General features: G+C 63.0%; 48 protein-coding genes and 7 pseudogenes (1 of these 55 only partly in view). 35 read left to right on the top strand and 20 right to left on the bottom strand.

Going from position 1 to position 57,671, the window contains the following annotated elements; all coding sequences use genetic code 11:
* The 5 genes in view from SB772_RS27125 to SB772_RS27105 are tightly spaced (at most 12 nt apart) and all read left to right on the top strand, a layout consistent with a single transcriptional unit that may run on beyond the window.
* Positions 1 to 967: the 3' portion of a TldD/PmbA family protein gene (locus SB772_RS27125; RefSeq protein ID WP_410836254.1), read on the top strand. 470 nt of this gene lie to the left of the window's left edge; 967 of the gene's 1,437 nt are visible here — the last part of the coding sequence; its start codon lies beyond the left edge, outside the window; it ends in the stop codon at positions 965 to 967.
* Complete coding sequence (locus SB772_RS27120) at positions 967 to 2,328, top strand: metallopeptidase TldD-related protein (protein WP_410836253.1); 1,362 nt, start codon at positions 967 to 969, stop codon at positions 2,326 to 2,328. Before SB772_RS27125 ends, SB772_RS27120 begins: the two co-directional genes overlap by 1 nt.
* A gap of 4 nt (positions 2,329 to 2,332) precedes the next feature.
* A complete protein-coding gene (locus SB772_RS27115) occupies positions 2,333 to 2,938 on the top strand; it encodes a GNAT family N-acetyltransferase (protein ID WP_410836252.1) in 606 nt (201 codons plus the stop codon).
* Between the two features lie 4 nt (positions 2,939 to 2,942).
* Complete coding sequence (locus SB772_RS27110; RefSeq protein ID WP_410836251.1) at positions 2,943 to 3,491, top strand: GNAT family N-acetyltransferase; 549 nt, start codon at positions 2,943 to 2,945, stop codon at positions 3,489 to 3,491.
* Positions 3,492 to 3,503: 12 nt separating this feature from the next.
* Positions 3,504 to 6,704 (top strand): multidrug efflux RND transporter permease subunit, encoded by a 3,201-nt coding sequence (locus SB772_RS27105; protein WP_410836250.1) that lies wholly within the window; start codon positions 3,504 to 3,506, stop codon positions 6,702 to 6,704.
* Between the two features lie 487 nt (positions 6,705 to 7,191).
* Here SB772_RS27105 and SB772_RS27100 read toward each other — a convergent pair whose 3' ends face one another.
* Positions 7,192 to 7,446 (bottom strand): hypothetical protein, encoded by a 255-nt coding sequence (locus tag SB772_RS27100; protein WP_410836249.1) that lies wholly within the window; start codon positions 7,444 to 7,446, stop codon positions 7,192 to 7,194.
* 60 nt (positions 7,447 to 7,506) lie between these two features.
* On the opposite strand from SB772_RS27100, the gene SB772_RS27095 reads away from it, so the two are divergent.
* On the top strand, positions 7,507 to 8,502 hold the full coding sequence (locus SB772_RS27095; RefSeq protein ID WP_410836248.1) for a GlxA family transcriptional regulator: 996 nt from the start codon (positions 7,507 to 7,509) through the stop codon (positions 8,500 to 8,502).
* A gap of 104 nt (positions 8,503 to 8,606) precedes the next feature.
* On the top strand, positions 8,607 to 9,158 hold the full coding sequence (gene rfbC / locus SB772_RS27090) for a dTDP-4-dehydrorhamnose 3,5-epimerase (protein WP_410836332.1): 552 nt from the start codon (positions 8,607 to 8,609) through the stop codon (positions 9,156 to 9,158).
* A 71-nt stretch (positions 9,159 to 9,229) separates the two neighbouring features.
* On the opposite strand, the gene SB772_RS27085 is transcribed toward rfbC, so the two are convergent.
* Positions 9,230 to 10,129, bottom strand: coding sequence for an EamA family transporter (locus SB772_RS27085; protein ID WP_410836247.1), 900 nt, complete (start codon positions 10,127 to 10,129; stop codon positions 9,230 to 9,232).
* Between the two features lie 104 nt (positions 10,130 to 10,233).
* Here SB772_RS27085 and SB772_RS27080 point away from each other — a divergent pair, with 104 nt between their 5' ends.
* From SB772_RS27080 to SB772_RS27035, 10 genes and pseudogenes are all read left to right on the top strand, one after another.
* A complete protein-coding gene (locus SB772_RS27080; protein WP_410836246.1) occupies positions 10,234 to 11,148 on the top strand; it encodes a LysR substrate-binding domain-containing protein in 915 nt (304 codons plus the stop codon).
* Between the two features lie 106 nt (positions 11,149 to 11,254).
* A complete protein-coding gene (bcsZ, locus tag SB772_RS27075; protein ID WP_410836245.1) occupies positions 11,255 to 12,499 on the top strand; it encodes a cellulose synthase complex periplasmic endoglucanase BcsZ in 1,245 nt (414 codons plus the stop codon).
* An 11-nt stretch (positions 12,500 to 12,510) separates the two neighbouring features.
* Positions 12,511 to 12,955: pseudogene (locus tag SB772_RS27070) on the top strand (cellulose biosynthesis protein); the annotation flags it as partial.
* A 626-nt stretch (positions 12,956 to 13,581) separates the two neighbouring features.
* Positions 13,582 to 14,853, top strand: a complete 1,272-nt coding sequence (locus SB772_RS27065; protein WP_410836244.1) for a glycosyltransferase — start codon at positions 13,582 to 13,584, stop codon at positions 14,851 to 14,853.
* A gap of 34 nt (positions 14,854 to 14,887) precedes the next feature.
* Positions 14,888 to 15,853: a hypothetical protein gene (locus tag SB772_RS27060; protein ID WP_410836243.1), complete on the top strand. Its 966-nt coding sequence runs from the start codon at positions 14,888 to 14,890 to the stop codon at positions 15,851 to 15,853.
* A gap of 648 nt (positions 15,854 to 16,501) precedes the next feature.
* Positions 16,502 to 17,167: a recombinase family protein gene (locus SB772_RS27055; RefSeq protein ID WP_410836242.1), complete on the top strand. Its 666-nt coding sequence runs from the start codon at positions 16,502 to 16,504 to the stop codon at positions 17,165 to 17,167.
* A gap of 6 nt (positions 17,168 to 17,173) precedes the next feature.
* Positions 17,174 to 17,383 (top strand): annotated as a pseudogene (locus tag SB772_RS27050) (DUF4158 domain-containing protein); the annotation flags it as partial.
* 32 nt (positions 17,384 to 17,415) lie between these two features.
* Positions 17,416 to 18,577: pseudogene (locus SB772_RS27045) on the top strand (PilZ domain-containing protein); the annotation flags it as partial.
* A 108-nt stretch (positions 18,578 to 18,685) separates the two neighbouring features.
* Positions 18,686 to 20,024: pseudogene (gene bcsG, locus SB772_RS27040) on the top strand (cellulose biosynthesis protein BcsG).
* Between the two features lie 23 nt (positions 20,025 to 20,047).
* Positions 20,048 to 20,290, top strand: coding sequence for a hypothetical protein (locus SB772_RS27035; RefSeq protein WP_410836241.1), 243 nt, complete (start codon positions 20,048 to 20,050; stop codon positions 20,288 to 20,290).
* Between the two features lie 70 nt (positions 20,291 to 20,360).
* Here SB772_RS27035 and SB772_RS27030 read toward each other — a convergent pair whose 3' ends face one another.
* Entirely contained in the window at positions 20,361 to 20,984 is a 624-nt protein-coding gene (locus SB772_RS27030) for a LysE/ArgO family amino acid transporter (protein WP_410836240.1), read from the bottom strand.
* Between the two features lie 97 nt (positions 20,985 to 21,081).
* On the opposite strand from SB772_RS27030, the gene SB772_RS27025 reads away from it, so the two are divergent.
* Complete coding sequence (locus SB772_RS27025; RefSeq protein WP_410836239.1) at positions 21,082 to 21,975, top strand: LysR family transcriptional regulator ArgP; 894 nt, start codon at positions 21,082 to 21,084, stop codon at positions 21,973 to 21,975.
* 52 nt (positions 21,976 to 22,027) lie between these two features.
* On the opposite strand, the gene SB772_RS27020 is transcribed toward SB772_RS27025, so the two are convergent.
* Entirely contained in the window at positions 22,028 to 23,398 is a 1,371-nt protein-coding gene (locus SB772_RS27020; RefSeq protein WP_410836238.1) for an NAD(P)/FAD-dependent oxidoreductase, read from the bottom strand.
* A 188-nt stretch (positions 23,399 to 23,586) separates the two neighbouring features.
* Here SB772_RS27020 and SB772_RS27015 point away from each other — a divergent pair, with 188 nt between their 5' ends.
* Positions 23,587 to 24,540 (top strand): LysR family transcriptional regulator, encoded by a 954-nt coding sequence (locus tag SB772_RS27015; protein WP_410836237.1) that lies wholly within the window; start codon positions 23,587 to 23,589, stop codon positions 24,538 to 24,540.
* 162 nt (positions 24,541 to 24,702) lie between these two features.
* On the opposite strand, the gene SB772_RS27010 is transcribed toward SB772_RS27015, so the two are convergent.
* On the bottom strand, positions 24,703 to 25,653 hold the full coding sequence (locus SB772_RS27010) for a LysR family transcriptional regulator (protein ID WP_410836236.1): 951 nt from the start codon (positions 25,651 to 25,653) through the stop codon (positions 24,703 to 24,705).
* A gap of 118 nt (positions 25,654 to 25,771) precedes the next feature.
* On the opposite strand from SB772_RS27010, the gene SB772_RS27005 reads away from it, so the two are divergent.
* Both SB772_RS27005 and SB772_RS27000 read left to right on the top strand, forming a co-directional pair.
* The gene (locus SB772_RS27005; protein ID WP_410836235.1) at positions 25,772 to 26,944 is read left to right on the top strand and encodes a M20 aminoacylase family protein; all 1,173 of its coding nucleotides are present in this window, start codon (positions 25,772 to 25,774) and stop codon (positions 26,942 to 26,944) included.
* 74 nt (positions 26,945 to 27,018) lie between these two features.
* Positions 27,019 to 28,374, top strand: a complete 1,356-nt coding sequence (locus tag SB772_RS27000; RefSeq protein WP_410836234.1) for an MFS transporter — start codon at positions 27,019 to 27,021, stop codon at positions 28,372 to 28,374.
* A gap of 518 nt (positions 28,375 to 28,892) precedes the next feature.
* Here SB772_RS27000 and SB772_RS26995 read toward each other — a convergent pair.
* The 8 genes and pseudogenes from SB772_RS26995 to SB772_RS26960 all read right to left on the bottom strand — a co-directional run.
* Positions 28,893 to 29,003, bottom strand: a pseudogene (locus SB772_RS26995) (class II glutamine amidotransferase); the annotation flags it as partial.
* Positions 28,993 to 29,292: a potassium channel family protein gene (locus tag SB772_RS26990; RefSeq protein ID WP_410836233.1), complete on the bottom strand. Its 300-nt coding sequence runs from the start codon at positions 29,290 to 29,292 to the stop codon at positions 28,993 to 28,995. The pseudogene SB772_RS26995 and the gene SB772_RS26990, both read right to left, overlap by 11 nt.
* 68 nt (positions 29,293 to 29,360) lie before the next feature.
* Positions 29,361 to 30,394 (bottom strand): annotated as a pseudogene (locus tag SB772_RS26985) (AI-2E family transporter).
* 132 nt (positions 30,395 to 30,526) lie between these two features.
* Positions 30,527 to 31,111 (bottom strand): hypothetical protein, encoded by a 585-nt coding sequence (locus SB772_RS26980; protein ID WP_410836232.1) that lies wholly within the window; start codon positions 31,109 to 31,111, stop codon positions 30,527 to 30,529.
* A gap of 77 nt (positions 31,112 to 31,188) precedes the next feature.
* On the bottom strand, positions 31,189 to 31,758 hold the full coding sequence (locus tag SB772_RS26975; RefSeq protein ID WP_410836231.1) for a YSC84-related protein: 570 nt from the start codon (positions 31,756 to 31,758) through the stop codon (positions 31,189 to 31,191).
* A 99-nt stretch (positions 31,759 to 31,857) separates the two neighbouring features.
* Positions 31,858 to 32,205, bottom strand: coding sequence for a hypothetical protein (locus SB772_RS26970; RefSeq protein WP_410836230.1), 348 nt, complete (start codon positions 32,203 to 32,205; stop codon positions 31,858 to 31,860).
* A gap of 1,515 nt (positions 32,206 to 33,720) precedes the next feature.
* Complete coding sequence (locus SB772_RS26965) at positions 33,721 to 34,245, bottom strand: hypothetical protein (RefSeq protein ID WP_410836229.1); 525 nt, start codon at positions 34,243 to 34,245, stop codon at positions 33,721 to 33,723.
* A gap of 273 nt (positions 34,246 to 34,518) precedes the next feature.
* Entirely contained in the window at positions 34,519 to 34,755 is a 237-nt protein-coding gene (locus SB772_RS26960) for a hypothetical protein (RefSeq protein ID WP_410836228.1), read from the bottom strand.
* A gap of 95 nt (positions 34,756 to 34,850) precedes the next feature.
* Between SB772_RS26960 and SB772_RS26955 the strand changes: the two genes are divergently transcribed.
* Together SB772_RS26955 and SB772_RS26950 are read left to right on the top strand one after the other, a co-directional pair.
* A complete protein-coding gene (locus SB772_RS26955; protein ID WP_410836227.1) occupies positions 34,851 to 35,114 on the top strand; it encodes a hypothetical protein in 264 nt (87 codons plus the stop codon).
* Positions 35,038 to 35,502: pseudogene (locus SB772_RS26950) on the top strand (lipid A biosynthesis lauroyl acyltransferase); the annotation flags it as partial. The gene SB772_RS26955 and the pseudogene SB772_RS26950, both read left to right, overlap by 77 nt.
* Positions 35,503 to 36,289: 787 nt before the next feature.
* On the opposite strand, the gene SB772_RS26945 reads toward SB772_RS26950, so the two are convergent.
* The 4 genes from SB772_RS26945 to SB772_RS26930 all read right to left on the bottom strand — a co-directional run bounded on the left by SB772_RS26945 (position 36,290) and on the right by SB772_RS26930 (position 40,236).
* Complete coding sequence (locus SB772_RS26945) at positions 36,290 to 36,613, bottom strand: hypothetical protein (RefSeq protein WP_410836226.1); 324 nt, start codon at positions 36,611 to 36,613, stop codon at positions 36,290 to 36,292.
* A 299-nt stretch (positions 36,614 to 36,912) separates the two neighbouring features.
* Positions 36,913 to 37,197: a hypothetical protein gene (locus SB772_RS26940; RefSeq protein ID WP_410836225.1), complete on the bottom strand. Its 285-nt coding sequence runs from the start codon at positions 37,195 to 37,197 to the stop codon at positions 36,913 to 36,915.
* Positions 37,198 to 37,981: 784 nt separating this feature from the next.
* Positions 37,982 to 39,238 carry an MFS transporter gene (locus SB772_RS26935; RefSeq protein ID WP_410836224.1) on the bottom strand — a complete coding sequence of 419 codons (1,257 nt, stop codon included), beginning with the start codon at positions 39,236 to 39,238 and terminating at the stop codon, positions 37,982 to 37,984.
* Positions 39,235 to 40,236 (bottom strand): PRC-barrel domain-containing protein, encoded by a 1,002-nt coding sequence (locus tag SB772_RS26930; protein WP_410836223.1) that lies wholly within the window; start codon positions 40,234 to 40,236, stop codon positions 39,235 to 39,237. Before SB772_RS26930 ends, SB772_RS26935 begins: the two co-directional genes overlap by 4 nt.
* A 450-nt stretch (positions 40,237 to 40,686) precedes the next feature.
* On the opposite strand from SB772_RS26930, the gene SB772_RS26925 reads away from it, so the two are divergent.
* Complete coding sequence (locus SB772_RS26925; protein ID WP_410836222.1) at positions 40,687 to 42,069, top strand: NCS2 family permease; 1,383 nt, start codon at positions 40,687 to 40,689, stop codon at positions 42,067 to 42,069.
* Positions 42,070 to 42,271: 202 nt separating this feature from the next.
* Here SB772_RS26925 and SB772_RS26920 read toward each other — a convergent pair whose 3' ends face one another.
* Positions 42,272 to 43,111 (bottom strand): response regulator transcription factor, encoded by an 840-nt coding sequence (locus SB772_RS26920; protein WP_410836221.1) that lies wholly within the window; start codon positions 43,109 to 43,111, stop codon positions 42,272 to 42,274.
* Between the two features lie 142 nt (positions 43,112 to 43,253).
* Between SB772_RS26920 and SB772_RS26915 the strand changes: the two genes are divergently transcribed.
* Together SB772_RS26915 and SB772_RS26910 are read left to right on the top strand one after the other, a co-directional pair.
* Positions 43,254 to 44,078: a carbon-nitrogen hydrolase family protein gene (locus SB772_RS26915; protein WP_410836331.1), complete on the top strand. Its 825-nt coding sequence runs from the start codon at positions 43,254 to 43,256 to the stop codon at positions 44,076 to 44,078.
* 131 nt (positions 44,079 to 44,209) lie between these two features.
* Positions 44,210 to 45,565 carry an APC family permease gene (locus SB772_RS26910; RefSeq protein ID WP_410836220.1) on the top strand — a complete coding sequence of 452 codons (1,356 nt, stop codon included), beginning with the start codon at positions 44,210 to 44,212 and terminating at the stop codon, positions 45,563 to 45,565.
* A gap of 51 nt (positions 45,566 to 45,616) precedes the next feature.
* On the opposite strand, the gene SB772_RS26905 is transcribed toward SB772_RS26910, so the two are convergent.
* Positions 45,617 to 45,799, bottom strand: coding sequence for a hypothetical protein (locus SB772_RS26905; protein WP_410836219.1), 183 nt, complete (start codon positions 45,797 to 45,799; stop codon positions 45,617 to 45,619).
* A gap of 137 nt (positions 45,800 to 45,936) precedes the next feature.
* Positions 45,937 to 46,833 carry an NAD-dependent epimerase/dehydratase family protein gene (locus SB772_RS26900; RefSeq protein ID WP_410836218.1) on the bottom strand — a complete coding sequence of 299 codons (897 nt, stop codon included), beginning with the start codon at positions 46,831 to 46,833 and terminating at the stop codon, positions 45,937 to 45,939.
* Positions 46,834 to 46,940: 107 nt separating this feature from the next.
* Here SB772_RS26900 and SB772_RS26895 point away from each other — a divergent pair, with 107 nt between their 5' ends.
* The 9 genes from SB772_RS26895 to SB772_RS26855 all read left to right on the top strand — a co-directional run bounded on the left by SB772_RS26895 (position 46,941) and on the right by SB772_RS26855 (position 57,463).
* A complete protein-coding gene (locus tag SB772_RS26895) occupies positions 46,941 to 47,837 on the top strand; it encodes a LysR substrate-binding domain-containing protein (protein ID WP_410836217.1) in 897 nt (298 codons plus the stop codon).
* Positions 47,838 to 48,158: 321 nt separating this feature from the next.
* Positions 48,159 to 49,682 carry a histidine ammonia-lyase gene (hutH, locus tag SB772_RS26890; protein WP_410836216.1) on the top strand — a complete coding sequence of 508 codons (1,524 nt, stop codon included), beginning with the start codon at positions 48,159 to 48,161 and terminating at the stop codon, positions 49,680 to 49,682.
* Between the two features lie 31 nt (positions 49,683 to 49,713).
* Positions 49,714 to 50,409 (top strand): histidine utilization repressor, encoded by a 696-nt coding sequence (hutC, locus tag SB772_RS26885; RefSeq protein WP_410836215.1) that lies wholly within the window; start codon positions 49,714 to 49,716, stop codon positions 50,407 to 50,409.
* A gap of 42 nt (positions 50,410 to 50,451) precedes the next feature.
* Entirely contained in the window at positions 50,452 to 52,140 is a 1,689-nt protein-coding gene (gene hutU, locus SB772_RS26880; RefSeq protein ID WP_410836214.1) for a urocanate hydratase, read from the top strand.
* A gap of 5 nt (positions 52,141 to 52,145) precedes the next feature.
* On the top strand, positions 52,146 to 52,775 hold the full coding sequence (locus tag SB772_RS26875) for a HutD family protein (RefSeq protein WP_410836330.1): 630 nt from the start codon (positions 52,146 to 52,148) through the stop codon (positions 52,773 to 52,775).
* A 79-nt stretch (positions 52,776 to 52,854) separates the two neighbouring features.
* Entirely contained in the window at positions 52,855 to 54,078 is a 1,224-nt protein-coding gene (gene hutI / locus SB772_RS26870) for an imidazolonepropionase (RefSeq protein ID WP_410836213.1), read from the top strand.
* 9 nt (positions 54,079 to 54,087) lie between these two features.
* The gene (locus tag SB772_RS26865) at positions 54,088 to 55,485 is read left to right on the top strand and encodes a formimidoylglutamate deiminase (protein WP_410836212.1); all 1,398 of its coding nucleotides are present in this window, start codon (positions 54,088 to 54,090) and stop codon (positions 55,483 to 55,485) included.
* A gap of 72 nt (positions 55,486 to 55,557) precedes the next feature.
* On the top strand, positions 55,558 to 56,379 hold the full coding sequence (gene hutG, locus SB772_RS26860) for an N-formylglutamate deformylase (RefSeq protein ID WP_410836211.1): 822 nt from the start codon (positions 55,558 to 55,560) through the stop codon (positions 56,377 to 56,379).
* A gap of 424 nt (positions 56,380 to 56,803) precedes the next feature.
* Positions 56,804 to 57,463: a hypothetical protein gene (locus SB772_RS26855; protein ID WP_410836210.1), complete on the top strand. Its 660-nt coding sequence runs from the start codon at positions 56,804 to 56,806 to the stop codon at positions 57,461 to 57,463.
* Positions 57,464 to 57,671 lie beyond the last annotated feature (208 nt).

The raw sequence follows: 57,671 nt of genomic DNA, 5'->3' as shown, positions 1-57,671 counted from the left end.
CGGCGACGGCGTACGGATCGACCAGCAGTTCCGCTTTGTGATGCCGCAATTGAGCGTGGCCGCGCACGCGAACGGCGACACCCAGGTGCGCACGCTCGGCGGCAACTACGGCACGCTCGGGCAGGGCGGCATTGAAGTGCTGGCGCGCTTCGGCTTCGAAGGCGCGGGTGTGCGGGTCGCCAACGAAGCCTTGCAGTTGCTGGCCGCGCCGAATTGCCCTTCAGGCAAGCGCGATCTGCTGCTGATGCCCGATCAGATGATGTTGCAGATTCACGAATCGATCGGCCATCCGCTCGAACTCGACCGTATTCTCGGCGACGAGCGCAACTTCGCCGGCTGGAGCTTCGTCAAGCAGGAGATGTTCGGCTCATACCGCTACGGTTCCGAGCTGCTGAACGTCACCTTCGACCCGGAACTGCGCGAGGAAGCCGCCGCTTACGCATTCGACGACGACGGCGCCGAAGCGCACAAACAGTATCTGATTCGCGATGGCGTGCTCGAACGGCCGCTGGGCGGCGCGCTTTCGCAGCAGCGCGCGCACATGCCCGGCGTCGCCAATTCGCGCGCATCGAACTGGAACCGGCCGCCGATCGACCGGATGGCGAATCTGAACATCGAGCCCGGCGATAGCTCGCTGGACGAGATAATCGGCAACATCGAACACGGCATTCTGATGCGCACCAACACCTCGTGGTCGATCGACGACCATCGCAACAAATTCCAGTTCGGCTGCGAGTTCGGTCAGCTGATCGAGAACGGCAAGCTCGCGCACGTGGTGAAGCAGCCGAATTATCGCGGCATCTCGGCGAATTTCTGGCGCAGTCTGAGCGCGGTGGGCAATGCGGACACGCGCGAGGTGTACGGCACCTCGATGTGCGGCAAGGGCGAACCGGCGCAGATCATTCGCGTCGGTCATGCATCGCCTGCTTGCGTGTTCAGCAACGTCGACGTGTTCGGAGGCGCCTGATGAGCCAGTTCATGTCCTCGCGGGCCGGTGCATCGCTCGACTGGCAGCAGCATTTCACCTCGTTGGCCGATGCGGTCGAGCGCTTGCAGCACGCTGGCGAAACCACACTGAGTTCGTTTGCCGGCGAGCAGTCCGACTTCATTCGCTTCAACGCAGGCAAGGTGCGGCAGATCGGCAGCGTGTCGCAAGGCAAGCTGACCTTGCGGTTGATCGACGGCGCGCGCCAGGCCTATTCGACGCTGACCGTATGCGGCGACCTGCAACAGGATCTGGACGAAGTGAGCGCGGCGCTTGCCACCTTGCGCGACGGCTTGCGCGATGCGGCGGACGATCCACATCTGTTGTTCGATACGTCGCAATGGCAGCGCGCCACGCAGCGTTCCGGCAAGTTGCCGGACCCGCAGGGCTTGTTGCGCACCGTCGCCGAATGCGCGCAGGGGCTGGACTTCGTCGGCTTTTACGCGGGCGGCACGATCGTGCGCGGCTTCGCGTCCACCAGCGGCAGCCGCGGCTGGTACGAAGTCGACAACTTCAATTTCAGCTGGTCGCTCTATGACCCGAGCGGCCGGGCGATCAAAACGACCTACGCCGGCGACGACTGGAGCGATGCCACTTTCGCGCGCAAAGTGGAGCAGGCGGCGGCTCGCCTCGCCGTGCTCGCGCGTACGCCGCGCGCGTTGGCGCCGGGGCGTTATCGCTCGTATCTGGCGCCCGCGGCGCTTGCCGAATTGCTCGGCGTGACCGCATGGAGCGGATTCTCCGCGCGGGCCCAGGCGAGCTCGCGTAGCGAGTTGTACAAACTGCACACTGGCGAAGTCGCGCTCGATCCGCGCGTGAGCTTGAGCGAAGACCTGAATCTCGGCATCACGCCGGGTTTCAACGACGACGGCTATTTGCGCGAAAGCGTGCCGCTGATCCAGGCGGGCCGCAGCGCCGAGCGCTTGACCAATGCCCGCAGCGCACGCGAGTACGGTTTGACGCCCAACGGCGCGCTGGCGAACGAGTCGCCGGCGGCGCTTTCGATGGACGGCGGCGATCTGGCGGAAGAAGACGTGCTGGCGAAGCTCGATACCGGGCTCTACATCGGCAATCTCTGGTACGTGAATTTTTCGGACCGGATGAATTGCCGCCTGACCGGCATGACGCGCTTCGCGACCTTCTGGGTCGAGCATGGGCAGATCGTCGCGCCGCTCGAAGCGATGCGTTTCGACGACAGCTTGTACCGGCTGCTCGGCGGCGAGCTCGAACAGCTCGGCGCGCAACCCGAGTTGCTGTTGAGCGATTCCACGTGGGGCGAGCGCGCAACCGGCGGCATGCAATTGCCCGGCATTCTGGCGCGATCTTTCGAATTGACTTTATGAGCCTATGGATCAACACATAAAAACAACATCCAAACCTGAGAGCTTGCCCGAGGGTCTGACGCTGCGCCCATTGCTGCTCTCCGACGCCGAGCAATTCCACGCGATGCAGCAACTGCCGGTCGTGGTGAACGGCAATCCGCACCCGCCGTTTCAGTCGCTTGCGAGCACGCGCGAATACATCGAAAAACTCGAACCCAGCGAGATCGTGATCGCCGCGGCGATCGGCGACACGCTGGTCGGTGAAGCGGAACTGACGCCTTCGAAGGGGCGCCGCTCGCATGCCGGATCAATCGGAATTTGCGTACACGACGCATGGCATCGGCGCGGCATCGGCAATGCGCTGATGAGCGAACTGCTCGATGTGGCCGACAACTGGCTCGGCCTGCGCCGTGTCGAGTTGCACGTGTTCGCCGATAACCACGCCGCGTTCGCGTTGTACCGCAAGTTCGGCTTCGAAGTCGAAGCGCGGCAACGCGGCGCGGTGTTGCGCGGCGGCGTGCTGATCGATTGCTTCCTCATGGCGCGGCTGCGCGAGGCGGCGCCGTTCATGTCGACGCCGTCAACCGCAGCGCAGTCGACACTGTCGACGCCGAACCTTGCCGCGGAATAAGACCATGAACGATCAAACTTTGCACAGCGACCCGGCAGTGGAGAACCGCATCACGATCAAGGCGCTCGAACGGTCCGACATGGCGTCGTTCGCCGAGATCATGAGCCTGCCCGGCGTGCGGCGCGGCACGCTGTCAGTCGGTTATCGCAACGCCGAAAAAATCGCCGCGTGGCACGAACGGCGCCTCAAAGACAGTGTAAGCGTGTGCGCATGGCTGGACGGCCGCATGGTGGGGCACGCCGGACTTACGGTATTTCGGCCGTGCCGCGCGCACGGCGCCGAGTTAGGATTGGCGGTGCACGACGCATATCATGGGCGCGGTGTCGGCACGGCGCTCCTGCGCGCGCTGACCGAAACCGCGGATGCGTCGCTCGGTTTGCGCCGCCTCGAACTGCAGGTGTTCGTGGACAACACGCCGGCCATCGCGCTGTACCGCAAGTTCGGCTTCGTCGAAGAAGGCGTGTCGCGCGGTTATGCGATGCGCGACGGCGTGCTGGCCGATGCGCTGCATATGGCCCGTCTCGCCGACGCGCCGAGCTTCCTCGCCATCTGAACGGATTTTTGCGTGCCATTTTTTTTCATCGACCGCCCGGTCTTCGCGTGGATCGTCGCGCTCGCCGTCGTCGTGGCGGGCGCGCTCGCGATTCCGCAACTGCCGGTTGCGCAGTATCCGCGCCTCGCGCCGCCGCGCGTGGTCATCAGCGCGACCTATCCGGGCGCGTCGACTGAAGTAGTGGACGCGAACGTCGGCAGCATCATCGAGGAGAGTCTCGATGGCGCCGACAACATGCTGTACTATGAAACCACCAGCGATAACCTCGGCGAACTCGAGGTCGACGTGACGTTCGCGCCCGGCACCAATCCCGATCTCGCGATGGTCGACGTGCAGAACCGCCTGAAGCAGATCGAGTCGCGCCTGCCGCAGCAGGTCGTGCAGCAGGGCATCAGCGTGTTCAAGGCGGCCAACACTTTCCTGATGCTGGTCGCGCTCACGTCCACCGACGGCACGCGCGATTCCGTGCAATTGAGCGACTATCTGAGCCGCTACGTGATGCGCGAACTGAAGCGCGCGCCCGGCGTGGGCTCCGCCCAGTTGTGGGACGCCGACGAAGCACTGCGCATCTGGCTCGACCCGATGAAGCTGCGCGAGTACGGCTTGGGCGCCGCCGAAGTGAACGCCGCGATCGCCGCGCAAAACGCCACGGTGACGGCCGGCGCGCTGGGCGACGCGCCGTTCGTCGCGGGGCAGCAATTGAATGCCTCGGTGAGCGTGAAGGGGCAACTGATATCGCCTGCCGAGTTCGGTCAGATCGTGCTGAAGGCGAGACCCGACGGCTCTGCGGTGCGCTTGCGCGACGTTGCGCGCGTCGAGCTCGGCCGCGACAATTATTCGTACTGGTCGCGCTTGAACGGCAAGGCGGCGGCGACCGTCGGCATTCAGCTCGGCCCGCGTGGCAACGCGCTTGAAACGTCCACGGCGATCCGCGCGCGGCTCGCTGAACTGTCGAAACGTTTGCCGCCTGGCGTTGCCATCGAAATTCCCTTCGACAACGCGCATTTCGTGCGGATCGCGATTCACGAAGTGCTCGTGACGCTGTTCGAAGCTGTGGTGCTGGTGTTCTTCGTGATGTGGCTGTTCCTGCGCGATCTGCGCTACACGCTGGTGCCGACCGTGGTGATTCCGGTCACGCTGATGGGCGCATTTCTCGCGATGTATGCGTGCGGCCTGTCGATCAACGTGTTCACGATGTTCGGCCTCGTGCTGGCGATCGGCATTCTCGTCGACGATGCGATCGTGGTGGTCGAGAGTGTGCATCGCGTGATGGAAGACGAGGGCTTGCCGCCGCGCGAGGCCACGCGAAAGGCAATGTCGCAGATCGGCGGCGCGATCGTCGGCGTGACCGCGGTGTTGACGGCGGTGTTCGTGCCGATGGCGTTCTTTCCTGGCGGCGTCGGCGGTATTTACCGGCAGTTCGCGGTGGCGTTGATCGCGTCGATGCTGGTGTCGTCGTTCATGGCGCTGTCGTTGACGCCCGCGTTGTGCGCGAATCTGCTGAGGGCGCACAAGCAGACGGTTCATCAGCGCGACGCGCGCCGCGGCCTGCTGGGTTTTGCTGCGCGCGCGGCGAGCCGTTTCACATCCGGCTTCGATCGCGCCGCGAGCGGCTATCGCGGACTCACCGCACGCACGCTGCGCCGCGTCGGGCCGATGCTGGCGATCTATGCGGTGCTGGTCGGCGTGTGCGGCGTGCTGTACTGGCAAATGCCCGGCGGCTTCCTGCCGAGCGAGGACGAAGGCCAGTTGCAGGTGACGGTCCAGTTGCCTGCCGGCGCGACCCAGGCGCGCACGCTGGCGGCGGTCGAGCGCATGGAAAAAATTCTGCATGCGGAGCCGGCGATTTCGAATATCACCAGCGTGATCGGCTGGACCTTCACCGGCAGCGGTCAGAATGTGGCCATGGCCTTCGTCGAACTGAAGGACTGGGACAAGCGCGACACTGGCGCGCTGGCGTTGCGCGATCGGCTCAACGAGCAGTTCGGCAAGATTATCGACGGCGATGTGCAAGCGCAATTGCCGCCTTCGGTGCCGGGTCTCGGCCATTCGGACGGTTTCGTGTTCCGGCTCGAAGATCGCGGCGGGATCGGCGTGGACGCGCTGAAGGCGGCGCGCGAGCAACTGTTCGCGCAGGCCAAGGCGAGTCCGGTGCTGGCCTCGATACACTCCGAAGATTTGCCGGACGCGCCGCGCGTCGAGCTCGATATCGACCGCGCCAAAGCGTACGCGCTCGGCGTGCCGTTCGAGCGCGTTGCCGAGGTGCTGGGCAGCACGTTCGGCTCGACCTACATCGACGACTTCCCGGCCGGCGGCCGCATGCGCCGCGTGATGATCGCCGCTGACGCCGCCGCACGCATGACCGACGACGATCTGATGGTGCTCGCGGTGCCCAACGCGACGGGCGGGATGGTGCCGCTCTCGGCGATCGCGACGCGCCACTGGACCATCGGTCCGGTGATGCTGAGCCGCTACAACGGTTATCCGTCGCTCGACGTCAGCGGCCGCGCGGCGCCGGGTCATAGTTCCGGGGCGGCGATGGCCGAGATGGAACGGCTCGCGGCGACGCTGCCGGAGGGGATCGGCTATGACTGGGTCGACGCGGCGCGCGAAGAAACCGCGGCGGCGCAGCTCACGCCATTGCTGATCGGTTTGTCGCTGCTGGCGGTGTTCATGGCGCTGGCCGCGCTCTACGAAAGCTGGACGATTCCACTTTCGGTATTGATGGTGGTGCCGCTCGGCGTGATCGGCGCAGTCGCCGCGGTACTGCTGCGCGGCATGCCGAACGACGTCTATTTCAAGGTCGGCATGATTACCGTGATTGGTCTCGCGGCGAAGAACGCGATTCTGATCGTGCAGTTCGCCCGCGATCTGCATCAGCGCGGCTTGCCGTTGACGCGCGCGGTGACCGAGGCCGCCGCCGCGCGCTTCCGGCCGATCGTGATGACCTCGGCGGCGTTTTTGCTGGGCGTCGTGCCGCTGGTGGTGTCGAGCGGCGCGGGCGCTGAAAGCCGCCGCTCGATCGGCACCGGCGTGTTCGGCGGGGTGCTGGCTGCAACGCTGTTCGGGCTCGTGTTCGCGCCCCTCGCGTTCCACGTGGTCGCGTCGCTCACGCACGGCAGGCGGCGGCTTGCGGAGCTGAATCGCAGGCGCATTGAGCGACGTGAGCGCCGCGCGGCGAGCGACGCCGGCCGCTTGACGAATGGCCGGTGACGGCGCGCAAGCCGGGCCCGTGTGGCTGCGGCGCTGAACGTAACGTTCAACCCGCCGGCTGATTGGCCGCTTGCGTGGGCGCTTCCCCGGCCGTCCTGAAGTCCTGAAGAGCACGATCCGCTGATGAAACCCTGTTTAAGGCGGAGCTGCGGGGAGCGTCTCCGGGCAACCAATCATCTGATCTTTTTCGATATCACAGTGCATCATGACTGGTCTATGTAAGATATAAAGGTCCTGATGTTTCAATAACGAAACGATTTTGAACATTTCAAATCCGGCACCAGATTTCTTAATCCGGTGTGAAGCGATAAATGGGCGGGTTACTGCGCCGGACGAGCTGATAAATTCCCGCGTTGCGAATTAAAACCGAATCGAATGCTCATTATTTGCGAGGTTTGAAGTTCAGGTTTGAAACATTTTTGAAGGCCAGCTTGCCAGTCGAGTCGGTTAATCCGCAACCGGGACGCACCCGCGGATCGTCGCCGGATCAGGCGCGAAAGCCAATATGGACAAGGATCTTCGTGTTGGCGGCGGCGCGCGCTTCACTGTCATCTGCTGCTTTCGCCGGCTGATTCATATGTTGTAATATGAAATGCGCGAAACGGTTTTCTTCATACATTAAAGTTCGCGCTAAACGACTGTTTTTCAAATTTACTATAGCGATGCATTCCGCTAACATCACGCATAATCCGCTAAGCGTTGTATGCCGGCGGTTTTCGTCGGCCATAATAAACGCACTCATATCGGCCAGCCTGACGGGTCAGCGGGGGTCCGAAACGCACCACAGCTTTGGGGAAAGATCATGCCGAACATGAGCATTGATACTGCGAGGGTTACCTGGTTACATACGCCGAGCCTGAACGTTCGTTCTGCCGCGCGGCGCATCGGCGTGTTGTTGTTCGACGGTTTCTGGTTGCTCGGACCCGGCACGGTGGTCGAGATGTTCCAGACCGCCAATGAACTCGCCGGCTCACGGGCCGGAGAGTATCCGCCCTATGAAGTGCAGTTCTTGTCGATGGACGGCGGTAGTGTCGCCAGTTCTTCGTCGGTGCGTATCTGGACCGACCGTATCGATGCGCGCTTCGGCGCCGGTTTCGACGTGCTGTTCATCGCGGGCGGCTGCGGCGCTCATGCGGCCGCGCGCGACGAGCGGCTGTTGAACTGGCTGCGCCTGGTGCAAACGCGCACCCGCACGATCGAAGCGATCGGCGAGGGCCGTCTCGTGCTGGAGGCCGCCGGCCCGTTCGAGCATGACGGCTTGCAGGCCAGCCGTCATTTGGGCAGCCTCGCGGCCGAGGCCGCGCTCAATGCCGCCAATGACCGTCACGACTGTGCACGCAGCGCGCTGATGTTCATCAAGCGCGATCTCGGCGCGGAACTCGCCCGCAGCGTCGCCGATCGCGTGATGCCGGGCATGGCCGCCACATGGGTGCCGTTGCCGGCCGAAGGCGGCACGCTCAGCGTGGCCGAAAAAATCCGGGCTGCCGCGCGCTGGATGGAAGCGAACTGCGATCGTCCGGTGTCGGTTGCCGATGCAGCGCAGGTGGCGGCGATGAGCGAGCGCAATTTCCTGCGCCGCTTCAAGCACGAAATGCAGGTGACGCCGTCCGACTATCTGCTGCAGGTGCGGCTGCGCATTGCCTGCAACTTCCTGACCGAAACCGAATTACCGGTCGACAAGATCGCGCGGCGCAGCGGCACCGGCAACGGCGATCGCCTGGCGAAGATCTTTCGCAAGCGCATGGCGCTTTCGCCCACCGAGTACCGTGCGCGCAGCCGGGTGGCGAGCGAGGTGTAGGCGTGCGCTGGCTCGGGGCTGAAGGCGCACAGCAAAAACCGTTCGACACGGCCGGATTGCAGGCCGTGCTTTCGCCGGGCAGGCTTCTTACGAGCGTAGCGGCAATGGGCAACAAGGTAACGGCGACGGCATTGCCGGATGTGAAAATCATCGAGCCCGAGGTGTTCTGCGACGAGCTTGGCTTCTGCTTCGAGAGCTTTAGCGCGGACGAGTTTGCCGACGACGTGGAGCCCGGATTCAACTTCGTGCAGGACCGGCATTTGCGCGCGGTGCGCGGCGTGTTGCGCGGTTTGCATTATCAGGTGCAGCGCCCGCAGGGCCGGCTCGTGCAGGTGGTGGTGGGCGAGGTGTTCGACGTCGTCGTGGATGTGCGGCTTCGGTCGCCGAGCTTCGGCAAATGGTGCGGCGTGCATCTGAGCGCGGCGAACCATCGGCAGGTGTGGGTGCCACCGGGCTTCGCGCACGGCTTCGTGGTGCTGTCCGATACCGCCGAGTGCTTCTGGAAGACCACCGAATACTGGTTTCCCGAACTCGAACGCTGTATTTTGTGGTGCGATCCGGACATCGGCATCGAGTGGCCGATCGATTTTGCGCCGACCCTCGGCGCGAAGGACGCCGCGGGCCGGCGTCTGTACGAAGCGGAAAACATCGCCTGAGGGAGGCTCACGGTAACCAGGGCTAGAGCCGTTGAAAACGACCGAAGGCAACGGAGCCAGCTAAACGACGCTCAGCGCGTGGCCGCCACCGCGCCGACGCTGGCGGCGACCACCAGCAGCGTGCCCACCAGTTGCAAGACACCCATCGGTTGATGCAGCACCACGAAACCGGCCAGCGCGCCGATAGCGGGCTCGACACTCATCAGTATTCCGAACGAAGCGGCCGGCATGTGCCGCAAGGCCACCATTTCCAGCGCATACGGCAGCAGCGGCACCAGTAGCGCGAGACCCGCGGTCACCGCGATCTGTCCGGCGGCGATGTGCACGCCGCTGTCGGCCAGGCCGAAGGGCGTTGCCACCAGCGCCGCCGCGATCAGCGACACCGACAATCCTTCGAGTCCGTCGAACTCCGTGCCGATCTTCTTCATCAGCACGATGTAGCTACCCCAGCCGAGCGCGGCACCGAACGCGAGCAGCACGCCGAGCGGTTCGCCGATCCAGCCGGCGCGATCGCGCGCCAGCAATACGACGCCTGCAATTGCGAGCACTGGCCACAACAGCGCTCGCGCCCGGCGCACCGCGAAGGTCGCCACCGCGAGCGGGCCGAGAAAATCGATTGCGACGGCAAGCCCCAATGGGATGTGCTGGAGCGCCGCGAAAAAGCATAGCGTCATGCCGGCCATCGCCGCACCTAGCGCGCCGGCCGCGAGCCAGCGTGAACGCGAGTAGGTGAAAAGCCGCGGGCGCACCAGCAGCGCGAGCACCAGTGCTGCCCAACACAGACGCAGCCAGGTGGTGCTGAGCGAGCCGTACGCGGCCATCGTCGGCGCGGATAGCGCCGCGCCGAACTGCACGCTCGACATCGACAGCACGCACAGCAGCGCCGCGCCGGCCGCCGCGCTTCGGGGCTTCATTGGAGTCGTTGCGCCGGGCGCGGGATCCAGCGCCGGTTTGATGGTGGTGTCCTGCATGGCGGTCTGATTTCGGTTCCATTTTGCGTTCGCTGGACGCTATCTTATCGGCGGAACCGATATTAAGATAAGTTGATTTTCTTATGCGGACATCAGGAAATTTGATGATGCGAGACCTCGACAGCAGTTTGTTACGCGCCTTCGTCACCGTGGTGGAGACTGGCGCGGTGGGCGCCGCGGCAGTGCGCCTTGCGCGCACGCAGGCCGCGGTGAGCATGCAGTTGCGCCGGCTCGAGGAAGAACTCGGGCAGCGTTTGCTCGACCGTTCTCCGCGCGGCGTGCAACTCACTGAGGCGGGACATCTGCTGCTGCCTTACGCGCATACGATTCTCGGTGCCGGAGCCGATGCGCGGCGCGCGCTGAGCGCGGGGCAGGTGTCCGGCACCGTGCGGCTGGGCATGCTGGAAGACATCGCGGTCGGTCGGCTGCCGCGCGCGTTGCGGCGTTTTTCGATTGCGTATCCACAGGTGGCGCTGGAAATCGTTGTCGATACGAGCGAGGCGCTGTCGAAGCGGCTCGCGGACGGCAGCCTCGATGTGGTGGTCGGCGATCCTTCGCTGGTCGATGCGGTGCCGCTGCTCACGTGGACGCAGCCGCTCTTCTGGGTCGGCGCGCGCGGTTTTAGCCGCGACGGTGAAGCGCCACTGCCCGTGGTGGCATTCGGCGGTGCGTGTCTGTGGCAACAGTTGGTGCTGACCGCATTGCGGCGTGCGGGGATTGCGTGGCGCATCGTGTGCACCAGTACCAGTTTGCCGGCGGTGCAATCGGCGGTCGAAGCGGGCCTTGGCGTGTCGGTGCTGCTCGACGGCAATATCCGCTCCGAGTCGATGCGTGTGCTGGGCCAGGCCGATGGCTTGCCCGATGCGCCCACTGCCGATTTCGGGCTCTTCATGCGGGCGGTCTCCGGTGCGCAGGCGGCCGCCGTGCAGACTTTGCAAACCTTCCTCTGCGAGGAATTGCACCTTGGCTTGCGCGAAAGCGAACCGCTTGTGTTGTCAGCTGCGTTGCCGGCGGGCTAGCGATTCGGCTGCGCACGATCCAGGCCGGGCACACAGTCGGCCTCGACACCGCATTCAATGTTGCGCATGCAACCAATGCGCAACAACCGGCCCACACAATCTGCCCATGAAACCTGTCTTGTCGTTTTGCCTGTCGATGACGGCTGTCGCCTGCACCCTGTATGCCGCCGCCTTAGCCGCCGCGCCGTCCGCACCCGGCGCGTTGGCCGCAGGCCTCCCGCAGCCGGGTTCGGCCAGTCAACCGGCGCTCGCCGCGCCTGCCGCAAGCAGCTGCGCCGCGCCCGCATGGCCGCGTTGGCAGCAATTCAAGCGCGATTTCATTTCGCCCGACGGCCGCGTGATCGACGTCGGCTCGGCCGATTCGCGCACGGTGTCCGAAGGGCAGTCGTACGGTCTGTTTTTCGCGCTGGCCGCGAACGACCGTGCCGGCTTCGATACGATCCTGCGCTGGACCGAGGACAATCTCGCGCAAGGCGACCTGACCGCGCATCTGCCGGCCTGGCTGTGGGGCCGCTCGGACAGCGGACAGTGGGGCGTGCTGGATGCGAACGCATCGTCGGATGCCGATCTGTGGATCGCCTACGCGCTGCTCGAAGCCGGCCGCGCGTGGCACGAGCGCAGCTATACGGCGCGCGGCACGGTGCTCGCGAGGCGCGTGCTCGACGAGGAAACGGCGAGCGTTCCCGGTCTCGGCCTGACGTTGTTGCCGGGGCCGGCCGGTTTTCATCCGGCGCCCGATGTCTGGCGCGTCAACCCCAGTTACTCGCCGCCGCAGCTTATCCGCGGCATTGGCACCCGGCTGCCGGACGACGCTCGCTGGACGAGCCTTCTCGCCAGCACCGGCCGGGTCCTGATCGACACCGCGCCGCACGGCTTTTCGCCCGATTGGGCGTTGTACCGCGCCAAAGACGGCTTTGCGCCGGACACGCAGACTCAGGCGGAAAGCGCCTATAACGCGATCCGCGTCTACCTGTGGGCCGGCATGCTCGATCCGCGCGACCCGCTTGCGAAGGCGCTCCTCACGCGCTTCGCACCGTTCGCCGGCTTTATCGCCGCGCATGGCGCGCCGCCCGAAAAAGTCGATACGACGAGCGGCAGTGTGGGCGCGAACATGGGCAATGCCGGCTTTTCGGCGGCGGCCGTGCCGTTTCTCGACGCGCGCGGTGAGACGTCGCTCGCCGACGCGCAGATCGCGCGCGTCGAACAACTCGATCGCGATACGCCGCCAGGCTATTACACCAGCGCGTTGAGCCTGTTCGGCCTCGGCTGGCGCGACGGACTTTACCGCTTTGCCGCTGACGGCACCCTCAATCTGCGCTGGAGTTCGTCGTGTTCCGCCGCCGCCCGGTAAGACGCGCGGCGATGCTGCTCGGCCTTGCGTGGCAGGTTGCGGCGATTGCAGCCGCAGCGCGTGTGGGCGCTGCCGCCGCGGCTTCTGCAACGGCTCCTGGAGCGGCTCCCGTCGCGACTCCCGCGACGGTTCCCGGAGCGGCCCCCGCTGCGGCTCCCGCAACCACCGCTCCCGTGTCGTCGCCCGCCGCGCAACGCATGTACGCAACCGCCCGCATGTGGTCGACCAAGCATCGCGACGATCTCGCGCTGCAGGCGATCCAAAAAGGCGCTGCTGATCGCGCCGGGCGATCCGTCGTTGCTGGCCGAGCAGGTGCGCATCCAGTTGCGTCTCGGCTAGGCACAGGCCGCGCAGGCGACGCTGGCGCGTCTGCGGGCGAGCGCTCCCGGCGCGCCGGCCACGCAGCAGATCGAAGACGAATTCCGCGTCGCGACCAACGGCCGCGAGGAACTGGCGACGATGGGGTTTGAGGAGCAGTGGAACGGAAAACCGGGTTAAGCGTGAGCGCTCGCCGCGTGATGCGGGAATTCGGGTAGCTCGGACAGGGTTCGCTCGGCTGGACTTGGTCCGGCTTCAGAATTGGACAATAAAGCACGGACGTAGCCGCGCGCGGCAGCCGAGGAGATAGCGACCTACCCGTTTGAATGACGCTGATCGACCCAAAGCAGCCTTGTCGCGTTGTCTTTCCAAAGGCAGGTCTCACAGGACGAGCGGCCGTCCGGGTACCAGCCTCTTCCACCGACGATTCGACCTTTGTCTTTCAGGCTGATATTGAGCGGGCGAATTCCCCCACTGAGAGGTTTGGAAAATAAGCGTCAGCTCAAACGTTTGCGTCCAGAAATATATTGCAAAACTAATTATTGATTTTTACAATTCTGGCTCTTCTGCGGCGGGGAACGTTTTTGTCGCACCGAACCAGGTCTAATTTTGACCCGTGAAAATACGAATCTAAAAATCAAATGAATAGCCGCGAACATCCCGACGCTTTGCCACTGACCAGCGAGCGAGCCTTAGAGACGTCAGCGCGCGCTACGTCCACCAGAAAACACTCACGGTGGTACTTGCCGGTAAGAATTAAATTCATGCTGGCGGGCATTTCCGCCGCGATCTGGAGCGTCTTCTCTTTTTATTTGGGTCAGCGCTGGCTGACAGAGATGAGTAACGTGTTCGGCGCGGTCTGGGCTTACATGATCCTGTTTGGCATCGCGATCCTGCCGGGTTTCATGAATGCGTTCCAGATGTCGAGCCTGCTAATGGACCGCCGGCCGGTATTCCGCGAAACGAACGAACGGTTGCCCGGCATCAGCGTGCTTGTGGCGGCGTACAACGAAGAAGCCAACATCGCGCAAACGATCGAAAGTATCGCGAAGCAGGGATACACTGGCGCGCTACAGGTCATCGTGGTCAATGATGGTTCTTCTGACGGCACGGCTGCCGAGCTCGATCGGCTGGACTATCCGTGGCTCGAAGTTGTCCATCTTCCGAAAAACATGGGTAAGGCGCGCGCGCTCAACGAGGGCTTGAAGCGCGTGCGTCACACGCTGACCGTCACGGTGGACGGCGACTCCTACCTGTATCGCCATGCGCTGCAAAACCTCACGCGCCGCTACGTGAACGATCCGCCGAACACGAAGGCGGTCGCAGGCGCCGTGCTTGTGCGCAATTCGCGCGCCAATCTGGTCACGCGGATCCAGGAGTGGGACTACTTCCACGGCATCGCTGCCACGAAGCGGATTCAGAGTCTTTACCACGGCACACTTGTCGCGCAGGGCGCTTTCTCCGTTTACGACACCGACGTGCTGCGTCAAGTCGGCGGCTGGCCTCACTCGGTCGGCGAAGACATCGTGCTCACATGGGCCATCCTGAAAGCCGGGTATCGCGTCGGCTTCGCCGAAAACGCCTGTCTGTTCACCAATGCACCAACGACGTTGCGGCAGTTCGTCCGCCAGCGCCAGCGGTGGTCCCGCGGCCTCATGGAGGCGTTCAAGGCGCATTGGCAGTTGCTATTCAAGCCGCGCATGACCACGGTCTTCATCTGGTGGAATCTGCTGTTTCCGTACATGGATGTGGTCTACACGTTCGCCTTCGTGCCAGGAATGGTGTTGGCACTGTTTGGCATCTACTGGATCGCGGGGCCGATGACACTGCTTGTCCTTCCAATGGCGATAGTCATCAACGGAATCATGTTCCGAATCCAGTCCGGCATGTTCACCGAGCAGGGCCTGAAAGTACGCCGCAATTGGCTCGGCTTCATCTACTACAGCCTGTTCTACGGGCTCATTCTGCAGCCCGCTTGTGTGGTCGGGTATGTGCAGGAGTTCGTCACACGCAGCAAGCGCTGGGGCACAAAGTAACCCGATAACGCGCAAAAAAGAAAGGAATCCCCTCATGCATTTAACTTGCTGCGCGGACGTGCGCTTGCCCCGGCGCGCGCTCGCTACTTTCGTCACGCTTGCGATCAGCGCGCTCGCGCCTGCGCACGCCCAATCTCATGATGGACCGGGCGCGTACGGCGCACCGATCGGAGACATCCTCTACAGCAACGACAGCGACCACTTCCAGGAAGAACGGGGAAACCTCGGCTATCTATTCGCCAACGGCTGGGGACTGGGCGCGAGCCTCACCCATTACAGCGCGCCCGACTTTGCAGCCACCGGGCGCGGGGGGTACGGGTTATATCGCCAGCATGACGCACAGCAGACCACGGACGCGCGGCTTGGCATGATGGATACCGATGGTCACACGACAGTGACGGGCGCATTGGACTACATGCGGCACATCACTGCCAGCACGGGGCTAGGCGTGAGCGCCGAGCGTGATGTAGTTGACTCGATAGTTGGCATCGAGAAAGGACTAACTTACAACAGCCTGATGCTCGTGCTTGAACAACAGTTCACGCCGCGTTTGAATGTCGGGGCCGTGGCTGGTGCGCTCCGGTTCTCGGATGACAACACACGCCCGATTCTGCGCACACGATGGAACTATGAACTGGTGGCGAACAGCGGCCTGAACGCGTACATCAAGACCCGGACCTACTCCGATAGCAACCCTAATCAAGGCAATTACTACTCTCCGCGCTGGCTGAATGAGTATTCAGGTGGTCTCTCGTGGCGGACGGCGCTCAACGACAAGGTTGTGTTTTTCGTAAGCGCCGACGCCGGGCGTCAGAATACGCCGGATGCGGCAGACAACATCTGGAGCGTGCGTGGCGGCCTGCAGAATCACCGCAGCCGGACCGTGCAGTGGCAGATCGCCGTTGAAACGACCAACAACCATGCGTCCGGCTTCATGGTCGGCGGCACGGGATATCGGTACACAAGCGTGACGGGGCGACTGCTGTTTCCGCTCAACTGAGCGTCTGCAGAGTCGCCGCGGAGAGGTGCCTTAAGGCCACGCGGACCTCTTCGGGCGCATCGACACCGGCACGGTCGAGTATTGCGCTGGCGGGTGACCGCATCCTTAAACGGCCGCAGGTGCGAATTGCGGTGTTCTCCCTCGGGCGCGAGAGGCGGCGCATTAGCCAGTGGTGAGTGCAAAATGCCAGGCGCTCCGCCTCCAACCCATCGAGCCCACCGGATTATCGCTCTTAATCGAGCCAATGCACGGATTGGCGCAATCGGGCTACTCGATGATCGGCGTAATGGAGCCACGTCAGGATCGGCGTAATCGGGGCATGCACTCCGAGAGCGTTCCACGATGCCTGACACGCAAGCAAGTCACGACAGAATTGATGCAACTGGAACAGTTGACTCAAGGCATGTAGCAAGCGCAAACACCAAGGAACGACTGGTCTTGGAGAGTGGAGCCGCCGCTCAAACGACCACATGACGGAGATAGCGACCGGCGGCTAATGGCCGGTTTGCGACGGTGCTCTCCTCCTGAACCCGACAGCCAAGATACATAGCCAAATAAGCGCTGGCCAATTAACATCGGGTATCGCCGTTATTGGCTATCCGGTTTCGGTCTAGCCAATTGACGTGTACTCATCCTGGCTATCGTTACATGAAAGTCGCCCGCTTATATCTACGCGTCAGCACCGAAGAACAGGACCTCACTCGCCAGGCCGACATTGAGGTGAGTACGCGGGCGGCTGGCTACTATGTCGCTGGTGTGTACCGCGAGAAGGCTTCGGGTGCTCGCACCGACCGGCCGGAACTGCTGCGAATGATCGCCGACTTGCAGCCGGGCGAGGTGGTGGTGGCCGAAAAAATCGACCGGCTCAGTCGGCTGCCTCTCGCCGAGGCGGAGCAACTGGTTAACTCGATTCGCGCCAAGGGCGCGAAGCTGGCGGTGCCGGGCCTGGTCGATCTGTCAGAGGTCGCGGCCGCGGCCGATGGTGTGGCAAAAATTGTCCTCGAATCAGTGCAGGCGCTGCTCTTGAAGCTGGCTTTGCAGATGGCTCGCGACGATTACGAGACGCGGCGCGAGCGGCAACGCCAGGGCGTTCAACTCGCCAAGGCCGCGGGCAAGTACGTCGGCCGCGTGGCCGACACCGGGGCGCGTCAGCGTATCGTCGCGCTTCGCGGCGCCGGTCAGACCATCAGGCGAACCGCTGAGTTGACGGGTTGCAGTGAGAGCCAGGTAAAGCGGATTTGGGCAATCCATCTGGCCACGTCCCAAGCAGCGGGCGACGCGCGGGACGTGCATGCCCCTGCCGTGAAAAGGTAGCCCCCGATGCCTGTCAGCTTCCTCTCCGATGAACAGCGCAAGAATTACGGGCGCTACACCGGAGTGCCGTCGCCACACGACCTGACCCGTTACTTTCACCTGGACGACACTGACCATGCGTTGATCGCGAAGAAGCGTGGCGAGCACAACCGGCTCGGTTTCGCCGCGCAGCTAGCGACGGTGCGCTATCTCGGCACTTTCCTTGACGACCCGCTCGCGCGGTATGCGCATCTTCGGTGACGGTTTCGACCGCGCTCAAGCTGCATCGGCGCGGCTATACGACGGCCTATTTGCCGACCGTGCAGGCAGCCGGTCTCGCCACCGAGAGTCTCGCGAGTCACATCAAGCAGCGCACGCGCTGGGCGCGCGGCATGGCGCAGATTTTCCGCATCGACAATCCGTTCTTCGGCCGCGGCCTGGGTCTGTTCCAGCGGCTTTGCTACGGCAACGCGATGCTGCATTTCTTCTACGGCGTGCCGCGGCTGATCTTCCTGACCATGCCGATGGGGTATCTGTTTTTCCAGATGTATCTCATCAACGCGTCGGCGACCACCATCGCAGGTTTCGTGCTGCCTTACATGGTGCTCGCCAACATTGCGAATTCGCGGATGCAGGGCAAATACCGCCACTCGTTCTGGGCCGAAGTGTATGAATCGGTGCTCGCGTGGTACATCGCGTTGCCGACCACCGTCGCCTTTTTCAGCCCGAAGCACGGCAAGTTCAATGTGACCGACAAGGGCGGCCGCATCGACGAAGGCTACTTCGACTGGGCGGTGTCGAAACCGTATCTGGTGCTGCTCGCGCTGAACGGCTGCGCGCTGCTGGCCGGCTTCTACCGGTTGATGTCCGGGCAGGGCAGCGAGACCGCGACGATTCTGATGAACGTGTTCTGGACGGTCTACAACCTCGTGATGCTTGGCGCCGCGGCGAGCGTGGCGCGCGAAGCCAAACAGGTGCGCGTCACGCACCGCATCGTGATGCGCGTCGCGGCGACGCTGTTGCTCGCGGACGGCACGACGGTGGCCTGCACCACCAGCGACTATTCGACCGGCGGCCTCGGTCTCGAGGTCGATCCGGGGGCTCAAGCTCGCGCTCGGCGACAGCCTCGGCGTCTGCCTGAGCCGGGGCGACCGGCAATTCCATTTTCCGGTGCACGTGAGCCGCTTTGTGGGGCCGAACCTCGGCGTGCGCTTCGACGATCTGACGCTCGAACAGGAACGGCAAATGGTGCAATGCACGTTCGGCCGCGCCGACGCCTGGCTCGACTGGGACGAGCAGACCGTCGAGGACGCGCCGCTGCGCGGCCTGAAGGAAGTGCTGACGATGGGCATCGAAGGTTATTCGCGGCTTCTGAACGGCGTGTCGCGCGCCTTTCAGTCGCTGCTCGCACTGGACCGTACACGCTACTAACGCCGGTGGCGCGTGCGCCCGGCCATTAAGAGAACTCTGTTCATGACGCTGTGGAACCTGTGCTTCATTATCAAGCTGTATCTGTTCGCGGGTGGGCATCTGCAACCGCTGTGGATCGCCAACATCGTCCTCGCGCTGGCATTGGCGGTAAGCGCGACGCTGCGGCATCGCGGGCTGCGCGTATTGCGCAACCTGCTCGGGCTTGCGATCGGCGTGCCGTTGATGTACTCCGAAGCGAAGGTGCCGCCGTTCTCGCGTCTGACCGAAGAGTTTGGCAACCTCACGACCTTCAGTTTCGGCTACTGGCTCGAACTCGCGCAGCGCTTCTTGCCGCCGATGCTATTGCTGGCCGCCTTCGGCGGATTGATCGGCTATCTGATCGTGAACCGTTGGCTGCGCGTGGCGACCTTCGTGTTGATCGCGCTGGTCGCGATCCCGCTGTGGCAGGAAGGCAGCGTGGTGCTCGCGCGCTTGCAGAGCGGCCCGGTCACGGTCGCTTCGGGCAATGTGCTCGCCGCCCAGCCGCTCGACCATAACGCGACGCTGGCGGCGTTCCGTACGCGGGAATCGCAGCGGCAGGTGAGCTTCGGCCACCTCGGCGCCGACCCGAACACGCAATTCGACGTGATCGTGCTGCATATCTGTTCGCTGTCGTGGGACGACCTCGACGCGGCCAAGGCGCGCAATCATCCGATGCTCAGCCACTTCGACTATCGGCTACACCCCGCAAACGATGCTGAATCACGATGGCCATTTCGACAACTTCCTGCAACTGGTGCATGACAACACCGGTGTGCCGAATGTGCCGATGATCTCGAATGCGAGCGCGCCCGTCGCCATGCATGCGTTCGACGGGTCGGCCATTCACGACGATTACGCGACGCTTGCCAACTGGTACGCGCAGCGCGCCAATACGGCAGGGCCTGTTGCGCTGTACTACAACACGATCAGTCTGCACGACGGCAACCGTCTGCCGAACAGCAGTCTGTCGAGTATCGATTCGTACCCGCAGCGCGTGAACAAGATGATGAGCGACTTCGACCGCTTTGCGGATCTGATCGCCGCTTCGGGCCGGCGCGCGGTGATCGTGTTCGTGCCGGAACATGGCGCGGCGCTGCGTGGCGACGCCAACCAGGTCGCCGGCTTGCGCGAAATTCCGACGCCGCGCATCATCCATGGACCGGCCGGCGTGCGGCTAGTCGGTTTCCAGGGCAATCACGGCGCGACCACGGTGATCGACAGTCCGGCGAGCTTTCTCGCCGTCGCCCAATTGCTGTCGAATCTCGTCTCGAACAGTCCGTTCAAGCCGGGCGTGACCTTGTCGCAGTACGCGGCCAACCTGCCGCAAACGGAGATGGTCGGCGAGAACGAGGGGACCGTGACGATGAAGACGGCGTCCGGTTATATGGTGAAGACGCCTGACGGCGTATGGGTGGGAGGTAAATGACAGCGACTGATACGCAAGCGCCAATGAAAGCACCTATGAAGGTCAATACGGTGGCGCGCGGCTGGCCGGTGGACGATATCACCGGCTTGGGTCGCCGTTTGCCGGAAGTCGATCCGGCCCGGTATTTCGACGAGCAGGCGCGGGAGTCGTATCAGCACGCCCTGGTGAAGTGGCCGGTGCTCGCGCGGCTGATGAAACTCACACCTGCTGATGATGTGGCTTCGTCCGCTGCGCAGAGTCCGGCGCCGGCGCCAGTGCTCGAATAGCGGCTGTTCGAGGCACGCGCCGGCCAGGGCGGGTGTGAGAGCGAGCGCCGCCGCCGTGAAGACGCCACGCTCAACGAAGCTGCGTCACCGCCAGCAGCAACACCATGCTGCCGATCGCACCATCCAGCACGCGCCACGCGGTCGCACGGCGAAACAGCGGCGCCAACGCGCGTGCGCCGTAACCCAGGCCGATAAACCAGACTCCGCTTACCGTCATCGCACCGAGCGCGAACGCCACGCGTGCGCCTTCCGGTTCACGCGCGCCGGCGGTGCCGATCAGCAGGAACGTGTCGAGATACACGTGCGGATTGAGCCACGTAAAGGCCAGCGTCATCAGGACGATCGGCATGGCGCGCTGCACGGCAGGCGTGGCGGCGCCGTTCGCGTCGGCGTCCAGCACAGCGTGCCCCGGCCGCACCGCGCGCCGCAGCGCATTGATACCGAACCACGCCAGATAGGCGAGCCCTACATACAGCATTGCATGGACGAACACCGGATAGCGCTCGACCAGCACCGACGCGCCGCCGACGCCCGCACCGATCAGGATGAAGTCCGAGATGGCGCACAACGCGACGATCTTGCCGACATGCGAGCGCATGATCCCTTGCCGCAGCACGAACGCGTTCTGCGCGCCGATTGTCACGATCAGCGACGCGCACAGCGCCGCACCGTGGGAAAAAGACAGCCAATTCATAATCGATCCAGTAGACGGAAGAGACAAACGAGGCTAGTCTGCGGTGTTGCTTTGCCTAAGAGAAGCTAATTTATTTAATGTAGATTAAGGAACGCTAATGCTCGACTACGCACTGCTCGATGCGCTGGCCGCCGTGGTCCGTCACGGTTCGTTCGACCGCGCGGCGAGCGAACTGAATGTGACGCCGTCGGCGGTATCGCAGCGGGTCAAGTTGCTGGAGGAACGGGTCGGCAGCGTGCTCGTCAAGCGCGGCCAGCCGTGCGTCGCGACCAACTCGGGCGCACTGCTGTGCCGCCATACCGAACGCGTGCAGTTGCTGGAGGCGGAGCTGACCGGCCGTCTGCCGGCGCTGCCCGGCGCGCTGGTCGAACCGTGGCCGGCGCTGCGCGTCGCCGTCAACGACGACAGCGTGGGCAGCTGGTTTATCGACGCGGTAGCGGGGTTCTGTGTCGAGCGGGAAATGCTGCTCGATCTGGTGATCGACGATCAGGACCACACGGCGCAGCGGATTCGCGACGGCAGCGTGCAGGGCGCGGTCACGACGCAAGCCGAGCCGGTGCAGGGCTGCCGCTCGACGCGCCTCGGCCGGATGCGCTATCTGGCGGTGTGCTCGCCGGATTTTCTGGCGCGCCATTTCGCTGACGGCATTACGCGCGAGACCTTGCGGCGCGCGCCGTGCGTCGATTTCAATCCGAAGGATCAGTTGCAAAAGCGCTTCATGCGCCGCATTACGCGGGCGGACCTCGATCCGCCATTGCACTGGATTCCGCACGTCGCCGGTTTTTTGCGTGCGTGCGTGACGGGGCTCGGCTGGGGCATGTGCCCGGAGCGGATGATCGCGCCGCACCTGGCCAGCGGTGAGCTGGTCGATATGGCGCCCGGCAAGCATCTCGACATCGATCTGTACTGGCAGAGCTGGCGCCTGTCGATCGGCTGGCTCGACGATTTCGGCGCGGTGCTGCGCAAGCGGGCGGCAGAGTTTCTCGACTGAGGCTGCGCGGGCGGTGCTTTCCGGGAGACGCCGCCCGCGCTTTTTGCCTTTTTCAATGCAGCCGGATCACCGGATGCACGCGTCTGCGCAACCAATGGCTCGCCGTATCGAGCGCCATGCGCGCAAAGCCGGTCAGCGTCATCACGTGCCGCCGGTAGATGAGCCTATAGACGGCAGTCGCCAGCCACCCGTCCACGAACACCGGCCGTGTCAGCAAGCTGTTGCTCAGGCTGCCGATCGTGCCTTCGCGGCCGAAACCGACCAGCGTGCCCGCGTCGCGATACACGAACTCGGGCAGTGCCTCGCCCGCCACCCGGCACTTCAACGCCCGCGCGAGGAACAGCGCCTGCTGATGCGCGACTTGTGCGCGCGGCGCCAGAAACGCGCCCGCGTTTTCAGCGGGGCAGGCCGCGCAATCGCCTAGCCCGAATATGTTCGCGTCGTTCGTGCACTGCAGCGTGCGGCTCACCTGCACCTGTGCGTTGCGATTCACCGCGATGCCATCCAGCGTGCGCAACACCGGCGGCCCCGCGATACCGGCGGTCCAGATCGCAATGTCGCTTGCGAGCGGCGCGCCGTCGTTCGTCAACACGGCGTCGGCGCGCACTTCGGTGACACGCGTCGCGTTCAGGACTTCGACGCCGAGAATGCCGAGCATCCGTTGCGCCCGCGCCGAAATCGTCTCGGACAACGCGGGCAGCACGCGCTCGCTGCTTTCGATCAGACGGATGCGAAAGTCGCGCACCGGATCGAGTGCGAACGGGCTATAGCGGTTCAGCAAACGTACGGTATCGCGCAGCGCCGCCGCGAGTTCGACGCCGGTCGCGCCGGCGCCGACGATGTTGATCGACACGGGGGTGTCCGCTTGCGAGGTCCGGGCGCGACGCGCATGGTTCGCACGCAGACAGGCATCGAGCAGCTTGCGGCGGAACGCTTCCGCATGCGCGACCGATTCCAGCGGCAACGCATGTTCGGCCGCGCCTGGCACGCCGAAATATTGCGTGACGCTGCCCATCGCCAGCACCAGCGTATCGAACGCAAGCTGGCGCGCGGGCAGAATTTCGCGGCCGTCGGCGTCATGCAGCGCGTTCACCATGATGTGCTGTTGCGTACGATCGAGCGCCGCAAGTTCTCCCTGTTCGAAATCGAAGCCATGCCGCTGCGCCTGCACCGCGTATTGCAATTGATGCGTGGCCGGATCGAGCTGGCCGGAGGCGGCTTCGTGCAGCAACGGCTTCCAGAAATGCGTCGGCCAGCGGTCGACCAGCACGATCTTTGCGAGCCCGTCGCGGCCGAGTGTTTCGGACAGACGTGTAGCGAGCCCAAGGCCGCCGACGCCACCGCCGACGATCACGATCCGATGTGCCGTGCTTCGCGTGGCGCTGTGTGCTGTAGAGGCTGCTTGCCGAACGATTGCGACCATGATCCGTATCCTCCCGACGTGACTGAATTAATTACCCGAACTGGTTATTCGCACTGAGCCGGCGAAGGCGCTCATCCGCAAACGCGCTATACAAACCATTCGCCGGGCTCATCTGTCAGGGCCAGTATAGAATCGGCATAATCAGCAGCACAATTTAATGTTTATACAGAACATATAGGTTTTTGCTTATGTTAAAAGCAGCCACGTTCCGTCAGTTAAAGGCTTTGCATACCGTCGCAAGGCTCGGCAGCGTGTCGCGCGCCGCGGAAGAATTGCGGCTCACACAACCGGCGGTGTCGCTCCAGGTGCGTCTGCTCGAAGACGCCGCGGGCGCGCCGCTCTTGCAGCGGGTCGGCCGTGGCGTGCAACTGACGGCGGCGGGTGAAATCCTCGCGCGCTACGCGCTGGAGATTCTCGATCTATGGAACGGCGCGGCGGATGATCTGGCCGCGCTGCACGGCGAGCAGGGCGGCACTTTGCGGATCGGCGCGATCACCACCGCGGAGTATCTGATTCCGCCATTTCTGGTGCGCTTCACTGAATCGCGCCCGCAAGTGAAGGTTCAGTTCAAGGTCGGCAATCGCGCCGACATCATCCGCATGCTTGCCACGCACGAGATCGATCTCGCGGTGATGGGCAGCGCGCCGCGTGAATTGCGTACGGTGGCCACCGCGTTCGCGAAGCATCCCATGGCGTTCGTCGCATCGCCCGCGCACGCGCTGATGAAGAAAAAGCGCCTGTCGCTCGACGACTTGCAAACAGCGAATCTATTCGTGCGGGAACGGGGCTCGGGCACGCGCTCGACCGTCGAGAATCTGTTTCGGCAAGCGGGTCACAAACTGCATATCGGTTCGGAATTGTCGAGCAACGAGGCCATCAAGCAACTGGTCGAAGCGGGCTTGGGCATTGCGTTTCTGTCGCTGCATGCCTGTTCGCTGGAGTTTCAGGCCGGCTTGCTCGCGTTGCTGCCGTTGCCCGCCAATCCGATCGAGCGCGACTGGTATGTGATGCATGTGTCCGATAAACGCCTGCCGCATGTCGCCGGCCTGTTCCGCGATTTTCTGATCGAGCAGGGCATGTCCGGCACGGTGCCGATCCGGCTGCCGACCCTCGCCGCGGCGAAGCGGCGTCGACAGGCCTAGATCCGGGCCGAAGCTTGAGTTCGATCTTCTCGCGATTCGCTTCGATGTTTGCGCTGTCGAGGGCTCGCCGAAGCGTTCTATCGCGCCTTCCCGCAATGGGTTCATTGGAGATCAAGGGCTTGGTGGACTACGCGGCTTAAGTCCGCGTGACTCGCCACGCGGCTAAAGCAGCAGTTCGATCGAATGAAACAGGCGGCGCTGCTCGGGGTCTTGCGAGCGCGCCCCTTCGTCGATCACTTCACGCAAACAATCGAGAAAACACGTGGCCGCGGGACTCGTCGGCGCGCCGCGGCGTGAGGTGATGCTGACGATGGTTTCATCGACCGTCTCGCGCAGCGGCAGCGCCCATAGATTCTCCTTCGCGATGCTCACCTCGACGAGCGGCCACGGGAAGATGCTGAGCATGTCCGTTTGTGCGAGCAAACCCAGCACGATTGCCAGCGAATGCGCGAGATGAATGGTGTGCGGCACCTTCATGCCGCGCTTGCGAAACAGGTTGTCCGAGATCGACTCGCGGCTCGCCGGATCCCAGTTCAGTACCCATTCGGCATCTTCCAGTTCGAGCAGCGTGCGGCAACCGGCTTTGGGATGATCGCGGCGCGCGACCACGGCCGAATGTGTCGAAAACAGCGGCACGTTGTGAAATTCGGACTGCGGCGACGCGGGCGGCGGACGGCCGATCGAAAAGTCGAGGCTGCCGTCGCGCAAGCGCGGTTGCACGACCGCCAGCAAACCTTCGAAAAATTCCAGTTGCACGTCCGGCATGCGCTGCCGGAACCGCTGCACGGTCGGCGGCAGAAAAGTCAGCGCGACCCACGGCGTGACGCCGATCGACAGCTTGCCGGCCGCCGCGCCGCGCATCGCTTCGATCTCCGCTTCCGCGCGTTGCAATTGACCCAACACGAGCCGCGCATGCACGACCAGCGCACGGCCGAACTCGGTGAACGCGACGCCGCTCGCGCTGCGTACCACCAGCGGCGCATGCAGATCGGCCTCCAGTTCGCGCATTGCCTTGGTGACGGCAGCCGGCGACACACCGAGCGAACGGGCCGCCGCCCGAATACTGCCGGTATCCGCGATCGCCGCTAAAGTGCTGAGCTGATGCAGTTTCATCTGACAAACGTGTAGGAAGGTGGCAACCATAGGTTGCTGCCGCAACGATTCTACGCCTGCCGCTGGAAAATCGGCGTCGCTATGCTCGGTTCACGCATTCATAGACGGAGACGACATCGTGAACACCATGGCCATTCCGGCGGGCATCGCGGAACTTGAAGATGAAATGATCGCGCTGCGCCATCGCATCCACGCGCAGCCGGAGCTTGCGTACGAAGAGTTCGCCACCGGCGACCTGGTCGCCGAACGCTTGCAGGCGTGGGGCTATACCGTGCATCGCGGGCTGGGTCGAACCGGTGTTGTCGGGCAATTGAAAGTCGGCAATGGCACGCGCAGGCTCGGCCTGCGCGCCGACATGGATGCGCTGCCGATCCACGAAACCACCGGCCTGCCGTATGCGAGCACGGTACCCGGCAAGATGCACGCATGCGGCCACGACGGTCACACGGCGATCCTGCTGGCCGCGGCCAAACACCTCGCGCTGGAAAAGTGCTTCGACGGCACGCTCAATCTGATTTTCCAGCCCGCCGAAGAAGGCCAGGCCGGCGCGAAGAAAATGCTGGAAGACGGCTTGTTCGACAGGTTTCCGTGCGACGCTGTCTTTGCGATGCACAACATGCCGGGATATCCGACCGGCAAGTTCGGTTTCCTGGCGGGCTCGTTCATGGCGTCATCCGACACGGTGATCATCAAGGTGACCGGACGCGGCGGTCACGGTGCGATGCCGCATAAGGCCGTCGATCCGGTGGTGGTGTGCGCGCAGATCGTGCTGGCGTTGCAGGCCGTCGTGTCGCGCAACGTCGCGCCGCTCGACATGGCGATCATCACCGTCGGCGCGATTCACGCCGGCGAAGCGCCGAACGTGATTCCGGAAACCGCGGAGATGCGCTTGTCGGTGCGCGCGCTGCGGCCCGAGGTTCGCAATTATTTGCAGGAACGCATCACGGCGGTCGCCTGTGGACAGGCCGCGGTATTCGGCGCGCGGGCGGACGTCGACTATCAGCGCCGCTACCCGGTGCTCGTCAACGACGCGGACATGACCGGCCTCGCGCGGCAAGTCGCACTCGACTGGCTCGGTGAAGACGGCCTGATTGCCGATATGCAGCCGCTGACCGGCAGCGAAGACTTCGCGTTCCTGCTGGAGCGTTGCCCCGGCAGCTACCTGATCATCGGCAATGGCGACGGCGAGGGCGGCTGCATGGTGCACAACCCCGGTTACGACTTCAACGACGCTTGCCTCGCCACCGGCGCGGCCTATTGGGTGCGGCTCGCGCAGACGTTCCTCGCCTGAGTCGGCTTTCATCTTCGATTGACCGAGCGGCCGTAGAGTCGCGCATCAGCAGGAAGGACACCATGGAGACAAAGATGGATTATTCCGCCACACCGCAACCCGCAGGCGCCGACACGTTGAACAGGCAGAGCGCGTCGTCCACCCAGCCCGTTCAGCGCGCGAGCCATGCGAAAGCGATCGCCGCGATCACGCTCGGCAACGGCCTCGAGTTCTTCGATTTCACGATCTACAGTTTCTTTGCGACCATCATCGGCAAGTTGTATTTCCCGGTCGAAGGGCAGCTTGCGCAATTGATGCTGGCGGTCGGCACGTTCGGCGTGGGTTTCATCATGCGGCCGGTGGGCGGCATCGTCCTTGGCGCGTACGCGGACCGGGCTGGGCGCAAGGCCGCGATGAGTTTGACGCTGTGGTTGATGACGCTCGGTTCGGCGATCATCGCATTCGCGCCGACTTACGCGGCGATCGGTGTGGCCGCGCCGCTGCTGGTGATTCTTGCGCGATTGATTCAGGGCTTTGCGCTGGGCGGCGAGGTGGGCGCGTCGACTTCGCTGCTGCTGGAATACGGCAGCGACAAGACGCGCGGTTTCTACGGCAGCTGGCAGTTTGTGAGCCAGGGGTTGAACACGGTGTGCGGCTCGTTGCTCGGTGTCGCGCTGGCGGCGGCGTTGTCGACGGCCGCGCTCGAAAGCTGGGGCTGGCGGGTGCCGTTTGTGATCGGCATGGCGATGGGGCCGATTGGCATCTATATCCGGCGGCATCTGAATGAGACGCTGCCGGGCATCGAAGACGGCACGGCTCAGGCGGACCAGGTGCCTGCCGCGCAGCCGGTGCGCAAGTTGTTTCGCGATCATTCCCGCGCGATTACGACGGGTGTGTTGACGACCATCGGCGGGACGGCGGCCAACTATATCGTGCTGTTCTACCTTTCTACTTACGCGATCCGGATTTTGCATTTGCCGATGTCATCGGCGCTGTGGGCCGCCTGGACCGGGGCGGTGGTCACGGTGATCTGTTCGCCGTTCGCGGGGGTGTTGTCCGATCGCGTTGGACGTAAGCGGGTGTTGTGGGTTTCTCGCGTGCTGTTGATTGTGGCGGTGTATCCCGCGTTCACGATTATTAACGCGTCGCCGACGGTGCCGGTGTTGTTGTCGGTGGTTGCCGTGCTGGCGGTGTTTGTTGCTTTTACTGCCGTGCCGAATATCGTCATGCTCCCGGAGATGTTTCCGCGCGAGATTCGCGCTACGGGGATGTCGATTGTTTATTGTTTGGGCGTGTCTATTTTTGGTGGGTTTGCGCAGTTTTTTGCTACCTGGCTGATTCAGATTTCAGGGAGTAATTTGGCGCCTGCCTGGTATTTGATTGGATGTGGTTTGGTGTCGCTGTTGCCGCTTCCGTTTATGCGGGAGACCGCTGGGAAGGCTATTGATTAGTTTTTTGCCTGCGCGGCGCTGCTGGTTGTTGCGCCCGCAACGGTGCCTTTCCTCTGTGTGCCTACGGCGTTGGCCTTTCCTTGATTTGATATTGGTCTATTAGATCCTATGTAGCGTGAGAGTCGTCAAGGCCAGAGTCGTAAGATTGACGTGGCCAAGGCTTGCTCACTGATTCGGTCATGCGGCGTACAGGAACCCCGAACGGGTTCATCAAACGGATCGATGTGACCCTATGCGGCGGGCGCGTCCCGGACTGTCACTCAGTTGCAAACGGGCGGCCGAACCGGAGAGGCTTGCCGTTGTCGTCGATGTACGCGATACCCGTCGCGAAGGTCCCGTGCCGACCCACTACCGCCCCTCGACCCAGCGCAGCTCCGGCGGCAGCTTCCAAAGTACAACGGCCGTTCAGTCGGCCAAATTGGCTGGTGGGCCAAGGCCGTCATTCTGTTAGTAACGCTACGACCTCCGCGGAATGACGGTTTAAATTTGCAATCGGCGATTGGCCTCAGGCCACGCATGCGTGGCACGAAGGATTGCCGCCGGATGTTGCCACGGCGCGCGACGATAGCCGTGCTCTCAGCTGTTTCCTCCCATGCATCGGGCAGGTCGACCAGCAGCTCAGGCCGCACAGTGGTTAGTACTTGCTGGGATGTGCGACAACGCCCGGCGCGCAACTTCCTGCACGCCCCGCACGGCTGCAGCAACGATCAGCCCCGCGAACACCATGCCGATCAGGCCCAGCAATATCGCATCGATCCGACCAAACGTTGAGGTAGGGACCACGTCGCCGTACCCGATGGTCAGCGCCGTGATCGCGCAGAAGTACAAGGTTTCCTCCAATGTCGAAGGCGTTCGCTTCATCGTCTCCACGGGGTCCCCCATGTAATACATTGCGACCGTCAGCAGCACAAACAGCACCAGAAGGCCAGCTGCTAGCAGTAGCGAGTATGGGCGCGTGAGGGGAACACCGATCGGCCTCGGCAGCGTCAGGCCTGCTGCTCTTCTTTCGCCCGCTCGGGCTGGGGTTGGTCTTTTACCCATCGCCAGAAGAGCTCATAACCGACTGCGAGCATCACGGGACCGATGAACAGGCCAATGACGCCGCCCGTCACCATGCCCCCGAGCGCGCCGATCAGCACCACCGGCATGGGTACGGCGACGCCGCGGCCCAGCAGCAATGGCTTGAGCACGTTATCGGCAAGCCCCGCGACGAACACGTAGACCGAAAAGATGATCGTCATGGTGCTAACGCCTTGCGTGGCAATCACGAAGATAATCACCGGAATGGTGATCAGCGTGGCGGGCAACTGCATGATGGAGCAGCAGCACCGCGAGCGCAAGCAGGCCCGCACCGGGAATGCCCATGACGACGAAACCGATACCGATCAACAGCATCTGGATGAACGCGATCCCGACCACGCCCTGGGCGACCGCGCGAATGGTGGCCGTGCAAAGATCGGCGATCTGCGGGCCGTTCTCAGGGCCGGAGATGCGCGACGCGATCTCCATAGCAGCAGCCCCGCGCCGAGGCCCGTCACCGTTCCGAGCAGAGCGAGACCGGCATCCTTGAGTTGCGGTGCGAACTTCTGCGCGAGACCTGTGAGGTCGGTCGAGGCCTGCTGCCAGAAGTCGGACACACGCTGGCCAACGAGGGGCCAGTTGGCCACCGAGTCGGCAGGCGGTGGAACGCGGAAGCTGCCGCTTTTGAAAATGTCCATCGCATGCTCGACCGATCCGGCCACCGCGACGCCCAGCAGATAGGTCGGCACGAGGATGACGCCCAACGCGACGAGGACGATCAGCGTGGCGATCAGGCCATCCTTATTGGCAAGCGTACGCCGGAGTCTGACCTGAAGCGGATACAGCGTGTCGCCAGGATCAATGCCCAGGCCATGAGGTTCAGGAACGGGACGAAGATCCGGAAACAGAAAATGGCCAGAACAGCAACAAGTCCGGCACGGATCAGGACATCGAGCAATTCTCTGGACAACACCTGTTGGGTAATCGGTGTGGGCAGCATAACTTGTCTCCCGGCAGGTCACCTCGTGGATCTGCTGGCAACAATCCAGGGCACGCCCGTCACAATGGCAGTCGGAACAGATCCATGCGGCCGCGTCCGTCGACGCCTGAAAGAAGTCGGTTCATTGATCTGTTACTTGCTCATGCCGGGCGTGACGGATATCGCGACCGCCTCCGTGTACACGACCTGAACCTGATCTCCCTTGCGAATATTCTTCATCTGCTCGGGGTCCTCCACGATCACATCCACCGTGTTGTGCGGTCCCTTTAATGTGACGGTTTTGGCTTTCGCATTCACGGCGACAACATCGGCCATGACCGTGATTTCCCGACCGATTGTGCCACCGGGCTTGGCCCCGGGCGAGGAGCGCTGTTCCATCGTGCGCTCCGAGGCGGAACGCGGGCCGCTCGTTTTCGAGAGACTCAGCGACATCGCTTCCCGGTATTCGGTTGTGACCACGTCGCCCACCTTGAGCTGGTCAAAGTTGCGCGCCTCTTCGCCCACCTCGACGTCAACGATGTGGCCTTTCTTGTCCTTCAGGGTGACGGTCCGGGTGGCTGGGTCAATTTCGACGACCGTGGCTGTGACCTTCGCCGTTCCGGTCACGGTGGCCGTGCCGGCACCTTTTGTGACCTCCACCGACGTCTGTGGCTGGGCCAATGCCGGTCGCACCATCATGGCGACAGCGGCCATTACAAGGAAAATCTTGATCTTCATTTCAGCTCCTGGTCATCTGTATGCATGCGCGCGTGCCGGAATGGACGCCTCGATAGTCGTGCGGTGTCGTGCCGGTATTAGATGTCGAGCTTGCTGACCTTCGTGCCTTCGAAGCTAAGGTTGGCCATCAGGCCGGAGTTCGTCAGCACGAAACCGACGATCGGCGAATTCGTCGTTGCGGTGTCGAGCGCACCGTTGGCGCCCGTCTTCGCCACCGCTACCGAGCCATCCACGCCGGCTGTCCAGCCCTTGTCGCTCGTCCGGAATTTATCGAGCGCGTCCTGGGTCATGAACATCAGGATCACCGCCTTGGACTGGGCGCCAATCTGCAAGCCGAATGAGGCGGTACTGGTCTTGTAGTAGCCGACGGACGTGCCTCCCTGGCGAAGCGCGCCTTCGCCATATTCGCCACCGACCACCAGGCCTGCGGCGATCACCGACGGAAAGACGAGAATGCCTTTGGCCTTGCTGGCCTGCGCCTGCGCGCCCGGCGTCGAACCGTACAGCTTGTTGAGGGCGCCATCGACGCCGGCATCGATTTCATGGCGCTTGCTGGCCGCTTCCGTCGGATTCGAGGTCGTGCCGCAAGCGGCGAGCGAGCTGGCCAGTGCGATGGCACTCAGCGAAAAGAAGGTACGACGGTTCATGAGACTCTCCTCGATTGAAGTGCGGCAGATTTGGGCCTGACGCAGAAATTGCTGTCCACATCTGTCGAAACAACGAAGTAACGCAGACTGACTCGCCGCCTAGAGGCAGCCTCCAATATCTCCGCTGGTGTTGCTGCCTCCTCCGCTGCCCGCGCGGAAGCCGACCCATGTTTTGCTGTTACCCGTCCACGACGGCCGCACGACAGCGGCTGCACCACTCGGAGGCTGCTGACCTGGAACATAGACATCCATCGCCTGGTTGTTCGCCACAATCACCTGTGATATGACTTGCTGTTGCGACTGGTCTGCCCATTTCTGAGCGATGCATTGCGCGACTGTAGAGGCCGGCTGTTGGCTTTCTCCGAGCGATTGCGCGCTCGGCGGCACGGGTTGGCTTGCACAGGCTGACACAGCAACGGTCACGACGAAAAGCGATAACGGTTTCATTTTTTCACCTCAAGTTGATTTCGCGCTTCGAAGCGCAGGCGCGTCAATCTGTACGTCGTGGCGGGAAACGTGTCGGCTCTGGGAGATGTGACGAAGCGGGCTCAAGATCGAAGGTAACGGCGAACCGGCCGAAGGGACCATAGCCGTCAACAGGCCCGTTGACGTTGTCATGGCAATCTCCGGACAAAAGTACCTCGGGTTAAGAATAGGCCTGGCGCACGCTGGTAGGTATAGGACCTTGGTCCAATGTCACGGGGAGCGACAATCAATGAACTAAGGACTGTGCGAGTTTTCTCATGTGTGTGTAGGGGGTGCGTGTTCGCGTCACGTGCCTTGTCACGTCGAGGCGACACTGGTGCCAACCTCGCCGTTTGTCCGGCGTTTTGTAGCGATAGCGTCTAGCAGGCCGATTGTTTCAGTTGCTCAGCGCTGCCGCCGTCCATAAATTGGCACGTAGTTGAAGGATAGCGACCTACTATGATAGGCAAGCGATACAACAGACGACGTCGCTGCTGGCCGGCCAGATCATGACCTTCAGGGCAAGCGAGTCACTAGTCCGGTTCAGGCGTCCTCGAATGGTGGGACTGTGATCAGCCATTGCTTCCCGTTCCACTTGCATGTGAACGCATAACGCGCCTCACCTTCGAACCGTCGCCAAACGCGAATGGGTACAGTCCGGTGTCGATGGCGGTGTAGCAATCTATTTTGATGGCGCGGAAATCGATCTGCCCACAGACCTATTTTTTAGGAAGTGTTCGAAGTAGTCCTTCTTTTTCTCGGGCGTCAATCGTGGTCTCCTGGATCTGACTCAGCCGACAAATGCGATGCCGCCGAGGGATTGTGTTGTCGTTCATCGAAGGCGATAAAGGCATGAGGATGCAACGCTCATCGACGCGAATCGGACCTCACAAACAGCGGCTGGTCACCGCGGCTAATGGATGCTCGCTTTTAACGGAGATGATTCCTTGGGTGTGGCTCTTTGCGAGCATACGAAAGCGGCTTGCCACGACGCTAACCGCGCCGGGCCGCAAACCAAAAAAGCAACTCCCAGTGCCGGCAGGACAAGCGCGACACGAAACAGGGTGGCCGCCAGCAAAAACGGGACATCAAGTACTGATGGAGAGTCTCGCTGCGATCAACCTACCGGGTACATCGTCGACTCTCCATTCATACAGTCGGCGATCGATTTCGGCGTCGTCCGCCGCGACGAAGGCGTCCAGAGATCACAAGAAGACAAAAAGGCCCGCAGACGCGGGCCAGGAAAACCGCGACTCACGGAAAAAGACGAACAGAAAGCCGTGTGCGGTTGACGCGTCCCAGCAGATGCCGGGTTGCGCCTCCTGCCAGTATAGGGTGCATCTTTGACTTTGAGGGAAAATCCCGCGAACTCCGCCAACGGACTGGACCACTCCGATAGTCGCCGAACGCCCTCACTCGTTCTGCTTCCTGGGTACCCCGGGCGGCTGCCGTTAGCGATCGGATGACATCGATTTCGAATTATGCGAAAACCTCCGATTAAAAGCCGTGCCGCACAGAAAGCGTCGCGCCCGTATCATGTGAGCGGAGAATCGCGACACGCGCCGTGGCGGAAAAGACCCAGTCATTGACTGTTAGCGACAGCCTTCGCTGCGGTTGCGCACGGAGCGTCAAAGTCGTGTTCGGCAACTGGACGATCGAGAGTTGCGGCGCTGTCGAAGGAACCGGAGTTAGAAAATTCGATGCCTGCCGCGGCGTCGGCTCGGACGTTGATGTGGCTTTCCCGGCGCTGAATCGAAAGTCGTGCGCTATCTGTACGCTATAAAAGTCCTCGATTTGCGCGTAAAACGGCTTTCCTTGATTCGACTGAAATTCCATTTCATGGTACTGCAGATAGCGTTGCGGGTCCGGAATGGGCGGCACAAGCTCCACGGGAAGAGTCCCGATGTTCGCAACTGTCATCTCTTCGGTCGAATCGATGACAAGGCCGTCCGCGAACGCATGTCCACTCAGGATAAAAAAGATTGCGCCGACAATTCGTTCGTTCAGGCAGATCACGGGCATGCCTCCTATGAAGGAATTGAAACGTCACACTCCTGAGCGATATTTCTAAATAGACCGTCTTTGCAGTTTCGCTTGCACCCAACACATTGTAGTCAGTCCTTCGCGTTTGGCTACCCCAACGTGTGCTGCGTCCGTCATGTTCCAGCGATCGGTGCGTCGCGGTAACCACGCGGCGACCAACCCGGACTCTTGTCTCTTTTTTTGTCGAGGCCAGATTGAAATGTCCGGGTTGCGACTTCTAAGAAATGTCCGGTTTTGAGGTTCAGAAAATATCTATACTGAAGGGCTTTTAGGCAACGAGCCAACCCGCGATCCGGCGGTTGCGAGGATCGCCTCGTTGAGCTCTTCGCGCGTCAGTTCCCGCTGCTTGCGCGTGCCCACCTTGCGCTCCTTCGGCCACGGCGCTTCGCCCTGATTGGTCCTCGACGATGAGCCCGACGCACGCCGGTCATCGCGCGGTGCCTGGATCACCTGCGCCATCTGCAACGTGTGTCCCACGCTTGCTGTCAACCACCGCCGCCTGGTCAATCTCCGAGAGCCGGTCATAGGGCACACAGGGCAGTGCCATTGACCCGGATCTCAATACGGCCGTCCGAGTAGATCAGTTGGGTGCGACGATCCTGAACAGCCTCGAATCGGAAACATCCATCGCGGAGGCGATCGAATATCGGCGCGGGCTGACAAACCATCTCGACGCAACAATCGGCTATCTGCACGGAGGCGAGGGCCACAACTTGCGGCGTAACGGCGTGACCGCGCAAGTCTGGCTCACGCGGGGATTCTTCGACGAGCTATACACGCCTGTCGAACACGCGCTTGTGCGACCTGGCCAGGCGACAACGCGGCAGGTTTGGCGCAGAGATGATTGAGCGCTCAACGAGCGCCAGAAAGATCGTGGGACTGCTGCGCTCAGGCAAACCAGTCATGCTCGCGGCGGACATGGATCACGGCATTGATAACTCTGTTTTTGTTCCATTCTTCGGCGTTCCCGCGTGCACACTCACTTCCGTTTCGCGACTTGCAAGACTGGGGCATGCGCGGGTTGTGCCCTTCGTGACCGAGGTGCTGCCGAATTACCGAGGATATAAGTTGACAGTCTTCGAACCGCTCGACGATTTCCCATCCGACAGCGACGCGAATGACGCGCGTCGCATGAATGCGTTTCTTGAGGCGCAGATTTTGAAATGTCCGGAACAGTATTACTGGGTACATCGACGCTTTAAGCATCGTCCACCGGGAGCGGTAAGGGTGTATTGAATATGTCCTTTTGCCAGCGCACGGCCGAAGCGGACGATCCGATCGCGCGGGCAATAACGTTTGCGAATGGCGGAAAGGCAATGGCCGATGACCTGCCGAGCGACTCGAAGGAATGAATGACTGCTGCACTCCAACAGCTACCGATTAGGTGGCGCCTGATCCAACGTCCGGAGTGGTCGAAAGTACACATTCGTTGAACTCGGTAGCCACCTCTCGTCGACTGGCCTCGCCAAACGGTCGGTCTGCAACAGTGAGCGGGCATATCAGCGCCGACCCACGAACGTCGGCTCAGGCCGATGACGGAGCATGCGTCTTCTACAATCGGAAGGCCGGTTACGGGCCAAAGCCGACGCCCGAACGTCCGATCGACGACGCATGTGAACGGCGGGTTGTGGCCGCTTGTTGCCTGTCATGACCGGCTGATGGCGGCGCAAATCCGACGAAAAACTCCGAAGTGAGCACGCCGCGCGGGGAGCGGCCCATCGATGTCGCCGGCGGTGGTGATGCGCGGGAAGCCATGACCCGCGAATGCGGTTTTCGACTATCCGGTAGACACATGGAAACCGCTCGCGGGGTTCGGGTGATACGACGCTTGTCCCGGACCCGCCAGCGGTTTCTACGGCCTTAAGGTGAGCTTTTTCGGGAGCAGCGCACGGTCACACAGCTTGCGCATCGATTCGTCACGCGATGCTCTCGCCGTAGCGGTTCGCTTCGGTAATGCACCTCGCCCCGCATTTTCGCGCGCAGGTTGGCACCGACAGAGTCGCCGAGCTGTACCTGTCGGTTTTCATTTGGTTGCCTCAAGCCGCTCGCGCAGCCAGTCGGTCACTGTAGCTTCCGGCGGACAGCCGTATTCGAGCAGCACGAGACGGATATCGTCAAGCACCTGTTGAACCGCGTTGTACACGTAACGCGACACGTAGTTCTCCTGATACTGTCCGAACACCGTCCCTACGTCGATGTCGATCAACGCGAGGCGCATGCGACCCAGCAGCTCGCGCTGTGAGAGCGTCAGGTTCCTGTCACGCAGGGTGCGCGTGGCGTCTTCAGCCAGCCGCTCGCGCTGCCGTGACTGCAACTGCGCGATGCCCTTCAGGGTTTCATGTTTCATGATTTGGTCCCCGTTTCATTTTTGTCGTGCCGGTCAAAGCGGGCGTGTGATTATTGGTCGCCTGTCCGATTGCGCGCTGCAATCTACGCGAGCAGTAGCGCGCCCGGTTCAGACCACGGCAAAAACTTCCGCCATGCCGTGGATCAACAATACGCATTTGGCGATGATTTTCTGTGCGCTATTACGCATTCGACGATAGCGCCGACTGCCGGGTTTGCGGGGTTTCGCGCGCGCCTTAGCCACGCGTCCGGCTGTTGTTCTGCGCTGAGGCTGGACACGATTTTTCGTGATTGGAGTTGTCACTGTTCCTGTTTCACGGGCGGACTGCGCAGCGGGCGCTTCAGCAGACCGCCTTCGAGCGCCAGTTCGCGACCGATGGTGAACACGTGGATGCCGCGCGCTGTCTTGACGGTGACAAGCTCTTCGTCGCGGCTCTCGATCACCACGACGCGCAGGCCTGTCTTCGCGAGGTCGGCGAGTACCTGCGCATACCTGCTGGCGGCATCCGTCGTGCGAACCTCCGGTGTCATTAACCGGCAAGTATGCACGCGCCGCCCGTCGCGGCTAACCGGACAGATTGCCATTTATTCGCAATCTGCTTATGCACGGCGGCGGCGAGCACGCAATGGGCGGCCCGGCACGTGGACCGCGGGCGAGTGCTGCCGCCGCGCGCCCCACGCGTGCAGGCCACTGCTCGATTGCGGTGCTACGGCTGTACGGCGTGCTCGTGCCGCGCGAGCGACTTCGCCGAGCCTTTGCTGCACTCGCGTAACGCGCGGTTGCGTTTCGTTTGGCGAAGTGGCCGCATTTCCACAACGGTGTTTCGTTTAACGAAGTTGTTCGTTTTTCCACAATTCAGCACTTCGCCGAGGCGAAGCCGACGACTTCTACCAGCCGCAAACGAAGCCACGGGTTTCCCTTGCAGACCGTTGCGGCGAGCACGCAATGCAAGGCGGTAAGAATGACGCGAGAAGCGCAAACGCCTCATCGGTTTTGAGAAGTACCGCCACGGCGCGCGCAGCGTCGCCGGAAGTATGACGGCTTTGTCACCAGGGGCGAATGTGCGAGGGCACAGATTCCAGATGCACCACTATCTTCTCCAAGCCAGGGGACCTGCTTAAGGGCTAGCGGTGTGAAGCCGCTTTCTTTGCTTACTTTCTTTGCGGCGGCAAAGAAAGTAAGTGCCTGCCCCGCACAGGGGCGAAGCTAATAGACCAATATCAAATCAAGGAAAGGCCAACGCCGTAGGCACACAGAGGAAAGGCACCGCCGCAGGCGCAGCAACCAATAGCGCCGCGCAGGCAAAAAAACCAGGCAAAGACCAACGCCGTAGGCAAATACCCAATGCCGCCGCCAAAGGCAAAAACCTTAACCCTTCACCGGCTTCCCCCCATCAGGCACCGCGGCCTGATCCCCATCGGCCGCCGCATCGCGCGTCTCCGGCATCGCTGCCCACACCAGCAGCACGGCCATCGCCCCAGCCGCCGCCAAGGCAAAAAAGCTCACAGCGTTGCCAAAATGATCGGCAATAAACCCGGCAGCCGTCGTGCTCAAGGTGGCCCCAATCCCGGCAGCCAACCCAAACAATCCAATGCAGAGGTTATACCGCCCCTTCCCGCCGGCCACATCGGCGGCAATCAACGGCAGCATCACGCCGAACACCGCGGCGCTCAACCCATCGAGCATCTGCACCGGCACGAGCAAATACGGGCTGCTGATCCCGGCAAACAACAACGCCCGTATCGGCAGCGCGGAAAACCCCAGCAACAGAATCGGCCGGCGTCCCCATCGTTCGGCAGAACGCCCGACCCAAGGAGACATCATCGCCACAATCGCCTGCGGCACGATAATGCAAGCCGCAATCACGAGTTGAACGTTATCCCCCATGCCGGCGGTCACTTCGCCGGCGGCAAGATTCAACATCGCCGCATTCGACAAGTGGAACAACACAATGCACGCCGCGAACAGCAGCATCCGCTTGTCGCGCAGCAACTCGCGGATGCTCTCGCGCCGTTCGATCTGTGCCGGGGTCGGCGCGGCGTTCGGCAACTCGATAGTGTCGGTGCGCTGGATCATCGTCAACGCGACGATGGCAGGCACGGCAAGCGCTGCAGTCAGCCAGAACACCGCGCGCGGCGAATAGTACTCACCGAATACGCCCATCATCCCGGCCGCGACCGCGCTGCCGATCGACGCCCAGCGCGCATTGCGCCCGAGCCGGTCGCCAAGATTCGCGCGGCCGACCAGCGCGAACGAGATCGCCGCGAGCGCCGGTGTCAGCATGCAACTGGCAAAGCCGTGGAATACCTCGGCGGCGATCACCGGCAGCACCGTCGGGCTCGCGGCCAGCAGCACCGCGCTGAAGATGATCGCGAAAATCGCCCAGGCAGCGGCGCCTTTCTTGTTGCGCAACGCGTCGACCGCGGCGCCGCCCGGCACCTGGCTGACCATCGCACTGATGGTGCCGACCGATAGCGCCATGCCGATCTCGCCCTGCGTCCACTTGTGCGACGCAAGGTACGACGCGATGAACGGCCCAAAGCCCGTCTGCACATTGGCGACGAAAAAATTGAGCCAATCGAGCGCGCGCAGGCTTCGCGCGGTGACCAGAGTGCGGCCGCTCATCGGGCCACCCGTGCGCTGGAAACCGCGGTGGCAGTGGCTGGCGCCGCAGTGGCCGGCGCCGCGGTGGCCGAGGCAGCAGGCACCGAGGCAGCAGGCACCGAGGCTGGCGCAGGCGCGGGCGGCGGCGCAGGCGACACCGCGCGGATCGGTTTGTCGCTGGCGTAAAGCGGCGTCGCGTTGATCTGCGCATCGCTCAGATCGATCAGCGGATGCAGCTCCTTGTCTCTGGTGACGAAGCGCAGCGCCGACCAGTTCGCGGCAATCGTGCGCCGCTCCGTGCTGACCATCCCGTTGACGTCGAGTACGACCGCCTGCGGCTGCGCGTTGGCGTCGATCAGCACGTCGATCACGCGGCCGACCTTCGCGCCGTTCGAACGCTCGACGGTGGCGTCGAGCAACGGCAATTGCACGACGTTGGACTTAACCGCGGGCGCCGGCACCGCAGCCGCGGTGAGCGTGATCGGCGCGGCTTTCGCGGTCGGCGTGAAGCGCATAGCGCTCCACGGGAAATTCACCTTGCGATCGCCGACGCCGAGGAAACCCTGCAGGTTGACCACTATCTCGCGTGGCTTGCCGGCCGCGTCCGCAAGCATATCGACCGCGCGGCCGACCACTTTGCCGTCGGATTTCTGCACCGGGGCATCGAGCAGTCCGTGCGCGTCGTTGCGCTCGATCGTGCGCAACACGATCAGCGGCGGGGGCGGTGGAGGCGGCGGCGCGGGCGCGGCGACCGGCGGTGGAGGTTCGACCTTGTGGGGTTTGACGACCGGCTTCTTCGGCTTTTTCGGCTGCTCGGGCCCGGCCGTCTCGGTCTCGGCCGGTTCCGGCTCGGAGGCGGCCACCGGCGCGCTCGCGGGTTCGACGGGCATGACCGTGGCTTCGACAATCGGCGCCTGTTGCGGACCCCACAGCAGGCTGCTGCAACCGGATAACGCGAGCACCGCGAACGCAGCAAGAATCAGAAGACGCCAGGCAGGACGCGAAAAACCGCCACTCATCAAGAAGGACTCCATGGGCCAGTGCGGACGGGCGCTGTGGAGCGCCGCAGTCAAGACACGCAGTTAAGACGGATACGGCCCAGAGTGTAACCCGCGGCGCCGGGCAGGCCGGTTTCACAGGCCATCCGAGCGGTCCGCCGTCCGTGCGGTTCGTGCCGCGCTTCGCCCCTTTGCGCCCCTTTTTGCCCTGCAAACCCGCGAAAACCGCTTCACAACTCGATGACAAACCGTAGGTGTAAACGCGCGGACCGTGCGCATGATTTGCCGTCCCTTAAACGATATAAGCGTCGCGACATGTCGAGCATGCCATTCATGCGATGGGAGACATATTTGTGTTGCCCTACATTTCGGGGCAGCAGAAGAAGATTAGATAGATAAACGCAACGAGACGAACCTGATGGCGGCCAGATCGCTGGCCGTTTCAGCACGCTGATAAAGGAGGCACTCATCATGATGGAACCCCACGCCCAACCGATTTCCGAAATCGGCGCCGAATCATTCGACGGAAAGGGCTTTCTCGACCGCTACTTCGAAATCTCCTCGCGCGGCAGTTCGCAGCGTCAGGAAATCGTCGCCGGTATTACGACCTTCCTCGCGATGGTCTATTCCGTGTTCGTCGTGCCGGGCATGTTCGGCAAAGCGGGCTTCGATACCAGCGCGGTGTTCGTCGCCGTGTGCCTGACCACCGCGTTCGGCTCGCTGCTGATGGGCGTGTGGGCGCGTCTGCCGATCGCAATCGGCTGCGCGATCTCGCTGACCGCGTTCACCGCGTTCGGCCTCGTGCTCGGCAAAGGCCTGCATCCGAACGTCGCGCTCGGCGCGGTGTTTCTGATGGGCGTCGTCTTCACCGGAATCTCGGTGACTGGCGTGCGTTCGTGGATCCTGCGCAATCTGCCGACGGGCATCGCGCACGGCACGGGCATCGGCATCGGCCTGTTCCTGCTGCTGATCGCGGCGAACGACGTCGGCCTCGTCGTCAAGAATCCGGGCGCCGGCTTGCCGGTGTCGCTCGGCAATATCACGGCGTTGCCGGCGATCATGTCGGTGGCGGGTCTGGCCGCGATCTTCGGTCTGGTGCGCCGTCGCGTGCCGGGTTCGATCCTGATCGTGATCGTCGCGATCTCCGCGATCGCATTGCTGATCGATCCGGCGGTGGCGTTCCATGGCGTGTTCGCCGTGCCGTCGCTGAGTGCGCCGGGCCATGCTTCGCTGATCGGCGCGATGGACATCAAGGGCGCGTTGTCGATGGCGGTCCTGCCTAGCGTGCTGGCCCTGGTGATGACCGCCGTGTTCGACGCGACCGGCACGATCCGCGCCGTCGCCGGACAAGCCGGCCAGCTCGACGAAAACGGCCGCATCATCAACGGTGGCCGCGCGTTGACCGCCGATTCGCTGAGCTCGATTTTCTCGGGCCTGCTCGGCGGCGCGCCGGCAGCGGCGTACATCGAATCGACGGTCGGCGTCGCAGCCGGCGCGAAGACGGGGATGGCCGCGGCGGTGGTCGGCCTGCTGTTCCTCGTGGTGATGTTCTTCTCGCCGCTGGCGGGTCTGGTGCCTTCGTATGCGACGGCGCCGGCGCTGATGTACGTGGGTCTGCTGATGCTCTCCAACGTCAGCAAGCTGCATATGGACGACATGGTCGATGCGATGTCGGGCCTGATGTGTGCGGTGTTTATCGTGCTGACCGCCAACATCGTGACGGGCATCATGCTCGGCTTCGCGACGCTGGTGATCGGCCGCGTGGTGAGCGGCGAGTATCGCAAGCTGAACGTCGGCACCGTTGTGATCGCTATCGTGCTGGTCGGCTTCTATCTCGGCGGCTGGGCGATCTGAGTGTGCCGCATGTTGCTGTAGCGCGAGAGCGGGGCGGTTTCTTCATGGCGCCTTGCTCGAACGACTAGTCGGTTGTTCTCCACCTTGACGCGGCGTGTTGCGGAGTTTTATCCGCGATGCGCCGCGTATCTTTTTTACCCGTTCCCCTTCGAATCCTCTCGCTGCGTCGTTGAATGCGCCGACGCGCGCAGTTGTCCGTGCGTCATGCGCCTTTGCGTCCCGCTTCGTAAAACAGCGCGAACAGCTCCGATTGCGAATTGACGTTGAGCTTCGTATAGATGTGTTTCTTGTGAGCGCGCACCGTCTCGAACGAGATCGTCAGTTTTTCCGCAATCGCGCGTGTCGAAAATCCGCTCAAGGTCAGCATCGCCACTTCCACCTCGCGGGCGGTGAGCGCCGCGCGGCCGCTTGCCGACGACACCTGCTCGAAGCGCGCGGCATAGGTGGGCACATCGACGCGCGCGAGCGTTTCTGTTTCCGTCACCGTCACGCCCGGGGTCGTCGCCGACGCGTCGAACACCTCATACGGCAAGCGTTGCCGCATCAGCGCGATCACCCACGGCGCACATAGCGCGAGCACCGCGAGATCGCGCTCGCCATAGCGTTGCGTCGCGCCCAACGAGAACGCCAGCGTATGCCGTGCGTCGATCATGTAGTTGAAGTGCACTTCGTCGCCGACAATGTTCTTCTTGAAGTAGCGCTGGTAATAGTCGGTCATCGAGAAGTTGTCGGGCGCGACGTCGGCGAGCGTGACGAAGCCCGACGCGGGCTTTTCGGTGGCGGCGATATAGAACGGATCGAGTTGATAAAGCGCGGCCAGATAGTCCTGGAACATCGCGTCCACGGTGCCGTCGGGCGTCGGCGATTCGGCGCACACGAGCGGCGAGGCGCCTCGCGTGAAGCACAGCGACACCCAGTTGTCGAAGGCGACATAGCGTTCGAGCGCGCGCGTGAGGCGGGTCCAGAATTGAGCGCTATCGAGTGCTTCGATGACCGCGCCGATCTCCCGATGAAAAGCCAGATCGCGCCATTCGAGTTCCATGCGTGCTCCGTTGAGGGTAACCCAGCCGGGTAATTACGAACAATAATATGTCTGGTAATAATAGGTTCAACCTGATCGCAGGCGGCTGACAGCAGCCGCCATTTAACGCGAAGCGGACCGGCAAGGACAGGAGACAAAATTGATTCAAATCGAACTCGCGCAAATTTCGCTGGTGGACAGCGGCGTTGCGGCGAACCTGCAGCGCGTGCTCGGCACCATCGCACAACGCACGGCCGGCACGGAGCTGATCGTATTTCCCGAGGCGACATTGTCGGGTTTTCCGACGCGGCACAACATCGCTGAAATCGCCGAATCGATCGACGGGCCGTCGCTGACCAGGGTGCGTCATGCCGCGCGCGACGCGGGTGTCGCGGTCGCGGTAGGTCTCGCCGAGCGCGACGGCAGCCGCTTTTTCAACACCACGGTGCTGGTCGACGAGCGCGGCGAGATTGCGCTGCGTTATCGCAAGACGCATCTGTGGGCGTCGGACGTCGGCGTGTTCGAACCGGGCGACCGTTACGAAGTGTGCAGCTTCAAGGGCATGACCGTCGGTATGCTGATCTGCTACGACATCGAGTTTCCCGAAACGGCGCGCGCGGTTGCATCGCTCGGCGCGGATCTGCTGATCGTGACCAACGGCAATATGGCTCCGTTCGGACCGGTGCACCGGCGTGCGATTGTCGCGCGGGCCATGGAGAACCAGATGTTCGCCGCACTCGTCAATCGCACCGGTTCAGGCGATGACAACCTCACGTTCCCCGGCGAATCGGCCTTGATCGATCCGTTCGGCGAGGTGGTGTGCGATGCGGGCGCCGGCGAGAAAGTGCTGTGCGCAACGCTCGATCCGGCGCGTCTCGAAGGCGCGCGTGAACACTACCGTTATCTGCACGACACGCGCATTGCGCTCGACCTCGCAACCGTCGAAGGCGAGCGTGGACAACGTGTGCGTGTGATCCGCGCACGTTAAGGCGCGCATCGAACCAACACCCTCCGCGCGCAACACGCGCATCCAGCAAGTCTGATTGACACAGCTCGACCGGGTGGCGCATGCGACGCCGCCCGCGGCGACGCTCGCCCATTCGCCTCAGGAGACACCGCATGACCTCTTCATCCACCGCCGAACGCACGAGCACACAGGCCGCGCATCTGAAGCGCACGCTCGGCTTGCCTTCCGTATTGCTGTTCGGACTTGCCTATATGGCGCCGCTGATCGTCTACGGCACCTATGGCGTGCTCGCGAGCGCCAGCAACGACACCGCCGCGCTCGCGTATCTGATCGCATTGATCGCGATCGTGTTCACCGCGCTCAGTTACGGCAAGCTCGCGCGGTTGTTTCCCGTAGCCGGCTCGGCGTATACGTACACGCGCAAAACCTTCAATCCGCATCTGGGCTTCATGATCGGCTGGGCTACCTTGCTCGATTACTTCTTCCTGCCGATGGTGATCTGGCTGATCGGTGCCGCGTACCTGAGCGCCGCGTTTCCGCACATTCCGGGCTGGATCTGGATCGTCGCGTTTATCGTGTCGACAAGCGCGCTGAACATTCTCGGCATCGAGCTCGCGAACCGCTTCAACATCGTGCTGATGGTGGTGCAACTGGCGATCGTCGCCTTGTTCGTCGTGCTGTGCTGCCACTATGTGACGGCGGCCGCCGGCCCCGGCGGTCTGATTTCGGCCGAGCCGTTCTTCAAGCCGCACGTGCCGTTCTCGGCGACGATGGCCGGCGCCGCGATTGCCGCCTATTCGTATCTCGGCTTCGACGCGGTCTCGACGCTGACCGAAGAAACCATCGCGCCTGAGAAGACGATGCCGCGCGCGATCGTGTTGATCGCGCTGATCGGCGGCGCGATCTTCGTGATCGCCGCGTACACGGTGCAACTCGCGCATCCGGGCGCGGTGTTCAAGGATCCCGATTCGGCCGCTTTCGAAGTCGCGCGCAAAGTGGGCGGCGATATCTTCGTGACGGTGTTTCTGGCGGGCTTGATCCTCGCGCAATTTGCTTCCGGCATCTCGGCGCAGGCAAGCGTGGGGCGTCTGCTGTACGCGATGGGGCGCGACGAAGTGCTGCCCAGGCGCATCTTCGGTTTCGTGCATCCGAAGTTCAAGACGCCGGCATTGAACATCGCGATTGCCGGCGCAATCGGTCTGGTCGCATTGAAGCTCGATGTGGCGACATCGACCTCGTTCATCAACTTCGGTGCATTCCTCGCGTTCACTGCGGTCAATCTGTGCGTGATCCGCCAGTTCTTCAACGCGAAGGGCGGCGCGAATGCAATGGGCGTGATCGGCGGCCTACTGTTTCCGTTGGCCGGGGCAATTGCCGATGTGTGGCTGCTGGTGAGCCTGGAGAAGACCGCGCTGGTGCTCGGGGCGGTGTGGTTCGCGGCGGGGCTGTGCTATCTCGGCTGGATCACGCGCGGTTTCCGCCGCGCGCCGCCGGAAGTCGCGGTTTGACGGGCGCGCTGCAAGCCGGGACGCATGACGCTGCACGGCCCAGCGTCATACTCACAGCGCCATGTCGAACGCGGGCTTGAGGAAGACTTCGATCGCCATCACGGCGAGCCCCATCGCGGCTGCCGCCAGTGTCAGCGTGCCGTATTCGTCGTAGCGCGCATCGTACAGGCACGCCACGACGAAAAGAATCGCCAGCAGGTTGGTCAGCCATTCGAAGTTCAGCGCCAAAGTCATCGATCAAATCCGGGCTCACGCGCGACCCGGATTGTCGAATCGCACCATTAATTGGGCGCGATTCTATCGAGTTGAGCTTACGGATTCGCAACGGCGACGCTTACACGTATTACGCCCTGGAGGGAGGCCCCCTTGGGTCACATCATGTCGTGCTCGATCCAGTCGATCACGGACGTGCGCTTCGGTTGCCAGCCCAGCAGTTTGCGCGCGCGCTCACCACGCACCCGGCTGTTCGAACCGAGTCCGTACGACGCCATTTCATACCCCCATTCTTTCCGCGCTTCTTCAAGCGGCCAGTCTTGCGGCGCGCCCAGCTTCAGCGCGCGGGCGATCGCGGCGCTCATGTCGCGGAACGACGCCTCGCCGCTTTCGACGAAGTAGAACGTGCCCGCCGGCGTCTTCTCCAACGCGAGGCGATAGAGCTCGGCGACGTCGTCGATATACACGTTCGACCAGATGTTGCCGCCGCTGCCCACGTGCCGCACGACGCCGCTCTTCTGCGCCTGGCGCACGAGTCGCGGCAACTGCACGCTGGCGCTGCCGGCCACCGCCCCGTGCCCATAGATCAGCGTGTTGCACAGCACGGCCGAGCGGACGTTCTGTTGCGCCGCGTTGAGTACCAACTGATCGATCGCGACGCGTGCCGCTTTATCCGCGGTCGGCTCGGGCAGGGCGTCTTCGTGATAGATGCGCGCTTCGCCCGCTTCGCCGCCCGACGCATCGCCGACGATGCTCGAGCCGCTCGTATGCAGAAACGGCTTGCCGGAGCCGGCAAGGCCCTCGATCAGCGCTTTGACGGCGCCTTCGTGGTCGCTGCTCGCGGCATTGATGACGGCGTCCGCCGCGCGCGCTTCGCCGATCAGCAGTGCGCGGTCGTCGAGCGTGCCGATTACCGGTTCGATGCCGAGGCGTTGCAGTTCGGCGGCGTGTTCGGGCCTGCGGATCAAACCGCGCACGTGATGGCCGGCGCGCACCAGATGAGCCGCGATGGACCCGCCGATAAAGCCGCTTGCACCTGTGATGAAAATCTTCAAGACGTTCTCCTGCGAGTGGAAACACGATGACAGGAGCGCAGTATCGACCATCTTGATTCTCGCAAAAAGCGTGTTAGTCTCAAATCACTCTTGATTTGAAATCAACAATGAAAATTTCGACAGACGAGCTATTGGTGTTTGTGACGGTGATCGACAGCGGCTCGATTACCGCGGCTGCGGAGAAGTTGCAGCAGACGGTGTCCGGCGTGAGCCGCGCGCTGACGCGCCTCGAAAAGAAACTCGACACGGCGCTGGTGCGGCGTACGACGCGCCGTTTGCAGTTGACCGAAGAGGGCGAAGCCTTCCTGCAGCGCGCCCGGGCCATTATCGAGGCGATGGAAGAGGCTGAGGAGTCCGTCACACGCGGGCGCGAGCGTCCGTCGGGACGTTTGCGCGTGGACGCGGCGTCGCCGTTCATGCTCCATTGCATTGCGCCGTATATGAAGGCGTTTTCGGCGCTGTATCCGGAGATCCGTCTGGAGCTGACCAGCAACGAGCGGATTGTCGATCTGCTCGAACAGAAGGTGGATATCGCGATCCGGATCGGCGCATTGCAGGATTCGACCTTGCATGCGCGAGCCTTGGGCAGCAGCAAGCTGAGGGTGGTCGCGAGCCCGGCGTATCTGGCCGAATATGGCGAACCGCGCTCGGTGGAGGCGTTGCGCTCGCATCGGCTGATCGGCTTCACCGCGCCGGAGCATCTGAACCGCTGGCCGTTGCGGGAGGACGGAAAGGGCCGGGCCGGGTCGCTGAAGATCGAGCCGTCGATCAGCGCGTCGAGCGGCGAAACGCTGCGGCAGTTGGCCTTGTCGGGTTGGGGCATTGCGTGCCTGGCCGAGTTCATGACCGCCGCCGACGTACGCGAAGAACGGCTGTTGCCGATTCTCGACAGCGTGCTGGTGGACGAGCGCCAGCCGGTGAGCGCGGTGTATTACCAGAGCGCGTCGCTGGCGGGGCGGGTGCAGTGTTTTCTGGACTTCATGGCGGCGCGGGTGAGGCTTTAGCAGGCCGCGCCAGGCGCGCGAAATCTTCTTGTCCGCTTCGTGTTGCACAACGCGCAATTTTGTCCGCTTGCCGCCGGATATTTTGAACGGTAACGTGTATAGACAAGTTGACGGCCGTGACGATCGCGCGCCGTGCCGTGTGCCCCCGCTGCGCGAGGTCCCGACGTCATCGATACTCATCGATGCATGTAAGCGAAATACATACCACGCAAGCATCCCGCCCTAATGGAAACCCCTAGGCCGAAACCTGCAAAAACAAGTTGTATATACAAGGCGGCGACGCTAGACTTCCCTGAACTTGTATAGACAGGACACGAAACCATGATCACTCTGAAGCCCGGCTACCTGACCCTCCCGCAACTGCGCCGGATCGCACGCGAACACGTCGCGCTGCAACTCGATCCCGCTAGCCATGCCGCTATCGACGCCTGCGCCAAAGCCGTTGCCGACATCGCCGCGAAGGGCGAGCCGGCGTATGGCATCAACACGGGTTTCGGGCGCCTCGCCAGCACGCACATTCCGCACGACCAGCTCGAACTGCTGCAACGCAATCTGGTGCTGTCGCACGCGGTCGGCGTAGGTGAGCCGATGTCGCGTCCGGTCGTGCGTCTGTTGATCGCGCTGAAGCTGTCGAGCCTCGGCCGTGGTCACTCGGGCATCCGTCGCGAAGTGATGGAAGCGCTGATTACGCTGTACAACGCCGACGTGCTGCCGGTGATTCCGGTCAAGGGTTCGGTCGGCGCATCGGGCGACCTCGCGCCGCTCGCGCATATGTCGGCGGCATTGCTCGGTGTCGGCGAAGTGTTCGCGAAGGGCGAGCGCATGCCGGCAACCGCGGGCCTCGCCCTCGTCGGCCTGAAGCCGCTCACCTTGCAGGCGAAAGAAGGTCTCGCGCTGCTGAACGGCACCCAGGCATCGACCGCGCTCGCGCTATACAACATGTTCGCCATCGAAGACCTGTACCGCACCGCGCTGGTCGCGGGCGCGTTGTCGGTGGACGCAGCAGCGGGTTCGGTCAAACCGTTCGACGCGCGCATCCACGAATTGCGCGGCCATCAAGGTCAGATCGAAGCGGCAAGCGCCTACCGTTCGCTGCTGCAAGGTTCCGGGATCAACGTTTCGCACGCCGATTGCGACAAGGTGCAGGACCCGTACAGCCTGCGCTGCCAGCCGCAAGTCATGGGCGCGTGTCTGGACCAGATGCGCCACGCAGCCGACGTGCTGCTGATCGAAGCGAACGCCGTCTCCGACAATCCGCTGATTTTCCCGGACACCGGCGAAGTGCTGTCGGGCGGCAACTTCCACGCTGAACCGGTCGCGTTCGCCGCCGACAATCTCGCGCTCGCCGCCGCTGAAATCGGCGCGCTGGCCGAACGCCGCATCGCGTTGCTGATCGACGCGACGCTGTCGGGTCTGCCGCCGTTCCTCGTGCGCGACGGCGGTGTGAATTCGGGCTTCATGATCGCTCACGTGACGGCCGCCGCGCTCGCGTCGGAGAACAAGACGCTCGCGCATCCGGCATCGGTCGATTCGCTGCCCACTTCGGCGAACCAGGAAGATCACGTGTCGATGGCGACCTTCGCCGCGCGCAAGCTCGGCGACATCGCCGAGAACACCGCGAACATTCTGTCGATCGAGTTGCTCGCCGCCGCGCAAGGCGTCGATCTGCGCGCGCCGCACCAGACCAGCCCGAGCCTGCAGAAGGTAATGGACACGGTGCGCAAGGATGTCGCGCATTACGAACTCGATCACTACTTCGCGCCGGATATCGCGGCTGTCACGCGCCTCGTGCAATCCGGCACGATCGCCGAACACAGCCCGTTCTCGTTCGCGTCCGAACAGTAAGCAGAAGCAGACAGTCAGGCAGAGCAAGCCAATGAACGCACCGGCCTATCAGGGCATCAAGGACTTCATCCTCGCCCGCATCCATGCGGGCGAATGGGCTGAAGGCGACCAGGTGCCGTCCGAAAACGAGCTGGCGCGCGAATTCAACGTCGCGCGCATGACGGTCAACCGCGCATTGCGCGAGTTGACCTCGGAGCAGGTCCTCACGCGTGTGCAGGGTTCGGGCACTTTCGTGGCCCGTCCCAAGTACGAATCGACGCTGGTGGCGATCCGCAGCATTTCCGACGAAATCGTCGCGCGCGGTCATCGTTATCAGGCGAACGTGCTGCACATCGGCGCGAGCATCGCCGACGAAGCGCTTGCCGAGGAAATGCAGGTGAGCGCGGGCAGCCCGGTGTTTCATTCGCGCGTGCTGCATTTCGAAAACGACGAGCCGGTGCAACTCGAAGAGCGCTGGGTCAATCCGGCGGTCGCGCCCGAGTATGCGCTGCAGGACTTCTCCAACACGACGCCGAACCAGTATCTGGTGCGCGTCGCGCCGCTGCAGCGCGTCGAATACCGCATCGAAGCGCTGGCCGCGGACGCCGACACGCGCCAGTTGCTGACCATGGACGAGTTCGAACCTTGCCTCGTGCTGCATCGGCGCACATGGTCGCAAAGCCAGGTCGCATCGGTCGCCAATCTCTGGCATCCCGGCAGCCGTTATCGCTTCACCGGACATTTCTGATTCGCCATTTTCCGAACATCGCCAAACATTCCGAGGGCCACCATGAATAACCCGAAACATATCGATCCGCGTCTGGACCCAACCCGCACGATCCGCGCGCCGCGCGGTGCGGAAAAGACCTGCAAGACCTGGATCGCGGAAGCCGCGTACCGGATGATCCAGAACAATCTGGATCCGGAAGTCGCCGAGCATCCGCATGCGCTGGTCGTGTACGGCGGCATCGGCCGTGCCGCGCGCAACTGGGACTGCTTCGATCAGATCCTGACTTCGCTGAAGGACCTGAACGAAGACGAGACGCTGCTGATTCAATCGGGTAAGCCGGTCGGCGTGTTCCGCACTCATGCGGACGCACCGCGCGTGCTGCTGGCGAATTCGAATCTGGTGCCGCATTGGGCGACGTGGGAACACTTCCACGAACTCGATCGCAAGGGTTTGATGATGTACGGCCAGATGACCGCCGGCAGCTGGATTTACATCGGCAGCCAGGGCATCGTGCAGGGCACCTACGAGACGTTCTTCTCGGTGGCGAATCAGCATTTCAACGGCGACCCGTCGGGCCGCTGGATTCTGACGGGCGGGCTGGGCGGCATGGGCGGCGCGCAGCCGCTCGCGGCGACGATGGCGGGCTTCTCGATGATCGCCGTCGAATGCGACGAGACGCGCATCGACTTCCGTCTGAAGACGCGTTACGTCGACAGGAAAGCGGCGACGCTCGACGAAGCGCTCGCGATGCTCGAAGAAGCGAAGAAGGCGGGCAAGCCGGTTTCGATCGGCCTGCTCGGCAATGCAGCGGATGTGTTCGCTGAATGCGTGGCGCGCGGCATCACGCCGGATTGCGTGACCGACCAGACGAGCGCGCACGATCCGATCCACGGCTATCTGCCGCAAGGCTGGAATGTCGAAGACTGGCGCGAGCGTCAGAAGACGGTGCCGGACAGCATCGTGCTGCCCGCCAAGCAGTCGATGGCCAAGCAGGTGCAGGCGATGCTGACGTTGCAGGAACGCGGCGCGGCCACGCTCGATTACGGCAACAACATCCGTCAGATGGCGCTGGAAATGGGCGTCGAAAACGCGTTCGATTTTCCGGGCTTCGTGCCGGCGTATATCCGCCCGTTGTTTTGCGAAGGCAAGGGCCCGTTCCGCTGGGTCGCGCTGTCGGGCGATCCGGAAGACATCTACAAGACCGATGCGAAGGTCAAGGAACTGATCCCCGACGATCCGCATCTGCACAACTGGCTCGACATGGCGCGCGAACGTATCGCGTTCCAGGGCTTGCCGGCGCGGATTTGCTGGGTCGGCGTGAAGGATCGTTATCGTCTGGGCCAGGCGTTCAACGAAATGGTCAGGAACGGTGAATTGAAGGCGCCGATCGTGATCGGTCGCGATCACCTCGACACCGGTTCGGTGGCGAGCCCGAATCGCGAAACCGAATCGATGAAGGACGGCTCGGATGCGGTCAGCGACTGGCCGTTGCTCAACGCCCTGCTGAACACGGCAGGCGGCGCATCGTGGGTCTCGCTGCATCATGGCGGCGGCGTCGGCATGGGCTTCAGCCAACACTCGGGTGTGGTGATCGTTGCCGACGGCACCGATGCAGCGAAACAGCGCCTCGGCCGCGTGCTGTTCAACGATCCGGCCACCGGCGTGATGCGTCACGCGGATGCGGGCTATGAACTCGCGCAGGAAACGGCGCGCGAGGCGGGCCTGAATCTGCCGATGCTGGGCCGTTGATCGTGATGCTTCACAGCACGCTTGTCGGCAGCATGGCAACCGCGACGCTGATCCGCGGCGCGGACCTCGTGGCGGCGCCGTGGAAGAACGGCGGCGGCGTCACGCGCGAAGTGGCGGCGTTTCCAGAAGGCGCCGGGCTCGATGCATTCGTGTGGCGCGTGAGCATCGCCGATGTGGCGCAGGCCGGGCCGTTCTCGCGTTTCGTCGGCATCGATCGCACGCTCGCGCTGTTGTCCGGCGCGGGCATGTTGCTCGATGAAACGGACAGCGCGGGCGTGACGAACACGCACGCGTTGACCCAGCCGCTGGATATCGCGCGTTTTGCAGGCGAAGCGCAAATCGACGCGCGTCTGGCCGACGGCGCGACGCGCGATTTCAACTTGATGGTGCGGCGAGGCGCGGCGGCGGGCGAGGTCGAAGTATGGCGCGGCGATACGCAACGCGATCTGGCCGCCGACGTGGTGTTGTTGTTCTGCGCAAGCGGTTCGGTCGAGGTTCGGTTGGGCAACGACGCTCATCCGTTTTTACTGAACGCGGACGACACGCTACGCATCGACACACCGCAATCACTGGCATGCACGGTCAAAGGCGCGGGCGCATTGCTTGCGATCACGATCCGCTACGCGCAACGATGACGACGGCTCACGGCCGCGCTTTGAAAAAAAACGCGCCGCGAGCCACTACAGACACGCAACGAGCTGCAAAGAGCACGCGATGAAGCAAACCGTCTGGCATCACCTGAAACTCTGCCCGCAGGGCGACCCTCAACACACGCTGCCCGATGCCGCGATTGCCGTCGAAGACGGTAAGATCGCGTGGCTCGGCGCGGCGTCCGAATTACCCGCTGAATACGCTGCGTGGCCGCGCGAAGATCTGCACGGCGCATGGGTGAGCCCGGGTCTCGTCGATTGCCACACGCATCTGGTGTACGGCGGCCAGCGCGCCGAGGAGTTCGCGCAGCGCCTGGCCGGCGTCAGCTATGAAGAGATCGCGCGGCAGGGCGGCGGCATCGTCTCCACGGTACGCGCCACGCGTGCCGCCGATGAAGACAGCTTGTTCCGCCAATCCGCCGCGCGGCTCGAACCGCTGCTCGCCGAAGGCGTCACGGCGGTCGAAATCAAATCCGGCTACGGCCTCGACCTCGCCAGCGAGCGCAAGATGCTGCGCGTGGCGCGCCGTCTGGGCGAACGCTATCCGGTGTCGGTGTATACGACATTTCTCGGCGCGCATGCATTGCCGCCTGAATTTGCCGGCCGCGCCGATGCGTACATCGACGAAGTCTGCAACACCATGCTGCCCGCGCTCGCGGACGAAGCTCTGGTGGATGCGGTCGATGTGTTCTGTGAGCGCATTGGCTTTTCGGTGGAACAAAGCGAGCGCGTGTTCAATGCAGCCGAGCGCTACGGGTTGCCAGTGAAGATGCATGCCGAGCAGTTGTCGAATGGCGGCGGCACGGCACTGGCGGCGCGCCACCATGCGCTGTCCGCGGATCACCTCGAATTTCTCGGCGAAGCGGGCGTCGCCGCGATGAAGGAAGCGGGCACGGTTGCCGTGCTATTGCCCGGCGCGTACTACTTCATTCGCGAGACGCAATTGCCGCCGTTGGAGTTGCTGCGGCGCTATCAGGTGCCGATCGCGATTTCCACCGACAGCAACCCCGGCACGTCGCCCACTACGTCGCTGCTGCTGATGATGAACATGGCGACCACGCTGTTCCGCATGACCGTGCCCGAAGTGCTGCAAGGCGTGACGGCGCACGCGGCGCGCGCGCTCGGCAAAGCGGATACGCACGGCGCGCTGGAAGCGGGACGTGCCGCAGATTTCGCCGTGTGGTCGGTCGAGTCGCTGGCGGAGTTGGCTTACTGGATTGGGCGTCCGTTGTGCGCGCGGGTCGTGCGCTCGGGCGAGACGGTTTATACGCGGCGTGAATTGAGCTAAGGTCCGAAGATGAAGCAATCGAAGCAATCGCTATTCGCCGATCATGCGTACCTGCCGGATGGCTGGCGCCGCAATGTGCTGCTGGAGTGGGATGCAACGGGCACGCTGACCTCGGTCACGGCCGATACAGCCGCTGCGCCTGCCGGGGTGCAAAAGGCGGCGGGTCCCGTTTTGCCAGGCATGCCGAATCTGCACTCGCACGCATTTCAGCGCGCGATGGCCGGCCTCACTGAATATCGCGCCGCTTCTGGCACGGGGGCCACCGACAATTTCTGGAGCTGGCGCGACCTGATGTATCGCTTCGCGGCGCGGATCACGCCGGAAGGACTCGCGTCTGTCGCGCAGTGGCTTTACATCGAAATGCTGAAGGCGGGCTATACGTCGGTCTGCGAATTCCACTATGTGCATCACACGCCTGACGGCAGCCGCTACGCGAATCAGGCGGAACTGGCGCAGCGTGTGGTGGATGCCGCGTCGGCGAGCGGCATCGGTATGACGATGCTGCCGGTGCTGTATCAGTACAGCGGATTCGGCTCACGTGTGCCGCGTGAAGATCAGCAGCGCTTCATCAATACGCCGGACAGGCTGCTCGATCTGCTCAGCGCCTTGCGCGCGGCGCGACCGGAGAACGCCGCATTGCGTTACGGCGTGGCGCCGCATTCGTTGCGCGCGGTATCGGCGGATTCGTTGCGTGCGCTGCTTAACGGTATCGATGCAGGCGCGCCGGTCCATATTCACATCGCCGAACAAACCGCCGAAGTCGACGCGTGCCTGGAAACCGAAGGCGCGCGGCCGGTGCAATGGCTGCTCGATCGTTTCGATGTCGATAGCCGCTGGTGCCTCGTGCATGCCACGCATGTCGATGCGAACGAAACGCTGGCGCTCGCGAAAAGCGGCGCGGTCGCCGGTTTGTGCCTGACCACTGAAGCCAATCTCGGCGACGGCATTTTTCCGGCGGATGAATATCTCGACGCGCAAGGGCGCTTCGGCGTCGGTTCGGACAGCCATATCGGCGTCGATTGGCGCGCCGAGTTGCGTTTGCTCGAATACGGCCAGCGCCTCACGCGCCGTCAACGCAACGTGCTGGCATCGGCGCAAGCCACGCATGTGGCCGACCGTCTGTTCGACGCCGCGCTCGAAGGCGGCGCGCACGCGACAGGCCGCACGGTCGGCGCGTTGCAGGCCGGCCGGCGCGCCGACTGGCTGGTGCTGGACGCGGATCATTCGAGCATCGCCGAGCATGCATCGCACGCGTGGCTCTCCGGCGTTGTATTCTGCGAGCATGGCGAGACGCCGATTCGCGACGTCTACGCGGGCGGCGACAAGGTCGTCGACAACCGCCGGCATCGCGACGAAGCGGGCGCTTACGCGCGCTATCGCGTGGCGCTCGCGGACCTGCTGAAGTGAGTTGCTGAAGGGACTTGCTTGCGTGGGTTGCTTACGTGCATGATCCTTCGATCCCATTGATTCCGGACTGACATGACTGCTTCGCCTACTTCGACTACGCCGCCGGTTTTCACGTTGCATCGAGGAAGTCTGCCGCTGCTGATTTCGATCCCGCATCTGGGCACGCAAATCCCCGCCGACATCGCCGCGACGATGACGCCCGTCGCGCAACGTACCGACGACTGCGACTGGCACCTCGACCGTCTGTATGCGTTCGCGAAGCGCATGGGCGCGTCGATCCTGTCGCCTTCGTACGCGCGTTATGTGATCGACCTGAACCGTCCGCCCGATGGCGCGAATCTCTATCCGGGGCAGGACACCACCGGTTTGCTGCCGGTCGATACCTTTGACAAGGAACCGTTGTACCGCGAAGGCCATCTGCCGACCGACGCCGAAGTCGCGCGCCGGCGCGATGCGTACTGGAAGCCGTATCACGACGCACTGGCGGGTGAACTCGTCGCGTTGAAGGCGAAGCACGGCAAGGTGCTGCTGTGGGAAGCCCATTCGATCCGCTCGCAGGTGCCGCGCTTTTTCGAAGGACGTCTGCCGGATTTCAACTTCGGCACGTCCAATGGGGCGAGCGCGGTGGCGGGGCTGGGCGAGGCATTGGCCGCAGTGGTCGAACGGCATGGCGGCTATTCGGCGGTCGCGAACGGGCGCTTCAAGGGCGGCTATATCACGCGCCAGTATGGGCAGCCGGCGCAGGGCGTGCACGCGGTGCAGCTCGAGTTGTCGCAGATTACGTATATGGAAGAACAGATGCCGTATGCATACGACGAAGCGCTGGCCGCGAAGGTCGAGCCCTTGCTGGAAAAATTGGTGACGACGGCGTTGGACCGGATCGCCTCGGCCTGACTTTCGGCGCCGTTGCGGCGCAACACGCCTGTCTCCTTTCAAGCGGCGCCGCCCTCCGGCGCCGCGTCGGTGTTTACATCATCTCCCCCCACAATATTTGTCCGGCTGATCCGCATTTTGCGCGGCTCGGCCTTTTCCGCCGTGGCGCGACAGAGGTGTAACAGCATGTGTCCGTGATTGCATGCTGCGGGTTTCGCGCAGAACGTATAGAGCGCCGCGGTATTCGCCAGCGGCCGTCAATGTGTCTCGACCGGTCGGAAAGGAAGCCGGCCGCACGCGTTAGCGTGTAGCTTCGGCAAATCGAAAACTGCGGGTGAGTTCGCAGCCATTGCACGCCATGCAGTGAAACGGCTACCCTTTCAGAAAGATGACGCGTGCGAGCGCATCATCCACACATCGGGCAAAAAAGATGGAAGACCCAGCGATGGAAGATTCCGACGAATTGCTGCTCCCGGTCTGGCGAGCGAACCTGGTGCTGCTGACCCGCGAAGTCGGCGCCGCGACCCGTCTCGCGCGCATGATGACCTTCTCCGCCAGCTACCTGAAATTAATGCTGTCCGGCCAGCGCGAATTCAGCGAGGAGTTCGTGCGCGGCATCGAGGCGGTCACGGGTTTGCCGAACGGCTGGATGAACGCGCCGCACACCGAGCAGGACATACCGGCCAATGCGCGTGAGGCGATCGACAACGAAATGCCGCTCGCGCGTTTTCGGGGCACGGCGCACCCGGTGCGTAAGAAAACGGTGCTGCGGCCGCCCGAGCCGATTTTCGGCCAGGCTGCGCCGGCCAAACGCGTGGAGGAGGAGACGCTCGATGCCGAAGCGCATCGGCGCCAGGCGCATTTCCGCAAGGTCCGGGATCTGGCGGTGCAGGAAGTACGACGGTTTGAGCGGCATTTGAGCCATGCACCGGTGGAATTGGCCGCGATGCGCTCGAAAGTGGAGGATGTGATGGCTGCCGCCGACCTGGACGATCCGATTCAGGCCGATCTTGCCGGCCGGCTGGAGCAGATTGAGAAGCATCGGCATTTGTTGTTGCGGCATGTCGAGAAGTTGCAGGCCTTGCTGGGGCAAATTGGAGAATAAGGGTTTGGTTTCGCATAGCGAGCGGTTGGGTTTTTTTGCCTACGGCGTTGGTGTTGGTCTGTGTGCCTGCGGTGGTGGCCTTTCCTTGATTTGTTATTGGTCTGTGTGCCTGCGGTGGTGGCCTTTCCTTGATTTGTTATTGGTCTATTAGCGTTCCCCCTGTGCGGGGGGCACCTACTTTTCTTTGCCGGCCGCAAAGAAAAGTAGG

This window comes from Paraburkholderia sp. SIMBA_030 (genome assembly GCF_046535245.1).
Lineage (GTDB): Bacteria > Pseudomonadota > Gammaproteobacteria > Burkholderiales > Burkholderiaceae > Paraburkholderia.
The sequence above is the reverse complement of the archived record's forward strand: the minus strand, read 5'-3'. Positions and strand labels throughout refer to the sequence as shown.

Bases quoted from the DNA above. Each gene is read 5' to 3' on its own strand.
- SB772_RS26925 (WP_410836222.1), top strand. From the start codon at position 40,687: ATGATGGAACCCCACGCCCAACCGATTTCCGAAATCGGCGCCGAATCA.
- SB772_RS26865 (WP_410836212.1), top strand. From the start codon at position 54,088: ATGAAGCAATCGAAGCAATCGCTATTCGCCGATCATGCGTACCTGCCG.
- SB772_RS26910 (WP_410836220.1), top strand. From the start codon at position 44,210: ATGACCTCTTCATCCACCGCCGAACGCACGAGCACACAGGCCGCGCAT.
- SB772_RS27000 (WP_410836234.1), top strand. From the start codon at position 27,019: ATGGATTATTCCGCCACACCGCAACCCGCAGGCGCCGACACGTTGAAC.
- SB772_RS26875 (WP_410836330.1), top strand. From the start codon at position 52,146: ATGCTTCACAGCACGCTTGTCGGCAGCATGGCAACCGCGACGCTGATC.
- hutC (WP_410836215.1), top strand. From the start codon at position 49,714: ATGAACGCACCGGCCTATCAGGGCATCAAGGACTTCATCCTCGCCCGC.
- SB772_RS27115 (WP_410836252.1), top strand. From the start codon at position 2,333: ATGGATCAACACATAAAAACAACATCCAAACCTGAGAGCTTGCCCGAG.
- SB772_RS27055 (WP_410836242.1), top strand. From the start codon at position 16,502: ATGAAAGTCGCCCGCTTATATCTACGCGTCAGCACCGAAGAACAGGAC.
- SB772_RS27060 (WP_410836243.1), top strand. From the start codon at position 14,888: ATGCATTTAACTTGCTGCGCGGACGTGCGCTTGCCCCGGCGCGCGCTC.
- SB772_RS27120 (WP_410836253.1), top strand. From the start codon at position 967: ATGAGCCAGTTCATGTCCTCGCGGGCCGGTGCATCGCTCGACTGGCAG.
- SB772_RS27100 (WP_410836249.1), bottom strand. From the start codon at position 7,446: ATGAGTGCGTTTATTATGGCCGACGAAAACCGCCGGCATACAACGCTT.
- SB772_RS26945 (WP_410836226.1), bottom strand. From the start codon at position 36,613: ATGAAACATGAAACCCTGAAGGGCATCGCGCAGTTGCAGTCACGGCAG.
- SB772_RS26940 (WP_410836225.1), bottom strand. From the start codon at position 37,197: ATGGCAATCTGTCCGGTTAGCCGCGACGGGCGGCGCGTGCATACTTGC.
- SB772_RS26965 (WP_410836229.1), bottom strand. From the start codon at position 34,245: ATGCCCGTGATCTGCCTGAACGAACGAATTGTCGGCGCAATCTTTTTT.
- SB772_RS27035 (WP_410836241.1), top strand. From the start codon at position 20,048: ATGAAAGCACCTATGAAGGTCAATACGGTGGCGCGCGGCTGGCCGGTG.
- hutG (WP_410836211.1), top strand. From the start codon at position 55,558: ATGACTGCTTCGCCTACTTCGACTACGCCGCCGGTTTTCACGTTGCAT.
- SB772_RS26930 (WP_410836223.1), bottom strand. From the start codon at position 40,236: ATGAGTGGCGGTTTTTCGCGTCCTGCCTGGCGTCTTCTGATTCTTGCT.
- SB772_RS27030 (WP_410836240.1), bottom strand. From the start codon at position 20,984: ATGAATTGGCTGTCTTTTTCCCACGGTGCGGCGCTGTGCGCGTCGCTG.
- SB772_RS27080 (WP_410836246.1), top strand. From the start codon at position 10,234: ATGATGCGAGACCTCGACAGCAGTTTGTTACGCGCCTTCGTCACCGTG.
- bcsZ (WP_410836245.1), top strand. From the start codon at position 11,255: ATGAAACCTGTCTTGTCGTTTTGCCTGTCGATGACGGCTGTCGCCTGC.
- SB772_RS26855 (WP_410836210.1), top strand. From the start codon at position 56,804: ATGGAAGATTCCGACGAATTGCTGCTCCCGGTCTGGCGAGCGAACCTG.
- SB772_RS26905 (WP_410836219.1), bottom strand. From the start codon at position 45,799: ATGACTTTGGCGCTGAACTTCGAATGGCTGACCAACCTGCTGGCGATT.
- SB772_RS26920 (WP_410836221.1), bottom strand. From the start codon at position 43,111: ATGGAACTCGAATGGCGCGATCTGGCTTTTCATCGGGAGATCGGCGCG.
- SB772_RS26980 (WP_410836232.1), bottom strand. From the start codon at position 31,111: ATGAAGATCAAGATTTTCCTTGTAATGGCCGCTGTCGCCATGATGGTG.
- SB772_RS27025 (WP_410836239.1), top strand. From the start codon at position 21,082: ATGCTCGACTACGCACTGCTCGATGCGCTGGCCGCCGTGGTCCGTCAC.
- rfbC (WP_410836332.1), top strand. From the start codon at position 8,607: ATGGGCAACAAGGTAACGGCGACGGCATTGCCGGATGTGAAAATCATC.
- SB772_RS27010 (WP_410836236.1), bottom strand. From the start codon at position 25,653: ATGAAACTGCATCAGCTCAGCACTTTAGCGGCGATCGCGGATACCGGC.
- hutI (WP_410836213.1), top strand. From the start codon at position 52,855: ATGAAGCAAACCGTCTGGCATCACCTGAAACTCTGCCCGCAGGGCGAC.
- hutU (WP_410836214.1), top strand. From the start codon at position 50,452: ATGAATAACCCGAAACATATCGATCCGCGTCTGGACCCAACCCGCACG.
- SB772_RS27065 (WP_410836244.1), top strand. From the start codon at position 13,582: ATGCTGGCGGGCATTTCCGCCGCGATCTGGAGCGTCTTCTCTTTTTAT.
- hutH (WP_410836216.1), top strand. From the start codon at position 48,159: ATGATCACTCTGAAGCCCGGCTACCTGACCCTCCCGCAACTGCGCCGG.
- SB772_RS27015 (WP_410836237.1), top strand. From the start codon at position 23,587: ATGTTAAAAGCAGCCACGTTCCGTCAGTTAAAGGCTTTGCATACCGTC.
- SB772_RS26895 (WP_410836217.1), top strand. From the start codon at position 46,941: ATGAAAATTTCGACAGACGAGCTATTGGTGTTTGTGACGGTGATCGAC.
- SB772_RS26935 (WP_410836224.1), bottom strand. From the start codon at position 39,238: ATGAGCGGCCGCACTCTGGTCACCGCGCGAAGCCTGCGCGCGCTCGAT.
- SB772_RS26975 (WP_410836231.1), bottom strand. From the start codon at position 31,758: ATGAACCGTCGTACCTTCTTTTCGCTGAGTGCCATCGCACTGGCCAGC.
- SB772_RS27110 (WP_410836251.1), top strand. From the start codon at position 2,943: ATGAACGATCAAACTTTGCACAGCGACCCGGCAGTGGAGAACCGCATC.
- SB772_RS26970 (WP_410836230.1), bottom strand. From the start codon at position 32,205: ATGAAACCGTTATCGCTTTTCGTCGTGACCGTTGCTGTGTCAGCCTGT.
- SB772_RS27095 (WP_410836248.1), top strand. From the start codon at position 7,507: ATGCCGAACATGAGCATTGATACTGCGAGGGTTACCTGGTTACATACG.
- SB772_RS27085 (WP_410836247.1), bottom strand. From the start codon at position 10,129: ATGCAGGACACCACCATCAAACCGGCGCTGGATCCCGCGCCCGGCGCA.
- SB772_RS27020 (WP_410836238.1), bottom strand. From the start codon at position 23,398: ATGGTCGCAATCGTTCGGCAAGCAGCCTCTACAGCACACAGCGCCACG.